We start from the raw sequence: 57,671 nt of genomic DNA on the forward strand, positions 1-57,671 counted from the left end.
CGCTTACGTTCCCCTTCGAGAATATCGGAAAGCGCTTTCCCTCGCACGGCAACCTCGCACGGCAACCTTGCACGGCAACCTTGCACGGCACCCCTGGTCACGGACGAACCTGGAGGCAGAACGATGCAAGTGAGACCCGTCATCGCATGTGTAAGCCTGCTGGCCGGCGCGCTCGTCGCGCTGTCCGGCACCCCGGCCCAGGCCGCGAGCACCACCCAGTACGTCTCGCCGAGCGGCACCGACAGCGCGGCCGGCACGCAGGCCGCCCCGACGACGCTCGCCACGGCGATCAGCCGCATCGCATCCGGCGGCACCATCTACCTGCGGGGCGGAACGTACAACTACTCCTCGACGATCACGATCCCGGCGGGCAACAACGGCACCTCGAGTGCCCGCACCACCCTGTCCGCCTACCCGGGCGAGACCCCAGTGCTGAACTTCTCGGCGCAGAGCGAGAGTTCGTCGAACCGCGGGCTCCAGCTCAACGCCAACTACTGGCGTCTGTACGGCATCACTGTCCAACGCGCCGGCGACAACGGCATCTACGTCGGCGGCAGCAACAACGTCATCGAGCGGACGGTGACCGCGTACAACCGCGACACGGGGCTGCAGTTGGGCCGGATCTCCTCCAGCACCCCCAGCAGCCAGTGGCCGTCGAACAACCTGATCGTGAGCTCGGAGTCGCACGACAACGCCGACTCCGACGGCGAGGACGCCGACGGCTTCGCCGCGAAGCTCACCACCGGAACCGGGAACGTCTTCCGTTACGACGTCTCCCACAACAACATCGACGACGGCTGGGACCTGTACACGAAGACCGACACCGGCGCGATCGGCCCGGTGACCATCGAGTACTCCCTGTCCTACAAGAACGGGACTCTGAGCGACGGCACCGTGAACGCCAACGGCGACCGCAACGGCTACAAACTCGGCGGCGACGACATCGCGGTCAACCACGTGGTCCAGCACGACATCGCCTACGGCAACGGTCACCACGGATTCACGTACAACAGCAACCCGGGCAAGATGACGATCTCGAACAACGCGAGCATCGACAACGCGCAGCGCAATTTCTCCTTCGACGCGGGCACTTCGGTCTTCCGGACCAACACCTCGTGCCGCTTCAGTGTCAGCGGCTCGAACGACAAGACCGTCGGAGACGCCGACAGCTCGAACCAGTTCTGGACCGGTACGAACGGCTCCCGCTGCTCCTCCTACAGCGGCGCCCTGGGCTGGTCCTTCGCTTCGGACGGGCACCTCGCCGTGACCTTCGGCGGCAAGGTCGTGACGCCGTAACCACGACCGAGGCGGGGGCCGGGCGCTCGCGTTCCGCAGATACGCGAACGACGTGTCCAGCCCCCGCTTCAGCACCCCTGCCGTTCTCGACTCAATCCCACCCAGACACGAGCGTTGTGGCGTGTGGCCTCCGGCTTCGCCCGTGTCCGCTTCCGGACGTCGTACCGCGACTTGCCTTCCATCCGGGCTTGCTCGGCGATCACAACGCGCCAAGTCTGCCGGCGAGTTGTGGGTGTGCTGTGCGGGGTGCTGTGCAGCGTGCTGTGCATCACCCGCCCCGTCTGCAAGATTTATCCCAGCTTCGGGAGATGAGGGAGCGATCGGGGTAGCCCGAACGATGGCAGCACGCTGTTTTCGAAGCGGGTCATGGCGCAGATCCGGTCGCCGGTGAGGGTGAGGACGTAGAGGCCGGTCCCGTGGCTGATGCCGTTGGGGGCGCGCAGATAGGCGCCGAACGCCGGCTGACCGTTGGCTCGTGTCGGGATGAGGTCGAACCTGCGATCTGCGCGGAAAATGCCGTCGCAGAAGCGGGCCACGACGTCTCGGCCCTGGTATTCGAAAGGCATCGGTGGCATCGACATGAAGACGTCGTCGGTGAGAAGGGCCACCAGTGCGTCCAGGTCGGCGGACTCCCATGCGCGGACGAACTTCGCCACGATCGCATCCTCGGAGGGTGAGTCGGAGGCGGGAGGCGGTTCCCGGTCGTCCGTCGTGGGACGTCGGTGTTGCAGGCCGGCGCGCGCCCGTTTGAGGGCGCTTTTGACCGACTCGATGCTTGAGTCCAGCATGTCGGCCACCTCGTCGGCGTGGAATCCGAGGACGTCGCGCAGGACGAGCACGGCGAGCTGGCGAGGCGGCAGGAGCTGGAGGGCGGTCATGAAGGCCAGGGAGATGGATTCGGTCTGCTCGTAGCGGGCCTCCGGGCCGAGCGGCGCCTCGATGGCACCCTCCAGGAGGGCGTTGGGAATGGGCTCGAGCCAGATGACTTCACCGAGCCGAGTGGGCTCCGGTGGTTCCACATTGGGCACGTCCCACTCCTTGGCCTGGCGTCGGCCGGCCGACCGGCGTGCGTTGAGGCACCGGTTGGTGGCGATCCGATACAGCCAGGTACGCAGCGAGGCGCGTCCCTCGAACCCCGAGAAGCCCTGCCAGGCGGCCAGCAGCGTGTCTTGCAGGACGTCCTCGGCGTCCTGGAACGATCCGAGCATCCGGTAGCAGTGCACGTGCAGCTCCCGGCGGTACGGCTCGGTCAGTAGCCGGAACGCCTCGCCGTCCCCGGCCCGCGCCCTGGGGATCAGGTCGGCTGCCGCTTCGCCCATTCTCGGGTCACCTCTTCCCGCATCTCGTCGCACTCCTTGTGTCGCACTCCTTGTATGGACACCGGCCGAGGGGCGAAGGGGGCGGTTGGCGGGCGCCCCTTTCTCGACTTCGCGGTGTCTATCTCAGTGGTAAGTGACCACACAGCACAGGGAGAAGCACCATGGGAAAGATCATCATCAGCGAGAACGTCTCGCTCGACGGTGTCGTCCAGGATCCGACCGGAGAGGAGGGCTTCAGCCTGGGTGGCTGGTACGTCCAGATGGGAGACAGCGACCGCGAACCGTGGGCGAAGCTCTTGCTCGCCGAGGCCCTGGGCGCCGAGGCCCTGCTGCTCGGTCGGCGGAGCGACGAGTGGTTCGCCACGCGGTGGCTGTCCCGTACCGGCGAGTGGGCGGACAAGTTGAACAGTCTGCCCAAGTACGTCGTGTCCTCCACCCTCCAAGAGCCCAAGTGGAGCGACTCGACGGCATTCAAGGGCAGGGTGCTCAAGGGGGACGTGGTGGACGAGGTCTCCAAGCTGAAGCAGGAGCTGGATGGCGACATCGTCGTATACGCCAGCACCCAGCTCGTGCGCACCCTGATGGAGCACGACCTCGTCGACGAACTGCGGCTCACCGTGTTCCCGGTCGTGCTCGGAGCCGGCGAGCGCCTCTTCGGCGAGACCAGCGACAAGAAGCCCATGCGCCTCGTCCACGCCCGGACCGTCGGCGACGGCCTCGCCTTCCTCACCTACCAGCCCGTCCGGGACGCCTAGTGCGCTGACCGGGAACCTTCACCGGGCTCGGGGACGCTCACCTGGCCCGGGAGGGGGGGGCGACCGCACGTCTCGGGCCTCCGATCCGCCGAAGTCTCGGACTCGCGATCGCCACAGCAACCCTCGCCGGACTCGGCCTCACCGGCGCCGCTACCGCGCAGGTCAGCACACCCCTCTGTTCTAGGACGCCGACAGCCACGCGCGGTAGCGGCGCAGCGCCCGTCGCTGCTGACGCTGCTCGGCGAGCAGGGCGTACGCGGGGAGGGTGTTGGGCCTGGGGCGGCTTCCGCGGGCGATGCGGCGCAGCTGGTGACGGACCTGCGCCATGCTCGCGGCGGAAGCGAGGGCCTTGTCGGACCAGGTCACCGGCCGCAGCTGCCCCTCCGCCTCGCGGCCGTGGCGCCAGCGGTCGGGCAGGTCCGGGGTGACGGCGAGGGCCGTGCCCATTCCGACGAGTGCCACGCCGCTGGCGAGGACCCGTTCGGCGGTATCGCGTCGGGTGATGCCGCCCGTGAGCATCAGCGGGAGAGGAGTGGTCTTGACCAAGTCCGTCGCCAGGTCCAGGAAGTACGCCTCACGGGCCTGGGTGCGTGCATCGGCGGGGCGGCCGGACATCGCGGGGCTCTCGTAACTGCCGCCGGACAGTTCATCGCGTACAAAGCCCGCAAGGCCGGGGTGGTAGTGGTGTACGTCGATCCGGCGTACACCTCCCGCACCTGCGCCGAGTGCGGACACATCGACCAGGCGAACCGGGTCTCCCAGGCCTGGTTCGCGTGCCGGAACTTGCGGATTCGTTGATCACGCGGACCGGCACAGCTCCCGCAACATCCGCGCCCGGGCACGGGAGTTGTGGCGACGCGGGGCCGAGTCAACGGCCCCCGCCCCACCACCGCGTCGGCGGGGCTGGACGCAAACGCAGCGCCACAGCCGGTGACGCCCGTTGTGCAAGCCCGTCGCTTCAGCGACGGGTAGTTGACAGCCCCACTCATCCAACCGCTGGTCGAGGTCAGCGCACAGGGCAGTTTCCAGCCAGCCCGAAGGGCGAGTACGACGGTGGGCCTCGCGGTCCAGGTCATCGACCGCTGACTGACGCCGCCGCCGCAGCGCGTCACAGCGTCGCGGTCGTCCCTTCCCCGGACGCGCTGCCCGCGAGCCATTGGTCCCAGCCCAGGTTGAAGTCGGCGTAGCCGTTGTCGGCCGGCGCCTTGGCGCGGGGCGAGCCGGTGATGGTGACGGGGTCGCCCTGCTTGACCTGGCCGTAGAACCACTTGGCGTCCGACATGGACAGATGGACGCAGCCGTGCGAGCCGCGGGCGCTGCCGCTGCCCGGGTTGGGGTCGCCGGTCGAGTAGTGCACGTACGTACCGGACTGGGTCAGGTGCACGTCCCACGGCAGCGTCAGGTCGTAGTAGTTGGGGCTGCCCTTTTCGCAGCTGATACCGACGCTGCAGGAGGTCATGTGGACCTTCTCCTGCTTGTCGATGACGGCCATCGTGCCGTTCCATGTCGGATACTGGGCGCTGCCCGCGTTGATCGAAAGGGTGCGCACCGCCTTGCCGTTCCGGGTCACCTTCATGGTGTGGCCGGTCACCGAGACGTCCGCGCGCACGTCGTCACCGATCGTGAAGGCGTGCGTGTAGTTGTGCACGCCGTAGCGCCCGTTGCCGTTGCTTACGCCGTTTATGTCAGCGTCGACCTTTACCTTTGTGCCGGAGGGCCAGTACGTCTTGGGCCGCCAGTCGGCGCGCTTGTCGCCCATCCAGTGCCAGGCACCGGCCACCGGTTGGGAGGCGCTCACCTTCATGTGCTTCTCGACCGTAGCCCGTGCTTTTGCGGCCACCGGGTTCGTGAAGATCACCGAAATCGGCATGGCGACGCCGACCGTGGTGCCCGTCTGCGGGGTGATCGTCTCCAGCAGCATCGGCGGGCCCGCGGGCTTGGTCGGTGACGGGGAGGCGCTCGCACTCGGCTTTCCCGACGCCTTCGCGTCGTCCCCGCTCGCCTTGTCACTGCCGCCCCCGCCGCAGGCACTTGCGCCCACCAGCATCGCACCCGTGACGAATGCGATCCCTATGCCGCCCTTGCGCCGTCCCACGATCTGCCCCGCTCTCTCGCTCTTCGGCCCTGACGGGCCCGACTCCCTGTCAGACAACGACGAGGTGGGCCGCAGTTGCGTGCGTCGCGTAAAGCGTGTCTCAAGATTCAGTGCGCACCGGCGGATCGGGGAGGAAGAGGGCCCGACATCCTGCCGGCCGACTTCGCTCGATCACGGCCGTCGGGTCCGCGCAGGAACCCGTGCGTACCCCAGTGCCGACGTGGAAGGTGAAGTCGGTCCCGCGCCACGGGCCGCAGCGGCCGACCCGGCTCTGCGGCCGGTCGACGGCCACGTCCCGGAGCCGACGTTGCGGACGGCGACGAGTTCACCACGATTGCCCCTTCCGCTACGCCTCCGAAGGCACAAGAAAGCACCCCGCTACTTGAGACGGGAGGGCTCCACGAGTGTCCTCAGCTACCTGTCCGGGTGACGTCCCGGCACGATTCCGTCCTGGCGGGTCGTGTCAGCCGACGAGGTTGGCCAGATATGGGCGATCGCGGTCTGGACAGCGAACACCGCCGAGCCGGCCGACCGGCGTTCGGCAGTCAGCCGTGAGGCGTCTCGGATCGGTCGGTGGCCGGGGCGAGGGGGTCGGGACCTGGTTCTGTCAGGATGTTCTCGAAGTAGCCGGGGCCGGTGCTGGGGAGGGCCTTGAGTGCGGCGGTGTAGCGCAGGGTCTCGGTCTCCCAGGCGTGGTAGCCGCTGGTCCATGCGGTCATGATGTCGACGCAGGTCTCTACGGCCGTCCGCTGGGGGGCGGGGAGTGCCAGGTGGGTGCACATGGCCGGGATCTCGCGGGCGAGTTGCTGGAACCGGGTGCAGCACCGGCGGACTCTTCCTACAGGACCTGGTACAGCGCGATGCCCGGCATGAACTCCGCGTCAGCGATCGTCATGACTGAGCTGTGCTGTACGCGTTGATGGCGAGGCCGTCGGTGAACTCAGCGCTTCGCGCAGGAGCGCGACGGCCGGTGGGATCTCCGTGTCGCTGATGTTGCCGTACCCGAGGACGAGCGCGGGTTCCGCCGGCTGATGCGCGCGATAGTCGTCGAGGTCCGCCAGCCGTAGCCCGGCGGCGGCCGCCGCCCGGACCGTCCCGCGGGTGTCGGTGCCGTCCGGCAGGTGGAGCAGGATGTGCAGCCCGGCGGCGGTGCCGGCGACCCGGCCCGCCGGTACCTGGGCGCCGAGCGTCCGGACCAGCAGGTCGCGGCGGGATCGGAACCGCCGCCGCGCCGCGCGCAGGTGGGCGTCGTACCACCCCCGCTCGATGAAGGTGGCGAGCGCGAGTTGGTCCAGCACCGGTGGCGCGGCGGCGACGAGGTTCGCTGCCCGGAGCACCGGGGCCATCGCGACAGGCGCGACCAGCCAGCCGAGGCCGAGGGCCGGCGACAGCGTCTTGCTGACCGAACCGAGGAGGAAGACTCGGCTCGGATCCATCCCCTGCATGACGGCGACGGGGTGATGGTCGTAGCGGAACTCGGCGTCGTAGTCGTCTTCGATGACGAAACCGTCCACCTCGCGGGCCCAGCGCACCAGACGTGCCCGGCGTGCCGCGGACAGCACCGTGCCGGTGGGAAACTGGTGTGCCGCACCGACGACGACGGCGCGGGCCGGCGTACGCGCGAGGTCGTCGACGCGCAGGCCGTCGTGGTCCACGGGCACCGCGTGCACGCGTAGACCGGCGCTCGTCGCGGCATCCCGTAGCCGCCCCCAGCCCGGGTGTTCCACGGCCAGGTCGGCAATCCCCGCGGCGCGCAGCGCCCGGCACGTGCGTACCAGACCGTCGGTGACGCCCGCGCACACGGACACGGACACGGCGTGCGCGACCGCGCCGCGCGAGCGGCGCAGGTAGTGCGCGACGGTGGTACGCAGCACCGCGTGTCCAGCGGGGTCGGGCAGGCCGAGGTCATAGTGGACGGCCGAGCCCGTGACCGCCCGGACGGCGTCGGCCCAGCGGCGGCGGGGAAACGCCCGCAGGTCGGGCAGCCCGGGCGCGAGGTCGTACCGGATCGGTGGCCGTGCCGGTGCGCGCCGCGCGCGAGGCCGCGGCGGCGCGGAGTCCGGCGACCACGAGACACGCGTGGCGGAACCCACCCGGGCGGAGAGGTAACCCTCCGCGATGAGCTGCCCGTACGCCTCCGTCACGACCCAACGGGAGCAGCCGAGTTCCTCGGCGAGCGCTCGGCTCGGTGGCACGGCGGCACCCTCCGCCAGCCGGCCGTCCCGGATCGCGGTGCGCAGCGCGTGAGCCAGGCGATCGTGCAGGCGGCGCCGCCCGCCATCCGGAGGACCGACATCCAGCAGCGTCGCCCACGCGAGATTGGTCTGGAAAACAGCCACGAGATTGGAGCGTACCGCCGATCCGAATCCGCCTAGCGTGAGGGACATGACTGAAAACCTGGCTCTTGGGGCCATGCTGTTCGGCACGGCCCAGGACGAGCGCCGATCGTTCGAGCTCCTGGACCGTTTCGTGGACGCCGGTGGCGTCTGGATCGACACCGCCAACTGCTACGCGTTCTGGGACGATCCGACCGGTTTCGGCGGGCAGAGTGAGACGTTGCTCGGGCGCTGGCTGGCAAGCCGTCCGGGCGTCCGTGACCGCGTCAGGATCAGCACCAAGGTGGGCTGCGAGCCGACCATGGCCGGACGATTCCCGGAGACGGCCGAGGGCCTTTCGGCAGGGGCCGTCAAGAGCGGGATCGAGGGCAGTCTCCGACGACTGGGTACGGACCACGTCGAGCTGTACTGGGCCCACAAACCCGATCCGGTCACACCGCTGGAAGAGACCGTCGCCGCCTTCGACGAGCTCGTGTCCGCGGGTACGGTCGGCCGCTTCGGCTGCTCCAACTACCCCGTCTGGCAGATCGAGCGGGCGCGGCAGATCGCGCGGGCCCACGGCAGCGCCGGCTTCACCGCGATGCAGCAACACCACACGTACCTGCAACCGCGCCCCGCGACCAGGCCCACCGTGGTGCACCGGTTCGGTGCGGTCACCGACGAGGTGCTCCACTACCTGGAACACCACCCGGACATGGCTCTGTGGGCGTACACGCCGCTGCTGAGCGGCGGCTACACCCGCGCGGACAAGCCCCTGCCCGCGGAGTACGACCACCCCGGCACCGCCCGCCGTCTTGCGGTGCTCGACACGATCGCCGCCGAGACCGGCACGAACCGCAACCGGGTGGTGTTGGCGTGGCTGACCGGAGGCAACCCGGCTGCCACGCCGATCGTCGGCGTCAGCACGGTCGAGCAGCTGGACGAGGCGGTCGCGGGGGTGTCACTGGAGTTGACGGCCGATCAGCGCGAACGCCTGGACTCCGCGGGGTGACCCGCGAGACGAGTTGATGCGAGTAGGCACCGAGGGCCGGGCGGCTTTCGGTGCTGTCATTCGGTGCTGTCAGGAGAGCGACGATGGTGACGGGCTGCTGGCAGCGGGGGCACGGGCTCCGTCGAGCCGCCCGCCCGGCCGCACAGCGGCCACTGCCCGGAGTGACGTCAAGGACGAGGAAAGCGAAGGGACTCATACATTTAAGCCGCTTTCACGGCGGAGGAGAAGGAAGCCCTTTCATGGCCTCGTCTCAGGCAACGCTATCAGTCGGCTCGGGACCAAGTCATGTGTGTTTTCAGGGGTGATTGACCTTCGGCGCACACACGAAAACTGGGAGGCGCCGCGCGGGCGCCTCCCAGTCGAAGCCGAGGGCGAGGAAAGCGAAAGAACTTGTTTTCGGTAAAGGAAATTGAGAAGGAAGCCCCTTCATGGCCTCGCCGCGGGCAACGCTAGCACTCAGACCGGGATCAAGTCGCGTAGATTTTCGAGGGTGATGACTCGGGAGTCCGGGTGCAGCCCCTCCGGACGTTCGAGACCGATGTACATCACGGGCTCGTCCGGGACCCGCTCGCCGTCCCACAGGTCCACGGCCGTGCTGTCGCCGGACATCAGGCCGATCAGGTACCGCACCGTCAGATGCTCGCGCTCTACGATGGCGCGCACCACCTTGGACACTGACGCCTGGTTCTCCTCGACCCGGTTGGCCGACGAGATGCCCTTCAGATACAGGTGCAGCCACTTCGCGCGCCAGCGGCCGTCGTCCTCGCGCCGGAACGCCAACGGCAGCGCCACCCGGCCCACCCCGCGAAGCTCCGACTTCATCCGCACCGTGCGCGGCTCGAACGGACGGCCCTTCTGCTCGCCGTCGCGCAGCATGAAACCGAAGAACGACTCTTCGACCTCCTCGAAGCTCTCGCCGGAATAGATGTTGACCTGCGGAACGATGAATGTGCTGCGCACCCGGTCCAGGGACAGGTTGATGAATTCCGAGGCCCCGTCGGGCGCCTCGGTGACATCGCCCGAGTGCTCGCCCCCGACCGCCTGGAGGGAGGTGTAGGAGAGCCAGGAGTCGGTGCTGTAGTCGGTGTGGAGAAGCAGCGCCGAGAGGTCGTAGTCGGTCCGATTCTCGGTCTCCTTCCAGTACACGAAGAAGCGCAGCTGTTCGCCGTCGACCGCTGAGACCGAGCCCCGCGGCAGTACGCCGAGTCCGGCCGCGGTCGCCCTGCCGCTGAGCGGGAGCGCCACGTCGAGGACGTCCGGGTCGAGCAGCAGTCGGCCCGGAGCAGGGAGCCTGCGGCGCAGCTCGGCGTCGAGGGCGGCGATCAGACGATCGCGGTCGGCGGCCGGGACGGTCGGCCGGTAGTCGGGGGTCACCCAGGCGCGGCCCCTGCGGTTGACGAAGATGCGGGGTCCGTCGGTCTCCCGCTCCCGGTTGTGGAAGTGCTCGCGGACCGAGAGCACGACCCGGCCGGAGACCTCGGGGGCGACCCGTACCGCGGCGGCCACCACCGCGTCCCGCTCCTCCTGGTCGGCGGCGATGCGCAGCAGGAGGTCCAAGGCGCGGAAGAGCTTGCCGGGAGCGGACGTCAGCAGCTGCAGCGCACCGAGGACGTCGAGCTCGTCGAGCAGCTTCTCGACACGGCTGTCGAAGGACCGCGCCTCCTTCTCGCCCCGCGCTACGGCGAACACGTCGGCGGCGTGCGGCCAGCGCGGGTACTCGTGCGGGTGAAGACGCTCACCGAGCCGCTTGAAGCGCTCCCGGTGCGCGTGCACATCCGCCAGCTTGGCGGGGTTCGCCGCGACCACGGCGTCGAGGCCCGCCAGCAGCGCACGGCGGGTCGGCCGCGAGAGGGCCCGAAACCGGGTCGGCTCCTGCAGCGTCGCGTCGCCGCCCGACAGTGCGCAGGCCAGCCGCAGCACATCGATGACGGTGTCCAGAAGGAGGTCCGCGCCGACAGCGAGACGGGCCTCGTTGACGACCGCCCGGTTCTCCCGGACAGGGATCGACTCCGGCTGGGGGCCGAGCGCGCACCGCTCGGCGAGGGTCTTGAGATCGCGCAGGTGGTCCTCGCCCAGTGGCGTCCTGCTGCCCGCCAAGGCCAGGTACAGGTCAGTGAGTTCGTCGTCCAGATCCCGCCCGAGGTGCAGCACGGTCACCCGGTCGCCCGCAGAGGCGATCAGCTCGTCCTGCGCCGCGAGCATCTCCTCGTAGGTGTGCTGGTAGCGGCCGTACGTGGGGAGGCTGAGCAGGTCCAGCACCCCGTGTGCCAACTGCGTCAGCACGTTCTCGCGCGACTTGTCGTCTCCGAGCGCCTTCGTCACACACCGCATCCAGAACTCTTCGGTGTCCGGCACGTTCGCTGGGAAGTCGATGAAGTACGAGTTGTGCCGGACGTGGTCGCCCACCATCTCGCCCACGGTGCGCAGCGTCCGCTTGGCGGTGTGCACGACCGCGGCCTCGGACAGCCCCGACAACCGCTCCAGCAGCTCCGCCGAGAGTTTGAAGCCCACGGATGTCAGCGCCGCGTCGAACTGCCGTGCGGCGGTGGCTCCTTCCCCGGCGGAGCCCTTGGGGGAGGCAACGCGGTGGGTGTGCCGGATGACCAGCGATTCGAGACTCTGCTCCATTGGGGGATGATCGCAGAGGTGTGCGAGCCGGCGCACAGGAGTTTTCTTGCACGCGTCTCCGACGCCGCAGGTGGCGTTACGGGGTGTCGGCGGCGAATCGGTCGGTGCCCAGCACGGTGAGCAGGGCGAGTTGTTCGTGGCTTTCCGTGCCCGGGGTGGCGGTGAATATGAGCAGCGACTGGCCCTGGTCCGGCTCCAGGAGGAGTTGGCAGTAGAGGTCCAGGTGTCCGACCTGGGGATGGACGAACCGCTTGGTTTCGCTCCACCGCAGGCCCACCTCGTGGCGCTCCCGCAACCGGGCGAACTCGTCGCTGGTACGCAGCAGGACGTCCGTCAGGTCCGCTGCGGGAGAGCCGGGCCCGTCCCGGGTGACCGCCGCGCGCAGCAACGCGGCATTGGTCCGGCCGTTGTCGTCATGCTGCTCGGGGTGCAATGCGCCGGCCGGTTTGGCGTCGGTCTCCAGGAGCCGGTGCGCCGGCACGAGGTGCGGGATGTACGACAGGCTGGCCGCCATGCCCATGACGTGGCAGGAGCCCCCTCACGAACGCCGCCACCCACAGTTGTGTCAGGGTCAATCTGCCGTAGGAGGCAGCCAGCAGGACCGAGCCCACGCTGCCGTGCAGGCTCATGACCGCGACGAGGGGGATGGCGACCGAGCTGAGCGAGGAGCCCCAGGACATCGCCGGCCTGGCCCGTCCAGGAGAGGCGGAAGCCGCGGTGGCGCCGCAGACTCGAGTCTGCCCTGGATGTCATGCCAGGCCGTCCACCGTCATCGCGCGCGGTGTGCCGTAGGCGAAGGGCGTGAAGTGCGCGGGGGTGTGGTCGATGGGGAGATCGGGACGCCAGGCCGTGAGGATTTGTGCGCTGCACACGAACAGGTCGTCGGGAAGATGATCGAGGGGATGCCAGGCCCAGTCGCCCACGCTCTCGTTCGGCTGCGTGGCCGGCTGTCCCCGCCAGGCGTGAACGAGGGCGCCCACTGTGACCCGTAGGACATCTTCGACGCGGTCGACGAGCGTTCCCAGGAGCGTGACGTCGCCAGGGTGGGCGATCAGACCGGTCTCCTCGCGGAGTTCGCGGACCACCGCTGCTTCGAAGGACTCGCCGGGCTCGACGGTTCCCCCGGGCAGTTCGATGGTGCCGTGCCGATGGCGGCCCAGAAGCAGCCCCTGCTCGCTGAGGAGGATCGTGCCGACACCGACGGCCGCGTGCGGCACGGGTGGCTTGGTGGTGCGGGGGCGGCTGGAAACTCTTGCAGGCCGGTCGGGCAGGCGGCGGGCCCGGATGAGCTGCTGGACAACCGGGGCGCTCTCATCGGGGTGGTGCAACAGGTCGATGGCCTCGACGCGAAAGCCGTATTCGGTGAGAAGGTCCTCCCACAACTGCGGCGCTAGGACCCACATCTGGGTGGGCAGGGGCGGATCGTCACGCAGCAAGATCATCTGTTCGCGCGGTGCCACCTCCGTGGACGGGCCGCGGCCGTGCAGGTCGGTGTGCAGGAGTGAGAGGATCAGCGGCGCGTCGGGGCGCAGGCCGTCGCGCAGGGCGGGCAGCGCACGGTGTGGGTCGATGAACGCCAAGGTGCCGATGGCGTACGCGGCGTCGAACGGCTCGGCCTCGGCGAGGTAGTCGGCCACATCTCCGTGCGCGAATTCCACACCCGGAACCTTCCCGTGAGTGGAGGCGGCGCGTTCGTGCTGGGTCGGCGACAGCTCGATCCCGGTGACGCGCGCGCCGTAGGCCTGCGCGAGATGCACGGCGTGGTGGCCGGCCCCGGAGCCGATGTCCAGGACACGCCGGCCGGTGATGTCGCCGAGGACTTCAGCACCCGGTCCGACCCTCTCCCAGGGCGTCCAGGCCAGGTGGTCGGGGAGGGGCGGCATGTAGGCGCGGGCCAGCTGGCGCCTCCCGTAGACGGTCCAGGCGTGGGTGTTGATGTCTTCGGCGGGCACGTCTTCTCCTCGGTGGGCGGCGCGATGTGGATCAGGAGTGCGTGATGAGATAGGTGGGGCCTTCGCCTTGCCGGGCTCGTTCGATGGCGTGAAGACGGGCGAAGGCCCAGGACGCCATCAGCTCTTGCCAGTTGACGAGATCGTGGACGGCCCACATGTCGTGCTCCGCGGGATCAAGGCGAATCCGACGGAGCTGTGCGGCGGTGAGGCGCCCTCCGTCGAAGATGAAGCCGACCTTGTTCAGAGGCATCCCGGGCCCGGCGTGAAGGAAGTGCGTCAGGAGCAGTCCCGGTGTCTCCAGGCCGAGTTCGAGGCCGGTCTCCTCGAGGGCTTGGCGGCGGGCGGTCTGGAGCGGGTCTTCCCCCTGTGTGTCGAGGATGCCGCCCGGCAACTGCCAGCGCCTGGATCCGTGGACCGAGCGCAGCTGTACCGGCCGGTCGTCCTCGTCGCGGACGTACAGGCAGCCGTACACCGCGTGATGGGGGACAGGCTGTGCGTCCTGCGACGGCCTCATCGACAGAGAACGGCCGCGCAGCGCGGGGCGGTGGTCGAACTCGAAGGCCAGGGGACCGAGTGCCTCTTTGTCCGGCGGGTAGATGCTGCGGAGGCTGACGAGCAGTTCCTCGCGCGGGGCGTCCGCGTCGATGCGTGAGGGGTCCTCCGCGTTGAGCAGGTCCTCGAACGACGCGTACGGGGTGACCCGCTTCACGACGATGTCGAGTTCCCGGTGGCTGTCCCGGTCGTGGAAGACGATGGTGTCCCCGACTTCGACGGCCGCCTTCTCAAGGGTGGCGACGCGGACCTCGATCGTCTTTCGCCCTGACTCCACCTGCTCGTAGGAGTGCCCCAAGAGAGGGAAGTGATGCTGCCGCCGGGAGGCAAGTTCCGAGCTCTGGGGGCTGGACGGCGTGCGCTGCTCTCCGACGTGCGGTGCGGGCTCGTCCTGGCGCGGACCACGCAGGATCAGGAAGACCAGACCGTCGGCGTCGTGCCGCTCGGCAGCCGCCCACCGGTTCTGCAGGTTGACGAGTTCGTCCTCGCCGAGGGCGATACCGCGGCGTTCGGTCGGGGTGTCGGCGGCGAGCGGTGTGATGAGCACGAGGGCGCCGCCCGGCCGCAGTCGGTGGCTCAGCGCGTCCAGGGTGCGGTCGCGGGAGCTGAGGAACGGAGCGACGAATCGCAGGGTGATCAGGTCGTAGCCGTCGGCGTGTAATGGTGCCCCGTCGTTCTCCTCGACGTCCAGACGAAGCCAGCGAGCCGCGTCACCGTACCGGGTGCCGGCTTCGGCGAGGGCGGTCTCTGACCAGTCGATGGCGTCCACGGTGTAGCCGGTCGAGGACAGGTGAGCGGCGAGCTCGCCGGTCCCGCACCCGACATCCAGGGCCCTTCCCCCGGCAGCAGGCGGCAGACGCGTGGCGAGCAGCGAGCGTTCGACGTCGGTGAGTGAGCGGTAGCGGCGGCCATCGGCGTAACCGCGGTCCCATTCGTTCTGCGTGGTGAACATGTACGGAAGCACGCCCTTCTCGGTAGCGGGGCTGAAGACGGCAGCACAGCTGGTACGGCCCTCGGCCGTTGCGGTGGCGCCGGTGCGTCCAGCGGCCACCAGCACCATTCGGTGCAGCACTCCGGTTCGCGTACGAGGGGCTCTCCCCTCAGCGGGAGGGAGTGGAGATGAACTGGACGCGTGTGATCGTGCTGCTGGTGAGCCTGATCTCTTCGTAGAGTGCCCCGGCGATGGCCTCGTCGCAGGTGTCGCCCTTCTCGGTGGCGCCGCCGAGCAGGGCTCACTGTCCCGGGCGCCAGAGCGGCTTGTTCGCCGAGCGCAGGTGGAGCAGGTAGCGGCTCTCGTCGCCCGTGGCAGGGCCGCCGTGCCTGGAACGATCGGCCAGTCGATCGCGCTGCGGGTGTGCATCTCGACGAACACGTGCGGGGCGCCGGTCGTGGCTGTGGGACCGCCGTTGGCCACGGGGCGGATGGTGATCCGCGGGCGGAGGGCGGCGTGGTGGTTGCGCTGCCGGTGCCGGACCTGTTCGGCCATCACCTGGGAGGCCAGATGGCCGCGGGGACCGTAGCCGTGGACGACCAGCTCGTGCACGCCGTCGCCGTCGGCGATGCGCTCGGTGGCCAGCCATGCGAGGGAGGGGCCGCGCACGATCGCGGCGCCGGGCCAGTGCCGGGGCGGCGGATTCAGCACTCCGTTGCCGCCGTCGCGGTCGAGCGAGAGGCGGCAGAAGCCGGGCAGGGCGCCGGCCAGGTGGAGGGCGAGGGCGTCGAAGGGTTCCTGACTGCCTACGGAGACGTGGGTGTGTGCCGCGAGCGGTTGGCGGGTGAGGGAGAGGGCGAGCTGGTCGACGGGCAGCGGGGTGCCGACCTCCCAGGGGAGGTGGACGCCGGTGCCCGGGACGGTACGGCGGTTCGCGTCCCGGGCACCGGCGCCCTCCATGGCCACGAAGCCGCACACGATGAGCGGCTCGTCGCTGTGCAGGGCCCCGTCGCGCCTGGTGAGGCTGATGGCCCACGTGCACTCGTGCAGGCGTAGCGGAGCGACGAGGCGTCCGCCGTCGGCGAGGGCGTGGATCCAGGGAAGGCCCCGGGTGGCGACGGTGACCATGATGGCGTCGCAGCCACCGGCAGAGATGACGTCGTCGGGCAGGTGTTCGGCGTCGGCGGTGACCACGCGGACGCGGTCGTATCCGGTCCGGTCCGGGTGGCGGGTGGCGCGGTCGGTGACGCCCGGGTCGATGTCGAGGGAGGTAACGCTGCCCGTGGGGCCGACGAGTTCGGCGATGAGGGCGGCGTTGTAACCGCCGGAGCCGATCTCCATCACCCGATGGCCGGGCTGGATACGGGCTGCTGCGAGGAGGTCGGTCTGCAGCCAGGGTGCGGAGATGGAGCTGGTGATGCGGCCGTCGTCGCTGTGTCGGGCGGCGACGACGTCGTTGGAGTACGCCTTCTGGGCCGGTACTTCGGGGGCGAAGGCGTGCCGGGGCACGGTGCTCAGGGCGTTGTCGTCCGCGGGGATGCGGATGTGGCCGGCGCCGGTGAGCTGGTCGATCAGCTGGTGGCGCAGGTCGCTCGTCTCGTCGAGTTCGGTGGCGGGAGGTGTCGTCACGGCGGCCGTTTCGGTGCATCGGGTCACGCGGGGTCCGCGGCGGCGGGTGCGGTGGGTTTCGGGATGCTGGCGTTGGGGGCGTACTGGGCTGCCTGCGCGTCGAACATGGCTGCGTACCGCCCCTGTGCGGCGATGAGTTCGTCGTGAGTGCCGTGTTCGGCGAGGCGCCCGTGAGTGAGGACGTAGATGCGGTCGGCGTGGCGGACGCCGGACATGCGGTGAGTGACCAGGACGACGGCACGGTTCGGAGCGGCGAGACGGCGGATACGGTCGAAGGCTTCGATCTCGGCTTCGGGGTCCAGGGCGGAGGTGGGCTCGTCGACGATGAGGACGTTGTCCGCCTGCGCAGTCGAGCTGCGCCAGTGCGTGCGGGCGAGACCCACTTTCTGCCATTCCCCACCGGACAGCTCGATGGCACCGCGGAACATGCGGGCCAGCAGGCTCCGCAGGCCGTCGGGGAGTTTGGCGATGACCGGGCCCGCTCCGGCGTAGTCGACGGAGGGCTGCAGATCTTGCGGTGTGGCGGCGTGGGCTGGGCGGCCGAGGCGGATGTTGAGCGCGGCGGTCACGGGCCAGCGCTGGAAATCCTGGGTGAGCAGGGAGACCCGCTCGAAGACCTGGGAGCGGTCGAGGTCGCTGATGTCCGCCTCGCCCCAGCGCAAGGTGCCGGCCTGGGGCAGCAGCATGCCCGACAGGATCTTCATCAGTGTGCTCTTGCCGGAGCCGTTCTCGCCCACCACGGCGGTGACCGAGCCCATCGGCAGGGTGAGCGACACCTGGTCCAGGGCAGCTGTGTCACGGTCTGGGTAGCGGTAGGTGATGCGGTCGAGGACGATCTCCTTGATCTCTTCGGGGACCGGATTGCCGCCCTCGGGGATGGTGCGCTGTGCGGCTTGGGCCAGGAACCGGCCGTGGTCGCGGACGTACAGGGACTCCTCGTGCAACTGGTTGATGTTCATCACCAGTCCGCCCAGACTCGCCGACCCGGTCCGCACCGCGATCACAGCGGTGCCGGCGATGGCGAGGCTCATGTGCCCGGCCAGGATCAGCCAGAACATGGCCCCGTACGTCGCGGCCATGGCCAGGCCGGACAGTGCGGAGGCGACCCACTCGGTGAGGGCTTTGCTGGAGGCGAGGCGTTCCTGTTCGGCCTCGGCGGTCTCGGCCATGCGCTGGTAGCGGCTGAGGAGGAAGGCGCCGACGGCGTGAATGCGGACCTCGTGGGCGGCGCTGCGCTCGGTGAGCAGGTTGCCGATGAGGCGGCTGGCCCGCACGTGCTCGATCCAGCTCATCACCGACACGTACCGTTCCTGAGCCACGCGCATGGCGCCCCAGCCGCGCGGGGCGGCGATGAGGATCAGCATGGGCAGCAGAACGGGGTGGAGGACGGCGAGGACGCCGGCGGTGGTGATCAGGGAGATGAGGCCGTTCAGCGCGGCGACACAGGCACCGATCATGCGGCGGGCGGAGCCCGGACCGTACTGGGCAACGTCGACGAGCCGGCGGAAGTCGGGGTCGTCGATGGCTTCCAACTCGACACTTGCGGCGGCGGCCAGGTACTGGGTGGTGGCGATCCGCTCGACCATCGGCTCCAGTCGCCCGGCGCGAGAGGTCGACCACGCGGAGAGGGCGGAGTTGACCACGCCAATGGCGGCGGCGGCCAGCAGTCCGGGCAGCAGCGCGTGCAGCCGCTGGGCAGCGTCGCCATTCCCGGCGAGCAGGGCATGCATGACGGCGTTGATGGCGAGCAGGCTGACGGCCGCGGCGATGCCCTGGCCGATCTCGCTGACCGCCACGGCGAGCAGCGCCCGCCGGTCGGCGCTCCACGCCATGCGCAGGGCGGCGCCGACGAGGGCCGGCATGGAGCGCAGGGCGGACATCATGGTCAGGTCCAGGCCCGCGTGCTCGTGGTGGGACCAGCCCATGTCGTAGCGCAGCGGACCGCCGAACAGCTCCTGTTCGGCGTCAGAGACCTGGGGTTCGGCCATCTTCACCGGTCCGAAGAACCTCTTCACCGGGCGCCTCCTGAGGTGGGCCAGTTCAGTGCCCGGTACGACGGGCCGTGGGTGAGCATGTGGAAGATGGCGATGGTGTAGGGGTGGCAGTCCGGCGGGGGCTTTTCCATGGGCACCCAGAACAGCCCTTCGTGCTTGTCCGGTTCGGCGTTGTGCGGTTCGCCGGTCCAGGACTGGGCGACGAACACGGCGGTGATCCGATCCGTGCCCCCGGGCTCGTGGTGGTGGACGAGGCCGCCGAACTCCTGCTCGTCGGCGCTGATACGGACACCGGTCTCTTCCTCCGCTTCGCGCCGTGCCGCGCGGTCCAGCGGTTCGCCTGCCTCCAGATGGCCTCCGACAACGGTGAGTTGTCCCGGCGCCAGGTCCGAGTCGGGTCTGCGGCGTACGCACAGGACGGCGCCGTTCGCCCGGAGCAGGATCTGGGCCACGTCGGCGATCAGCAGGTGAGAAGCTTTACTCAACGCCGTCCCTCCCGCATCGGCCGCTCGACGGTGGCCCGGCCGCGCGCGGTCACGCATACGTCGCCGTACCGGGGGCCGTACGCGGGAGCACTCGCCGCGTCGGCTGCGGCGAACGCCCCAAGCGCGCATTCCCCGCCATCGGACGGAGACCGTCCGTTCCCCTCGAACAAGCCGGTGCGCGGCCCGGGATGGTCCGGCCGAAGGGAGGTGGCGAGCTTGACGAAGTCGGAGACGAGCGGGCCCGGTTCACTGCGCTCGAAGTCGATCAGCGCGCAGCGTCGGCCGTTCCGCACCAGATTGCGCTCCCAGAAGTCCCCCTGGCGCCACCCGGCGGGAAGGGGGCCGAGGCCGGCCAGCGTGTTCAGAAGGCGGCGCAGCGTGTCGGATTCGGCGGTGGACAGGTGGTCGTCGGCCTCCGCGATGTGCTTGTCCAGCCCGGACTGTGCGCTCTCGACAACGTGCGCGGCCTCGTCCCGTGCCGGGTGGCCGGGCAGAGCCTCGTGAAGGCGGCGCAGGGGCAGTCCTGGTGGCCGGAGGGCGGCGCGGCGGCACGCGGGTGACTCCTCTCCCTTCAGCGGTTCGCCGTCCACCGCGGTGAGGATCAGGGCGGGCAGGTCGGCGGAGCTGTCCTTCAGCGCGGGCGCGTTACCGTGACCGAGATGCGGGACGGCTTCGCGGTGGGCGCGGGTCTCCCGGGCATACAGGACAGGCTTGGGCGCCACCTTCAAAGAGCGGTCGCCGGTACGTTCGGTCACCTTCCACACCTGGGAGTTCTCTCGGGGGTACGAGGCGTCCCGCACGGGCTTGAGGGGGCTCAGGACCGTTTCCACCGAGGTGGCGAGGGGCGCCGGGAGGCGTGTGGAGTCCGTCATGCCAGGTACCTCGTATCCGGTCGTGCTGCGTCGGAGAGGGAGACGGCGCAGTTGGTGGCAGGGCGGGCGGTGGTGTCCGAGGAGACAGCGGTGTTTTCGAACGCAGGATGAACGAGCGCAGTGCGGCGTACGGGATGCATAGGTGCTCCTCGGGGTGAGATGCGGACAGGTGATCGGGTAACGGGGGCTTTCCTGTCGCCGTCACGGGTGCGCGAGGGCGAAATCTAGAACCTGATTTCGAATGTCCGGGTCTCTCCGTGCGCAGCCGAGGTTTGCGAGCTGTGACGCTGTGTTCGATCACTCATGTGGGTTCCGGTCCCTCCTGTGGGGGATTGTCAGGCACGGGCGTGGTCATCGCAGGGGCCAGTTCCGGGCGGAGGTGGAGGGCGTGGTGCAGGAGCTGCGCTTCGAGTGGTACGTGTGCTCGGTGGCCCACCCGAGGGAGGAGAGGCGGCCGCGGAGCCAGTCGTTGATGCGTTCCATTTCGTGCAGCCCAGACCGGACCTGAAGGTCCAGTTCTTCGCTCAGGTATGCCTCGAAGCGGTCGGGGGTGACGTCGAAGAGGTGCGTTCTGATTCACGCTCATGCATCGGTAGTCCGCCTTGAACGAACGGCAGCGCGCGCTTCTGGATCGGCTCGCGGCCGGTGAGAAACCTGGAGCTTGGGCGCCGGGGAACGGCGCTCGGCCATGCCCTGTGCGACCGTGGCCTGCTGACGGTCATCGGGAGCGGTGGGAACGGCCACGTGTAGGTCACTGAGGTCGGCCGGTTCTGCTTTCGGCATGGTCGCCATTCCGACGATCCGACGATCCGACGTTCACGGACGGCGGTGTTCCGGTCGTGTCTGTGGGACTTTCGGCACCAGTGGGTGGAGATTTCTTCGCCGAGGGCCCACAGCCCAACTCCCTGAGACAGTGGCCGAAGGCGGACATGTCTGCGGTCCCGGTCCCCGAGTGACTGAGGTTTTCCCAACGAGATGATCTCGTGCGGTGACTCGGCCCAGGGGAATTCGCGAGCGGCGATGAGTTCCACGGCGTCCGGCGGTCGTACTGTCGAACCCGTTACCGAGGAGGGCTTCTGATGCGCAGAGTCACGTATTCGATGGGCGTCTCGTTCGACGGCTACATTGCCGGGCCGGACGGCGGCTTCGACTGGACGGCGCCTGATGAGGAGGTCTTTCGCTTCTGGATCGACGAGATGCGCGAGGTCGGCGTCCACCTGTTGGGACGACGGCTGTACGAGACGATGCTGTACTGGGAGACCGCCGACCAGGATCCATCGCTCGACGACTCCATGCTCGAGTGGACCGCGATCTGGAAGCCGCTCCCAAAGGTGGTGTTCTCCACGACGCTGTCGGCGGTGCAGGGCAATGCCCGCCTGGCCTCCGGCGGCCTGGCGGAGGAGGTCGAGCGGTTGCGAGCAGAGCCGGGAGAGGGCGACATCGCGATCGGCGGCGCGACTCTCGCCGCCGAGGCTGCCGCGTTGGGTCTGATCGACGAGTATCAGGCCATGGTCTACCCGGTGCTGGTTGGCGGTGGCATCCCGTTCTTTCCCCAGCACGGGCGCCGGGTGGATCTCGAACTCGTCGAGACCCGCACCTTCAGCTCGAAAGTCGTCCACCTCCGCTACCGCGTGGCGCGCTAGTGTCCTGCGCCCGAGATGCGTCGGCAGAGGCGTGCGAGGGAATCGCTGGGACCGGTCCAGGGCCTGGATCTACGATTTCTCGTCCACCGGCAGAACCACACAGCACCTTCGCGCGGGTTGAAGTACAGGCCGACGTCGTAGTGGACCCTTTCCACGAACAGTGAGGTCCGCCGACAACTTGAACGTGTCCGTCGGACGCGGCTTGAGCTGCAACTGCCGCCCGATCCGGCCGACCGTGGACTTCGACAGACCACGGTGCTGCCCCATCGACGTGCGCGACGAGTCGGTGGCATTCTTCGGGAGTTGTTCCAGCGAGGTGGCCACGACCGCTTCCATCTGGTCGACACCGATGGTGGACGGCCGACCCGGCCCGGGCTCGTCGATCAGCCGTCCAGTCGCTCAGTGAAAAACCGTCGTCACCACTCGCGGACCGTGTCCGCGGTCACCCGCAGATCCCGGGTGACCGCCGCGATCGGCGCTACTTCGGACCCCGCACATGCCGGCACCATCCGAGCGCGCAGGGCCAGGGCCGATGTCGCCCGACGTGTCCAGCGCTCCAACACCGTCCGCTCATCCACGGAAAGCAACAACGGCTCCGACTTGGGCCCCGAAGAGGAACTGACGTACCAGCAGCGGAAGTCACACAGCAGCTCGGGAGCAACTACTGGCGCGGGACATCAGTGCCGTGGCCGCCGTCGGCGAGCCGGGCGGCGACGGCGTCTTCGAGGCCGACGATGACCAGGCCGACGCCGGAGGCGGCCGCCTGGCGGCGGGCACCGCGACCGCGACGGCCATGACGCATGCGCCGACGGGGGACCGCTGACCGCGGCACACGATGTACGAGTCCGCAGCCACCTCCGACGACAGCCGACCAAGCCCGGTCACGATCTCCCGGAAGTTCCTGCCGGCGGCAGGAGGGCGCCGACTGCTCGGATTCCGGAAGGTGTTGGGAGGCGGACTGCATCAGTGGCGGAGCTTTGCCGTGCCGTCGCTGTGGCTACGAGGGCCCTCCAGAGGTGAAGCCAGTCCGCTCCGTCGCACGGGCTTGGGGCGCCGGCATCTGGGCCAGGCCGCGCTCCAGGTCGTCGAGGGCGCGGCGGGCGGTGGCGATACGTTCGAGTAGCTCGTGGGGGTCCTCTGGGGAGGTCGGGGGGCGCCGGTCCGGCCGTTCGTTCTCCTCCATGTCGCGCGCTTCGTCGAGCGAGGTGATGACGACGCCGATGAGGACGTTGACGAGGACGAAGGAGGCGAGCAGCACGTAGGAGGCGTAGTAGAGGATGCTCCAGTGGGAGATCTCCAGGCCCGCGTGGACCGCGTCGCCGATGCCGTCGAGGGTCATCAGGAGGAAGAGGGTCAGGACGGCGCGGCCGATGGAGCCGTAGTGCTCGGGGTCGTGGCGGGCGAAGAAGACCCAGCCGACCATCGCGTAGACGTACAGCAGCAGGGCGCCGACAACCAGGAAGCTGAGAGTACCGGGGAGGCTGCGGCCGACCGCGACCAGGAAGACGCGCAATTGTGGCAGGAAGCGAGCGGTGCGCAATACCCGGGCGAGGCGCAACAGCCGCAGCACGGTGGTGTTCTCGCGGACGACGGGCAGGAAGGCGCTCAGGACGATGGCGAGGTCGAAAAGGTTCCACGGGTCCCGGAAGAAGTCCCGGGGGCGGTCGGCATGGGCGGCCAGGCGGAGCGCTATTTCCACCGTGAAGGCAGCGACGCAGGCGTGCTCGGCAAAGCGTAACCACCGGTTCCAGTCGTCCACCAGCCCGCTGTACGTCTCGACACCGAGCAGTGCTGCGTTGGTGAGGATCAGGGCGAATACGGTGACGGCGAACCAACGGGCCTCCGTGACGGCGCGACACCATCGCGCCAACGTCTCACGGGCCATCTGCCTCCCGGCGGTCACATCCGTCATTCCGCTCTGTTCCTCCGTGCAGCGCGTGGTTCCCGGCCAACCGGGCTGGAAGGCGGGCTTGCTGAGCGATCATGCTCCAGGAGAGACTTCTACAGCAATGTAGAGAGTGATGCCTCGCCGGTACGCCGTTTCGGCCGCCGTCCGTCCTTTGGGAGAGCACATCTGATGTTCGGCCTGAGTGAACTGGCCCTGATCCTCCTCGTCGTCGTGGTGGTCCTGGGCGTCAAGAAGCTGCCCGAACTGACACGTTCGGCGGGCAAGGCGGCCCGCATCTTCAAGAGCGAGGCCAAGGAGCTGAAGAACGACGAGCGGTGAACGTGCGCCGGCCTCAGCCCTGTGAGGGGACGCGGCCGGCGAGGTGTCTGTCGTCAGCCGTGCCTGTCGCCAGGCTGCCCGCGGCCGCAGGCGGCGGCCAAGCAGGTCGTCCAGGCTCACCATGCCGGTGAGGCGGCCGCAATCATCGCGGACGACAGGGCCTGGAGGGCTGGGCAAGGTGCGGCGGGTCGGAGTGGAGGGGACCGGCTCCTTCGGGGCGGCCACGTCCCGCTACCTACAGGCCCAGGGCGTGGCCGTGTTCGACGTGAACCGGACCGACCGGACCGACCGCCGCTGGCGCGGCAGCCAAGGCCCGCACCCAGGTGATCGACCAGCTCAAGGCCGTCCTCGCTACCGCCGACCCGAACCTGCGGAAGAACTGGCCGGGCTGCACAACGTAGAACTGCTCCATACCTGCGCACAGCGCGCCGACGACAGCCGGCACGACGAGGACGGTGAAGAGGCGGTGCGGCGGGCCACCCGCATCATCCTGCGCCTGCTGGCCCAGTGAATCGGGCAGCCTACCGAGACTCGGTCGAGGCGGTCTGACGCCACGGAGGCCAGGCCAAGAACGTCGGGCGAACTGCGCGGTCTCGCTCAAGGCGATAACTGGCCGATGGGGGAGTGGCGCCATGGCAGGCGGCGAGAGGTGCGCTCCTTCCTCGGTGCCTCTGGCGGTACTTGGAGCAGTCGTCCAAGTACCGCCATGCCGAGGGCCCGTCCGTCGGTCCTGACGAGGTGTTGCGGTTGCTTCTGTGATCCATGGCGTCCGGCAGTGCACAGAGCCCTGAGGGAGACATCAGTGGCCTGTCCCCGTGTACTCAAGTTTGCCGAGGTCCTGGCGGAGATCCGTATGAGTGCATCCGCCTCTTACCGCTTGCGCGCGACTCGCGGAGAGCCGACGCGCCGGCTGATGACCGCTGCCCGCGACGGCGAGCCCATTGACACCCGGTCAGGTGTGCCGGCCTACGCAATCAGGGCCCGGAAGCAGTGGATCACTTGGTACGTTCTGGCTCAGGAGTGCGTCGAGCAACGGTGGGACCGAAGGCCGGCGGTCGGCCACCAGGTGGATCTTCGTGGTCCGTCCGCCGGGGGAGCGTCCGAGGCGGCCGGCCGGGGCCCGTTTTGGCGGGCTCCGGCGGTGTGCTGTGAGGCGCACGATCGTGGAGTCGGCGGCGACGGCGACGACCCGGTCGAGGTCGGCCTCGGCGTCTGGCTGCTCGAGCGGAGCTGTGAAGATCCGTTCCCAAGTGCCGTCGATCGCCCACACCCGCATCCAACGCCCCATGCTGACCTACAAGTTCGGCCAAACAAGCCCCGAATGTGGCCAGGCCGGCAGTGCCAGGGCGCCTCGGGGTTGCCGGTGCCGGCGGCCCGGACAACTCCCGTCATCACAGGTCGCAGGCGCGTCTTCGTCATCAAGGCACCCACGAGCCGTCACCGGTCCGTGGAAGCGGCTTCAAATAGTGGGCACAAATTCCACACACCCCTCTCTTCAGACGGGCCCCGATGGTCTAGATTGACCGTGCTTCACATGCTGGGACACGAGGCGACAAATGATGATCTATAGGTCAGACGTGACGGATAGCCAGCAATTGCGTCTCTGGTGCCAGCTGTGGGGGTGATCAACTCTTGGGCCCGCGAAGGGGCTTTGGGTGCGGGGAGCACCCGAGGTTCCGACGGGGTTCCGCGTACCTCGAGGGTCTGGCAGGGCACGCGAGTCTGCTGCCGCCAGGGTGGGTTGTTCAACTAGCGCTGAAATAGCCGGGATGTCATGCGCGGGAGGCGGGGGCCTCCCGGGGGAAGAGCGGCGCGACACGGGGGGCGGGGGCCTCCCGAGGGGAGCAACTGGTCGAGGGCTGGGGCCTTCTGGGGGGAGGGGCAGTGTTGGGCGATCACGTCGAACAACTGGGGACCGGGGGGGTTCTGTGCGACAGGGGGGATTAGTCGGCCCTTTTCCGTCGGCGCGCGAGCGTCTGACGAACGGGGCGATAAGACAGCCCGCGAACGACTGGGAGCAGCGGTACCGCCGTACCGTGATCACCAGCGATATGGTGGCCACCGCCTTGGTGGTGGCGGCGATCGGCAACTTCTTCGGGGCCCGGGACGCGGCCAACTGGCACGAGAAGTGGGGAATTCTCGCATTCGGCACCGAGCTGCTGGTGCTGGGAGCGCTTGCGGTGAGCCGGTCGTGGGCTCCGGCCGTGCTCGGCCAGGGCGCCGAGGAATTCCGCCGGCTCGGACGCTCACTGTTCACGGCGACCGTCGTACTGGCGCTCGGCGGGATCGCCCTCACCTCGCGCAACATCAAGCTCTGGATCTTCGTCGCGATCCCCACGATCGCGCTCTTCACCATGACCGAGCGGTATGTGCTCCGCCTCTGGCTGCACAAACAGCGGAAGGAAGGACAGTGCCTGAGACCGGTGCTCGCTGCCGGGAGCCCGGCCACCGTGCGCGACCTGATCACCCGAACCCGCAAGTTCCCGCACCTCGGCTGGCGAGTGGACGCGGTGTGCACGGCGGACGGTCTCGGGCTCGACGGTGACCAACTGGACGGAGTGCCGGTCGTCGGCCGACTGACGGACGTCGCGCGGCACGTCCGCCGCGACGGCTACCGTGTCGTCGCGGTCACACCGGACCCGCACTGGTCACCGGACGGGCTGCAGCGGCTGGCTTGGAACCTCGAAGGCAGCGATGCCGAGATGGTCGTGGCCCCCGTGCTGATGGAGGTGGCCGGCCCACGGCTGCACGTCGACGCGGTGCTCGGGATCCCCCTGCTGCGGGTCAGCATGCCGACCTTCACCGGGGGCCGCCGGGCGGTCAAAGGGGTCGTCGACCGGATGGGCGCAACGATTCTGCTGGTGCTGTTCGCGCCGCTGATGGTGTTCGTCGGGCTGCTCGTGCTGGTGGACAGCCGGGGCGGGGCGTTCTACCGCCAGCGCAGAGTGGGCAAGGACGGCCGCGAGTTCACGATTTTCAAGTTCCGCACCATGGTCGTCGGGGCTGACGGGGCACGTGCCGAGCTGGCCGACCGCAACGAGGGTGCCGGCCTGCTGTTCAAGCTTCGCCGGGATCCGCGGGTGACCCGGGTGGGAGCAGTGCTGCGCCGGTATTCGATCGACGAGCTCCCGCAGCTCTTCAACGTGCTCAGCGGATCGATGTCGCTCGTCGGTCCGAGGCCTCCGCTGCCGGAGGAGTCCGCTGCCTACGGCCCGGACATCCGGCGGCGGCTGCTCGTCAAGCCCGGGCTCACCGGCCTGTGGCAGATCAGCGGACGCAGCGACCTGCCGTGGGAGGAGGCGGTCCGGCTCGACCTGCGATACGTGGAGGACTGGTCGCTCGCCCTGGACACGGTGATCTTGTGGAAGACGCTGCGTGCGGTGCTCCAAGGGCAGGGGGCCTACTGATGCAAGGGGAGCGCCGTCCGGCCGGCGAACGGAAGGCAGGCCGCAAGGGCGTGCCTGGGGGGAGGAACGGGTTGTGAGAGTCAGTGTCTTGGGGCTCGGCTACGTGGGCTGCGTGTCAGCCGCGTGCCTGGCCAGCCTGGGTCACGAGGTCATCGGCGTGGACGTGAACCAGGTCAAGGTCGACCTGGTCAACGACGGCAAGGCCCCGGTGGTCGAGGAGCGGATCGGCGAACTCATCGCCGAGGCCGTGCAGTCCGGAGCGTTGCGCGCCACCACCGACGTCCGCGAGGCGATCATGGGCAGCGAGGTGTCGTTGGTCTGCGTCGGCACGCCGTCGGAGCCCAACGGCAGCCTGTGCACCACGTACCTGGAGCGGGTCACCGAGCAGATCGGCGCCGCGCTGGCCGAGCGGAGCGGTCGCCATGCCGTCGTGTTCCGCAGCACCATGCTCCCGGGCACCTGCCTGAACCTCCTGGTACCGATCCTGGAGAAGTACGTCGACGGCACGGCCGGGGTGGACTTCGGCGTCGCGGTCAACCCGGAGTTCCTGCGCGAGGGCACGAGCGTGCGGGACTTCTTCGACCCGCCGAAGACCGTCGTCGGCGAGCTCGACCCGGCAAGCGGCGACGCGGTGACGGCGCTCTACGACGGCTTGCCCGGTGAGCTGTTCCGGGTGCCGATCTCGACGGCCGAGGCCATCAAATACGCGGACAACGCGTTCCACGGCCTGAAGATCGGCTTCGCGAACGAGCTGGGCGCGGTGTGCCAGGCGCTCGGGGTGGACTCGCACCAGGTGATGGACGTGTTCCTGGCCGACCGCAAGCTGAACATCAGCCCCGCCTACCTGCGGCCCGGCTTCGCCTTCGGCGGCTCCTGCCTGCCCAAGGACCTGCGCAGCCTGGTCCACGCGGCGCAGCGGGCCGACGTCTCGGTGCCCATACTCGCCCACGTGCTGACCTCCAACTCCGCACATCTGCAGCGCGCGGTGGAGCTGGTCGAGCGCACCGGCAAGCGCCGGGCGGGCCTGTTCGGGTTGTCCTTCAAACCCGGCACCGACGACCTGCGCGAGAGCCCGCTCGTCGAGCTGGCGGAGCGGCTCATCGGCAAGGGATACGACCTGCGGATCTACGACGCCAACGTGAACCTGTCCCGACTGCTCGGCGCCAACCGCGAGTACATCGAGACCCGGCTGCCGCACATCGCGCAGCTCCTCGTGGACTCCGTCGACGAGGTGCTCGAGCACGCCGAGGTGTGCCTGGTCGGGACCAGGGATCCGGCTGTGCTGTCGGCGCTGCCCCAAGGCGACGGCACGCTGCTCGTCGACCTCATCCGCATTCCCGACGCCGAGGCGCGCCGGGCCGAACCGGGGTACATGGGCCTTGCTTGGTGACGCAACCAGCGGCGACCGGCCGGACCGGCGCGCGCTGATTCTGGTGGAGAACCTGTCGGTGCCGTTCGACCGGCGTGTGTGGCAGGAGTGCACGACGCTGCGCGACGCGGGCTGGGAGGTGCACGTCATCTGTCCCCGCGGGGAGAAGCGGGACACGGAGCTGGAGGCCGAGATCGACGGGGTGCGGATCCACCGCTACCCGTTGCGCGCGGCCACCGGAGGTCCCGCCGGCTACCTGCGGGAGTACGGATCCGCGTTGTGGCATACGTTCCGGCTGGCCCGGAAGGTCGGCCCGGTCGACGTGGTCCACGCCTGCAACCCGCCCGACCTGCTGTTCCTGCCGGCACTGTGGCAGAAGCGGCGAGGGGCGCGGTTCATCTTCGACCAGCACGACCTGGTACCCGAGCTGTACCTCTCCCGGTTCGACCGCGGCGAGGACCTGCTCTACCGCGCCGTGTGCGCGCTGGAACGGCGGACCTACCGCGCCGCGGACATCGTGCTCGCCACGAACGAGAGCTACCGGGACGTCGCGGTGCGCCGTGGCGGTCGGCGGTCGGCGGACGTCTTCGTGGTGCGCAGCGCGCCTGACATCGACCGGTTCCACCCGGTACCGGCCGAGCCCGAGTTGAAGCGCGGCAAGCCTCATCTGCTGTGCTACCTCGGCGTCATGGGCCCGCAGGACGGCGTGGACTACGCCTTGCGGGCCCTCGCGAAGCTGCGCGACGAACTCGGGCGGACCGACTGGCACGCGGTGTTCGTCGGCGCCGGCGACGCCTTCGACGCGATGGTGGAGCTGTCCCGGCAGCTCGGGCTCTCGGAGCAGGTGCAGTTCACCGGGCGCATTCCGGACGCCGACCTGGTCCGCTACCTGTCCACCGCGGACGTGTGCCTGTCTCCCGACCCGCGCAATCCGCTCAACGACGTGTCGACCATGAACAAGGTCCTGGAGTACATGGTGATGGGCCGGCCGATCGTCTCGTTCGACCTCCGCGAGGCGAGAGTCTCCGCCGGTGACGCCGCCGTCTACGCGCCCGCCAACGACGAGGCCGAGTTCGCCAAGCTCGTCGCGCTGCTGCTTGACGACCCGGAGCAGCGGGCCCGGATGGGCAAGATCGGCCAGGAGCGGATCAGCGGGCAGCTCTCCTGGCGGAACTCGCAAGCATCGCTGCTCGCCGCCTACGCCGCTGCGTGCCGTGACCACAATCCGATGTCGGCAGGAGCCCCGGTCCGGGCACGGGGGAGGCAGCACCCTTGAGCGATGACACGATACGCCTGGTCACGATCGGGCGGATTTTCCGTCGGCGCTGGCGGCTTCTCGCCGTCCTCACCGTGGTGGGCGCACTCGTCGGCTACGGCACCTCGGTGGTGCTGTTTCCGCCGCGCTACACGGCGTCGACGTCAGTACTGCTGCCGGGGCAGTGGGAAGAGCGCGAACTACTGACCCAGGTGGACATCGCGGCCAGTTCGTCGGTGGTCGACCCCGTGGCCGCCAAGCTCGGCTGGAGCGGCGTCAGCAGCGCCGAGCTGCGGGATCGAGTGAGCGCCAAGGCCGCCGACGGGAACATCATCAAGATCTCGGGAACGGCCGACACCCCGGAGCGCGCGCAGCAGCTCTCCGACCAGGTGGCCCAGCAGTTCGTCAGCTTCGCCGCGCGGATCACAGGCGGCGGCACCGACTCCGACACGGCTACGGGACCCGAGGCGCTGCGGCAGCAGGTGGTGGAGACCAACCGCCGCATCACCGACCTGGCCAATGCGGCCGATCCGGGCAAGACGGTGGAGAGCGTGCAGGCCCGCACCACGCTCGAGAAGCTGCGCACCTCGCTGGAGGAGGCCATGACGAAGCTCGACGAGGCCGACCCGGCTGCCAACAAGGCCGGCATGGTCGTCATGGGGCCTGCGGCCCGGCCGACCGGTGAGGCGCCGCCGACGAGGATGCAGCTCATCGAGGCCGGGGCACTGCTGTTCTTCCTGCTCGCGGTCATCGGCCATCTCACCGCCGCACGGGTGAACCGCCGACCGCGCACCGAACCGGAGATCGCCGCGGCGCTGGGCTCGGCACTCCTCGGCACCGTCGACGTGCCTGGTGAACGGCCAAAGGGCCGTGGCTCGCGAGCCCGCATCCGCCGGCTCCTCGGCGTCGACACCCGGTGGGACATACCGGCCCCGCAGAGGTCCGGCGACGAGGCCGGCATGCGGATCCGCTACCGGCGGGTGTGCGCTCGCCTCCGGGACCAGGTGCCCGCCCCCCGGCGGCTGCTCGTCGTCGTACCGGACGGCGACGAGATCGCCCGCCGGGCCGCCGGGCAGCTCGTGGCCGAAGCCAAGAGCGATCCGCTGTTGCGGGTGGTGGAAGTTTCGGTGGACCGGCCGATGGTGCCGGACCGCGACACCGAGTCCGGTGCCCTGGTCGTGCTCAGCCCGGGCAGCTGGACCGCAGGGCAGCTCGCCGGCATCGCCGAGGCGTGTGCGGACGGCAGACACGAGATCGTCGGCATCGTCGTCGCCGACCCGGTCCGGGCCCGTCCGACGCGGCCCGCCGACCATCGTCCGGAAGACGCCACCCTGGCGTTCGCGGTTCCCGGCCACGCGACGGGAGGTTCCGCGTGACGACGAGCACGACTTCGGAGTCGTCGGCAGCCACTCACCTGCTGGACCTTCAGGCACTGGTGGTGTCGGTGCGCAGGCGCCGCCGCCTCTGGTGCTCCCTGGCGCTCCTGGGGCTGCTGGTCGGCGCGGCGGTGGCGGTCCTGCGGCCGCCACCGCCGGCCGCGGTGACCAAGGTGCTGGTCGCGCACAAGGAGGACCAGCCGAACGACACCGGAACGCTGATCCGCACCGACGTACAGCTGCTGCAGACCACGCGGATCGCCGGCAAGGCCTTGCAGTCCCTCAAGTCCCCGGAACGCCCGGAAGACTTCATGAAGGACTACCGGGGCACCGGCCTGACCAACAACCTGCTGCAGATCGATGTGACAGGAGCCAGTGACGCGCAAGCGGTGGCCCGGGCCAAGGCGTTGGCGGACGCGTTCGTCACGGACCATGTGCGGCGGATGCAGGAAGCCGCGCAGGCCGAGGCCAAGGCCCTGCGCGACCAGGGTGACCGCATGCGGGTCGAACTCGCCCAGGTCAACAAGGAGATCGGCAACCGGGCGCCGGAGAGCGACCCGAAGGCGTCGGCGGGCATCGAGTCGCTCTTCGCCCGCCGGGCGGAGCTCAACTCGCGGATCGCCGACTTCGATCAGCGCGCCGAGGAGGCGCGCGTGGGCACGCCCCAGATCGTCGCCGGCACCCAGATCGTGGACACCCCGCGGGCGGTGCGGCAGTCCCTGCCCAAGTCCGCTGTCACCAACGCCGTGATCGGGCTCTTCCTCGGGCTCTTCCTCGGGCTCGCGGTGGCCGCGGTCGGCACGGTGGTGGCGGACCGCCCCGTGCTGCGCCGGGACATCGCAGGGAACCTGGGCGCTTCGGTCATCGCGGAACTGCGCCGCGCGCCCCGTCGGCGGGCCAGGCTGTGGCGGCGCCGACGGACCCGGGCGGCACGCGAACGGCTCATCGCGACCCTGGCCCGCACGGTGCGTGGCTCCACAGAACCGGTGTCGCTGCTGGAACTGGGCTGTGCGCGCAGCACGAGCGTGATCGCCCTGGACCTCGCCAGGGCACTCGCGGCGGAGGGGGCGGTGGTCGTCATCGACGGTCTGCCGGACTTGCAGCGCGCCCACCGCCGGCAGAAGCCAGGAGGTCCGGATCTGGTCAGCGTCGAGGGTGCCGCGGCCCTGCCGCTCGAGGTGCGCCGGCTCGGCGTCGGCTCGGTCGCGCCCGGCACGGCGTGGACCGGCCTCCCGGACCTCGGTACCCAGACCGTGCTCGTCGTGCGTGCCGGGCACGGCAGCGCCGCATGGCTGCACACCGTGGCGCGGCAGCTCGCGGACCTGCTCATCCCGGTGATCGGTGTGGTGCTGATCGACCCCGATCCGCGGGACCGGACCGACGGCACCCTGTGGGACGGGCTGCACACCGCGCTGCGCGGCCACAACGAGCGGCTGGCCAGGGAGAACGTGAAGGGCCGGCTGTCGACGGAGCGGCCGTCATGGGCGGTACGAGTCCCGGACAGCGACCAGGAGGCGCGGTAGGACATGTGTGGCATCGCAGGCACATACCAGTGGCCGGACGGGAAGGTCGTGACCGACCGGCTCACCGAAACCCTCGCCCACCGCGGTCCGGACGGGGCAGGCCGGTACAGCCACCCCGCCGGTGACGGTGACGTGCACCTCGGGCACCGCCGGTTGAGCATCATCGACCTGTCCGAGACCGGCGCCCAGCCGATGGTCTCGGGCGGCCTCGCCCTGACGTACAACGGCGAGCTGTACAACGCACCCGAGCTGCGTGCCGAACTGGCAGCCGCCGGCGTGCGCTTCCGCGGTACCTCCGACACCGAGGTGCTCCTTGAGGCGTGGCGGCGCTGGGGCACCGACTGCCTGCCCCGGCTGCGCGGCATGTTCGCGTTCGGGATCTTCGACGAGCGGACCGGTGAACTGGTGCTCGCCCGTGACCAGTTGGGCATCAAGCCGCTGTTCCTGCTCCGGCGCGGTGCGGGCCTGGTGTTCGCCTCCGAGCTCAAGGCGCTCGCCGCCGTGACCGGCGGGTCGCTGCAGGTGGACGAAGCGGCGCTGGTGGCCTCGCTGCTGTACTACTGGGTGCCGGACTCGCGCTGTGCGTTCCGCGAAGCGGAGAAGCTGCCACCGGGGAGCTGGCTCAGATGCCGGCCCGACGGCCGGGTCGAGCGCGGCCGGTACTGGAACCTGAAGGACGTCGCCGCCGAGGGCCGGGAGCGGGCCCGGGGCGGCGAGCAGCCGGACTTGGCCGCCATCGTCGAGGAGTCGACCCGGCAGCACCTGCTCTCCGACGTACCCGTGGCGACCTTCCTCTCGGGCGGTCTCGACTCCAGCTACCTGACCGCGCTCGCGGCCCGCCACCAGCCCGGGATCTCCGCTTACACGATCGGGTTCCGCGCCGAGGACGCCAAGTTCGAGGCGATGCCGGACGACCTGCGCTATGCCCGGCGGGTGGCCGAGCGGTTCGGCGTCGACCTGCACGAGATCGAGATCGCTCCGAACGTGCTCGACCTGCTGCCGCAGATGACGTACCACCTGGACGAGCCGATCGGCGACCCCGCCGCGATCAACACATTCCTGATCTGCTCGGCAGCCCGGGAGGCCGGGGTCAAGGTGATGCTCTCCGGGATGGGTGCCGACGAGCTGTTCGCCGGTTACCGCAAGCACCTGGCCAACCTGATCGCGCTGCGCTACCAGCGCATCCCGCGGCCCCTGCGGCGCGGGGTGTCCAGGGCCGTGGACCGGCTGCCGGTCGCCACGGCCCGCCGAGGATACCGGTCGGTGCGCTTCGCGAAGCGGTTCCTCTCCTTCGCCGACCTGCCGGAGGAGACCGCGTTCCGGCGCAGCTACACCATGTACGACCAGGACGAGCTGCTCGCCCTGGTCGATCCGGACCTGGCCGGGACGGTCGAGGACGTGCTGACCGAACATGCGGACGTCTACCAGGACAACGACCTCGACGACTTCGTCAACCGCATGTGCCTGGCCGACGCCCGGATGTTCCTGCCTGGCCTGAACCTCGCTTACACGGATCGCTCCAGCATGGCCGCCTCGACCGAGGTGCGCGTGCCGTACGTGGACGTCGAGGTGGTCAAGGCGGCGTTCGCCGTGCCCGGCGATCGCAAGATCGTCGGACGGCAGGGCAAGGCCGTCCTCAAGGAGGCGGCCACCTCGATCCTGCCCAGGGAGATCGTGTACCGGCCGAAGGGCCTGTTCAGCGCCCCGCTGCGGGCCTGGATGAGCCGGGATCTGGCACCGCTGGTGCGCGAGGTGGTGAACGACGGCGTGCTCGTCACATCCGGGCTGCTGCGCCGCGACGCGCTGGCGCGCATGGTCGCCGAGGACGCCGCCGGGCAGCGGGACTTCTCCAAGCATCTGTGGCATGTGCTGACCCTCGAGTACTGGTATCGCGGCGCGACCTCTGGCTCCGGCCAGAGCCGGGCGGCTTGACGGCGTGGAAACAAGAGGAGCTCGGGTGAAACAGGTCGTGCAGAACTACAAGAGCGGCGAGCTGGCGGTGCTCGACGTGCCGGTGCCGGGGTGCAAGCCGGGCGGTGTGCTGGTCCGCACCGCCTACTCGCTGATATCCACCGGGACCGAGCTCATGAAGGTGTCCGAGGCCGGCATGTCGATGCTGGGCAAGGCCCGCTCCCGGCCGGACCAGGTGGCCAAGGTCATGCAGAGCGTCGCCACCAACGGGGTGCCCGCGACCTACCGCAAGGTGATGGGCAAGCTGGACTCCTACACGCCGCTGGGCTACTCGCTGTGCGGGATCGTCGAGCAGGTCGGCCCCGGGATCGACGATGTGAAGGTCGGCGACCTCGTGGCCTGCGCCGGCAACGAGCACGCGCTGCACGCCGAGCTGAACTGGGTGCCGAAGAACCTCTACGCCCCGGTGCCGGACGGCCTCGCGCCGCGGCACGCGGCCTTCGGCACCGTCGGGTCGATCGCGATGCAGGGCGTCCGCCGAGGCGAGCCACAACTCGGCGAAGTGGCCCTGGTCATCGGCCTCGGTCTGATCGGGCAGCTGGTGGTGCAGCTCCTCGCCGCCTCGGGGGTCCGCGTCGTCGGGGTCGACCCCGATCCGGTGCGCTGCGAGCTCGCCGAAAGGCTTGGCGCGGCGGCCTGCGGCGATCCCGCGTCCGCGGCCGTGGAAGCCGCCGTCGCCGAACTCACCGACGGTCACGGCGTGGACCAGGTGTACCTGGCCGCCGGCGGCGGCAGCAACCAGCCCGTCGAGCTGGCCGCCCGGTTGTGCCGGGACCGCGGCCGGGTCGTCGACATCGGCAAGTGCCGCCTGGACCTGCCGTGGAACGCGTACTACGAGAAGGAGCTCGACGTCCGGTTCTCGCGCAGTTACGGCCCCGGGCGCTACGACCCGGAGTACGAGCTCGAGGGGCGCGACTACCCGATCGGCTACGTGCGCTGGACCGAGCGCCGCAACCTGGCCTGCTTCCTCGATCTCCTCGCCCGCGGCAGCGTCGACGTGGAGCCCCTGATCTCCCACATCGCCGACTTCGATGACGCCGTCGAGACGTACCAGCGCCTGAAGGACGGCGACCTCAAGGCCGTGGCCGTGCTGTTCCGGTACCCCGAACACAAGGGGGAAGCGGAGGCCCCGGCGGTGGCAGTGCCCGCGGTGCGACGCAGCGGCGGAGCGACCACCCCGGCCCGGTCCGCCAAGTCGCAGGTGCGCCTTGCGTTCGTCGGCGCGGGAAACTACGCGACGTCGATGCTGCTGCCGCACCTGGCACAGCGCGACGGCGTCACGCTGTCGACCGTCGTCACCACGACGGCGCTGTCCGCGGCCAACGCGCAGCGGAAGTTCGGCTTCGCCGAGGCGACCACCGATCTCGACGCCGTGCTCGGCGACAAGTCCATCGACGCGGTGTTCGTCGTCACCCGGCACAGCTCGCACGCCGAACTGACCCGCAGAGCCCTGCTGGCCGGCAAGACGGTGTTCGTGGAGAAGCCGTTGGCGCTCACCGAGGACGAGCTGGCCGGCGTGCTCGCGGCGGTGGAGGAGTCCGGCAACGACCGGCTGCAGGTGGGCTTCAACCGCCGGTTCGCGCCCCTGCTGAAGGAGGCCAGACAGCGGTTCGGCGCCCGGACCGGTCCGGCGAGTCTCCGCTACCTGGTCAACGCGGGCCGGCTGCAGCACGGCAGCTGGTACCTCCAACAGGGCAGCGAGGGCTCGCGGTTCGCCGGCGAGGGCGGACACTTCATCGACACGGCGAGCTGGCTGCTCGAGGCCGACCCGGTCTCGGTGTACGCGGTCGCCACGTCCGGCAACGAGGACCTGCAGGTCGTGCTGCGCTACCCGGACGGGTCCACCGCCACCATCAGCTACGTCACCACCGGCGCGGCCGGCTTCCCCAAGGAGACGCTGGACCTTGTCGCGGACGGCAAGGTGCTGCGGCTCGACGACTTCGTCCGTGCCTCGGTGTACGACCGCAAGCGGTGGGTCAGTTCGCGGCTGCCCAAGGCCCGGGACAAGGGCCAGTCCGCCGAGCTGGCCGCGTTCATCAAGGCCGTGCGGACCGGCGGGCCGATGCCGGTGCCGCTGGAGTCGCTGGTCGCCACCACGTCGGCCACCCTCGCCGTGCAGGCCGGCCTGGTGGGCGGCGCGCCGGTGACGTTGGGAAGAGCCCGATGACCATGAGTGCGGGCTGGTACCTGCGGCGGCTGTCCCGGATGGGACCGCGGGAGGTCGGCGGCCGGGTGGGTGACGCGGTGCGCAGGCGGCGATGGCGCTCGGCACGGCCGGACTGCCCGAGAGTGACCGGCGCCCGGTTCACCGCGGTCCTGCCCGCCGGAACGATCGCCGCAATACCTCCGGACGCCGCGAAACGTCTCATCTCCGAGGCGGACCGGCTGATGTACGGGCACGTCGAGTATTTCGGGGTGGTCCGCGACGACCTGGTCGACCCGGACTGGTGGTGCGACCCGAAGACCGGGCGCCGGGCTCCGTGGGGTTACGCCTTCGACGTTCCGTACCGGAACGAGGACGCGGTCGGGGACATCAAGCAGATCTGGGAGCTGTCCCGGCATCAGTACCTCACCGTGCTCGCCGCCGCCTACGCGATCACCGGGAACGAGCGGTACGCCGAGCGCGTGGCCGAGCACCTGCGGTCGTGGTGGGCGGCCAACCCACCGCTGCGCGGCGTGCACTGGATCAGCGGCATCGAGCTGGGCATCCGGCTGCTGTCCTGGGTCTGGATCCGCCGGCTGCTCGACGGCTGGCCGGGCGCGGCCGGCCTTTTCGAGGGCAACCCGGTGGCGCTGAACCAGATCTGGCACCACCAGCGCTGGCTGGCCGCCTTCCCCAGCCGGGGGTCTTCGGCGAACAACCACGTCATCGCCGAGGCAGCCGGGCAGTTGGCCGGAGCCTGCGCGTTCGGGTGGTTCCCCTCCTCGGCGCGCTGGCGAGCCGGCGCGCTGCGGTCGCTGGAGCGGCAGCTGCGCAGCAACACCTTCGACTCCGGCCTCAACCGCGAGCTGGCCACCGAATATCACGGACTCGTGCTGGAGCTAGGCCTGGCCGCGGTGGCCGAGGCGGATGTCGCCGGCGTGCCGGTCCCCGCGTCGATCCGGCTGGTGCTGCTGCGGATGAGCGACGCGCTGGCGGCCATCGTGGACAGCCGGCTGAGGCCGCCGCGCCAGGGGGACGCGGACGACGGGCACGGTCTGATCGTGGACGGCGCGGGTACCGACCGCTGGGCCTCGCTGCTGGCCACCGGGGACGCCGTGTTCGGCCGGCTCGACTGGTGGCCGGAGGTGACCGGCACCGATGTGCGCACCCCGCTCCTCGCCGCGCTCATCCAGCCGTACGCGACACATGGAACAGCACCGGCCGTGCCCCGCCCGGCCGGCCGGCCCGCTCACTTCGCCGACGCGGGCATGACCATCCTGCGCGGTCCGGGAGAGATCTGGTGCCGCTGCGACGGTGGTCCGCACGGCTTCCTGTCCATCGCCGCGCATGCCCATGCGGACGCGCTGTCCGTGGAGGTCCGGCACGACGGGGTCGAGGTGCTCGCCGACCCGGGGACGTTCTGCTACCACGGGCAGCCCGAGTGGCGGCAGTACTTCCGGTCGACCCTCGGCCACAACACCCTGCAACTCGATGGCAGTGACCAGTCCGTCTCCGGCGGCCCGTTCCTGTGGACCCGGCATGCCCGCACCCGCGTCCTGGCCGCCGAGACATCCGACGAGGGTGTGGCCCGTTGGTGTGCCGAGCACGACGGCTACCAGCGCTCCGTGCACCGCCGCCGGGTGGAGCTGACCGCCGCGAGCCAGGAGCTGAGGGTGGTCGACGAGGTACGCGGCCCGAGCCGGGCCGTGCACCTGGCGTTCCACCTCGGGCCGACGATCGCCGCGGACCTGGCGGGCAACCGGGCAGTGCTCACCTGGACCCGGGACGGCGAGGACCGCTCCGCGGTGCTCGACCTGCCCGGGCAGCTGAGCTGGCGGGCGCATCGCGGCGAGACCGACCCGCCGCTGGGCTGGTACTCCGCCGGCTTCGGGCGCAAGGAACCCACCACCACGCTCGTCGGCACCGGTGTCGCCGACGGCGTGGAGGGGGTCACCACCGTAATCAGGTTCCGCGACTAGGGGGGCGTGTGGGGAACAAGGGGCGGCACTGGGCGTTGGCGGCGGCACCGCTGGCGCTGGCCCTGCTGGCGGCGACCGGCTGTGACAGTACGTCGGGCGCCCGGACGAACACGCCCGGCGCCCGGGCAATGCCGACCGCTGCGCCGTCCACGCCCGTGGCCCGGGTGTGCGCCAAGCCCGCGGCCGGGCCGGCGAAGGCACCGGCGGGCGCGGTGACCGTCGACCCCGCGGTGGTCGGTGACCTGGCGTCGAAGACCAAGAGCAGCCCTCCGAACACCACGTTCTGGCTTCGACCGGGCAAGCACAGGCTCGACCCGGACCGCTACGCCCAGGTCATCCCCAAGGAGGGGGACCGCTACCTCGGTGCGCCGGGCGCGGTGCTCGACGGCCGGAAGAAGAACCAGTACGCGTTCGGCGGTACCGCCCGCAACGTCACCATCCGCTACCTGACCGTGCAGCGCTTCGTGGCGCCGCCGGACGAGGGCGTGGTCAACCATGACTCGGCCGACGGGTGGGTGATCGAGCACGCGACGATCCAGTACAACTCCGGCGCCGGGCTGATGGCCGGTGCCCGCCAGCAGGTCCGCGCCAACTGCCTGCGCGAGAACGGCCAGTACGGAATGAACGCATACAAGGCCACCGGCCGTATCAGCGGCCTGGTGGTCGAGGGCAACGAGATCGTGGGCAACAACACCGGCGACTGGGAGCGGCGGCGGCAGGGCTGCGGCTGCACCGGAGGCATCAAGTTCTGGGCCGTCAACGGCGCCGACGTGCGCGGCAACTGGGTGCACGACAACCGCGGAACCGGGTTGTGGGCGGACACCAACAACAACGATTTCCGCATCGAGAACAACGTGCTCGAAGCCAATGACGGTGCCGCGCTGATCTACGAGACCAGCTACAACGCGGTCATCCGGAACAACACGATCCGGCGGAACAACTGGGTCGAGGGCCGCAGGGAAGCCGACCGCGGCGACAGCTTCCCGTACGCGACCATCTACCTGTCCGAGTCCGGCGGCGAACCCCGGATCCGGGCCCGCACCAACAAGATCGAGATCTACCGGAACGTGCTGGAGAACAACTGGTCCGGGATCACCCTGTGGGAGAACGCCGACCGGTTCTGCAACAGCCCGGCCAACACCTCGTCCGGTGACTGCACCTTGCTGGTGAAGGACGTTCACCGCTGCGCGAAGCCGGCGATCGTCACCGCACCGCTCTACTCCGACTGCCGGTGGAAGACCCAGCGCGTGGACATCCACAACAACCGCTTCGTGCTGGACACGTCCGTCGTCGGGTGCACGGTGAAGTGCGACCGAATGGCGATGCTGGCCAACTACGGCACCTATCCGGACTGGTCGCCGTACAAGGGCGAGCAGGTGGCTGAGGCGATCACCACCAAGCAGCGCAATCGCTGGCACGACAACGTCTACCTCGGGCCATGGAAATTCGTCGCCGCGGACCAGAGCCGGGTGCTCGACTTCGGGCAGTGGCAGGGCGCGCCGTACCAGCAGGACGCGGGCAGCACCCTCGACCAACGGGCCGGTGGTTGAGATGGGCGGGGGACCGCGGCGCGGTGGGCTGCCGGACGGACCGGACACGGCGGGCGCGCTGCCCGGCGCCGCACCGCGTCCTGCCGTCACACCGAAGATCGTCGGAATCGTCTGGGGGTTGCTGGTCCTCAACACCCTCGGTTCCGCCGGGGCGAAGACCATCATCCCGCTGCCGCGCTCCCTCATCCAGATGGCCACCATGGGCGCGCTGGTCGCCGCGTTCGCGCTGGCGCTCGCGGTCAATCTCCGGCTACGCATCCGAGCCAGCGCCTTCGTGTTCCTGCTCACCCTGCTGCTTGTGCCGAGCCTGATCTCCAGCGCGAACCTGGAGTCCGGGTTCGGCGCGCTGTTCCGCTGCGCCCGGCTGGCTCTCTTCATCGGCACGCTGTGGCTGCTCAGCCGCTGGTGGGACGGTGGCCTGACGTTCGTCCGGCACCACATCCGGATGTACTTCGCGGTGCTCGGGTCGGTGGCCGCCGGCCTGGTCATCTCACCGGGCGCGGCCCTGCCCGACCTCTACGGCGGACGCCTTGTCGGCGCGTTGTGGCCCCTCACCCCACCGCAGATCGGACAGTACGCCGCGGTGATCATCGGGCTCACCGTGTTGCTCCTACTGGGGCGCCGGACCGACAGGGCCAGCGCGGCGGTCATCATCGTGCCGTCACTCGTCCTGCTCGCGCTGACCCATACCCGGACGGCGACGCTCGGTCTGTTCATCGGGCTGGCGTTGGCGATCGGCTCGCTCCTCCTGACCAGCGCGGCCGCCCGCCGGTTCTTCACCTGGACGGTGCTGAGCGCCACGGTGGCCGCGGTGGGCTTCAGCTCCGCGCTGCAGGCGTGGTTCCTGCGCGGGCAGAGCCAGGAGAACTTCTCCAACCTCACCGGTCGGGCCAAGGTCTGGGATGCCCTGCTGGCAGCGCCCCGGACGACTTCGGAGCAACTGTTCGGCATGGGCCTGGGCGACAAGTCGTTCGGCGGTCTGCCGATCGACAACAGCTGGCTGGCCGTCTACCAGGAGCAGGGGCTGACCGGCGCCGCCATCGTCGCGGCGATCATCATCGTCCTCGGCGGCGTCGCCTTGCTGCGGCCACCGTCGCTGGAGAGAGCCTGCGCGATCTTCCTGATCAGCTACTGCGCGATCGCTTCGTACACCGAGGCCGGCCTTGGCGACGCCTCGCCGTATCTGCTGCATCTGGCCGTGGCCGCCTCACTCCTGGCGGCACCTGCCACGGCCACACCCCTGCCGACGCCCGCAGCCCCTCGACGGCACATCCCGCGATGGGCCCGGAGATCGGAGATGACCTGAGCATGCACGTCCTCGTAGTGCACAACCGCTACGCGTCGGCGCAGCCGAGCGGGGAGAACAAGGTCGTCGACCAGGAGGTGGAGCTGCTGCGCGCGGCCGGCCACCGGGTCGAGGTGTTCGAGCGGCGCAGCGACACCATCGCCGCCCGGGCCCTGCCGGGCAAGGTCGCGGTGCCGCTCCTTGTGCCGTGGAACCCGGCGGTCCGCGCGGAACTCGCCGCCCGGCTGCGCGCCGAGCGCCCTGACGTGGTCCACGTCCACAACGTCTTCCCGCTCCTGTCGCCCGCGGTCCTTGCCGCCTGCACCGACGCCGGCGTGCCCGCCGTCGCCACGCTGCACAACTACACCCAGGTCTGCCCGCCCGGCACGCTGCAACGGGACGGCCGGCCGTGCACCGAGTGCGTCGGGACGGCGCCGCTGCCCGCCGTCCGGCACGGCTGCTACCGGAATTCCCGCCTTGCGACGGTGCCGCTCGCGATCAGCCTGTCGGTCAACCGGCGGCGGTGGTGGTCCGGCGTGGAGCGGTTCTTCTGCATCTCCGCGGCGCAGCGCGACGTCCTGGTGGGGGCCGGCATGCCGGCCGGGCGACTGGCGGTGAAGCACAACTTCGTGCCCGAACCGGGCGCCCGCCGAGAGGGCGACGGCGAGCATCTGCTCTATCTCGGCCGACTCGCGGAGGCCAAGGGCGTGCGCCTGCTCATGGCCGCGTGGGACGAGATCGCCGCGGGCGGCGGAGTGGGCGTGCCGCTCGTGGTCGCCGGCACGGGGCCGCTGGAGCGAGAGGTGAAGGCCTGGGCGGCGGGCCGGGACGACGTGCGGTATGTCGGCCTGTACGACACGGCCCAGTGCCAGGAGGCCGTCGCGCGGTCGGTCGCCGTGGTGGCTCCCTCGACGTGGCTGGAGGCGTTCGGCCTGGTGGTCGTGGAGGCGATGGCGGCGGGGGTCCCGACCGTCGCCGCCGGTCACGGCGCCTTCGTCGAACTCGTCGAGGACGGGGTGACCGGGCTGCTGCACCAGCCGGGCGAGGTCGCCTCGCTCGCGTCCTGCATGCGCCGGATCACGGTCGAGACCGCACGCAACCGGGAGATGGGCCAGGCGGCCCGGCGCCGTTACGAGCAGGGGTTCAGCCCGGCCGTCGGCCTTGAGCGCCTGGTGGAGGGGTACCGCACCGCGATCGCGGGTCGGTCAGCACTGGCCCGCGGTGGGGACACCCGCGCGGGCAGGGATGGGGGCAGTAGATGACACGATGCCGACTCTGCGGCTCGGCGACGCTGGCGAGCGTCGTCGATCTGGGGGCGACCCCGCCATGTGAGAGCTTTCTCGCCGCGGACCAACTGGACCAACCGGAGCCTGCGTACCCGCTGCACCTGCGGGTCTGCACCGACTGCTGGCTCGCGCAGATCCCTCCGCTGATCACGCCGGAGGAGACGTTCAGCGAGTACGCCTACTTCTCCTCCTTCTCGACCTCCTGGGTGGAGCACGCGCGCACGTTCGTCGCCGACGCCGTACAGCGAGTGGGTCTCGGCCCCGACGCCTTCGTGGTCGAGGTCGCGAGCAACGACGGGTACCTGCTGAGACACGTGGTGGACCGGGGGATCCGCTGCCTCGGCATCGAGCCGTCGGTGAACGTAGGCGCCGCGGCGCGGGACGCGGGCGTTCCCACGCTCACGGAGTTCCTGTCTTCGGACACCGGCTCGGCCGTCCGCGCCGAGCACGGCCCGGCGGACCTGGTCGTGGCCAACAACGTGTACGCGCACATCCCCGACGTGGTCGGGTTCACCGAGGGCCTGCGCGCCCTGGTCGCCGACGACGGCTGGGTCTCCATCGAGGTGCAGCATCTGCTGACCCTGATCGAGGAGAACCAGTACGACACGATCTACCACGAGCACTTCCAGTACTACACGGTCGCCTCCGCGATCCGGGCGCTTGCGAGCGGTGGACTCACGCTCGTGGACGTCGAGTTGCTTCCCACGCACGGCGGCTCCATCCGGCTGTGGGCCCGGCCGACCGACGTGGCGGGCGAGCCGAGTCGGCGGGTTGCCGACGTGCTGGCCCGGGAGAAGGCCGCCGGACTGCAGGAGCTGTCCGGGTACACCGAGTTCTCCGCCCGGGTGGCCAAGGTGCGCCGGGACCTCCTGAAGTTCCTCATCGAGGCGGCCGAGCGCGGCGAGACGGTCGTCGGCTACGGCGCCCCGGGCAAGGGCAACACCCTGCTCAACCACTGTGGCATCCGGCCCGACCTGCTCCCGTACACGGTCGACCGCAACCCCTACAAGCATGGCAGGTACACCCCGGGCACCCGCATCCCGATCCTGCCGCCCGAGCAGATCAGCACCGACCGACCCGACTACGTGCTCGTCCTCCCGTGGAACCTGCGGGACGAGCTGGTCGAGCAACTGTCCTTCATCCACGACTGGGGCGGCCGGCTGGTCTTTCCCATTCCGGAACTGAGCATTGTCGAGGTCAAGTCATGAAGGTCGTCCTGTTCTGCGGCGGTTACGGGATGCGGATGCGCAGCGGCGCCGCCGACGACGTGCCCAAGCCGATGGCGATGGTCGGCCCGCGACCGCTGATCTGGCATGTCATGCGCTACTACGCGCACTTCGGGCACACGGAGTTCATCCTGTGCCTCGGGTACGGGGCGCACCACATCAAGGACTTCTTCCTCAACTACGAGGAGACGACGTCCAACGACTTCGTGCTGCGCGGCGGGCGGACCGAGCTGCTGTCCACCGACATAGCCGACTGGACGATCACGTTCGCGCAGACCGGCATCGAGTCGCCGATCGGGGAGCGGCTGCGCCGGGTGCGGCACCACCTGGACGGCGACGAGATGTTCCTCGCCAACTACGCCGACGTGCTCACCGACGCCCCGCTGCCGGAGATGATCGACCGGTTCGCCCGGCGCGACGCCGGTGCGTCGATGATGGTGGTGCCGCCGCAGTCGTCGTTCCACTGCGTGGACCTGGGCGAGGACGGCCTGGTGGGGGGCATCACCGCGGTGAGCGACATGCCGCTGTGGGAGAACGGCGGCTACTTCGTGCTCCGCCAGGAGGTCTTCGACCACATACCGGAGAACGGGGACCTGGTCGCCGACGGATGTGCCCAACTGGCCAAGCGCGGTCGGCTGGTGGCGCACCAGCACCGTGGCTTCTGGAAGCCGACCGACACGGTGAAGGAGCGGGCCGCGCTCGACGACGCGTACGCCCGGGGCGACCGTCCGTGGGCCGTGTGGGAACGGGACGGCGCGGGGGCGAGCGCGACCGGCAGCATGAACGGCGCCGGAGTGAGGGCGTGATCCGGCTCGGGGCCGGGCGCCTGGACCGGATCGTCGCGGTCGGAGCGCACTGCGACGACATCGCCATCGGAGCCGGCGCCACACTGCTGGCGATGTGCCTCGCGCGGCCCGGTATCCGTATCGACGCGCTGGTGCTCTCCGGCGGCGGCAGCGAGCGGGAGCAGGAGGAGCGGGCCGCGCTCGCGGCCTTCTGCCCCGGCGCCGAACTGCGGCTGACCGTGCTCAAGTTGCCGGACGGCCGGATGCCCGCGCACTGGGAAGAGGCCAAAGCCGCGGTCGAGGAGCTGCGCGGGCAGACCGAGCCGGATCTGGTGCTCGCGCCGCGTACCGATGACGCTCACCAGGACCACCGAGGCCTGGCGAAGCTGATGACCACCGCGTTCCGCGACCACCTCGTGCTCGGCTACGAGATCGTCAAGTGGGACGGCGACCTCGGCCGTCCGGCGGCGTACCAGCCGCTGTCACCGGAGATCGCCGAACAGAAGGTGCGGCTGCTGCAGGAGCACTATCCCTCGCAGCGGCACCGGCCCTGGTACGACCGGGAGGCCTTCCTCGGCCTGGCCCGGATCCGCGGCATCGAATGCCACGCGCAATACGCCGAGGCGTTCGCCGTCACCAAACTCACGCTCAATCTGGGGGAATGAACCTTGCGCGTACTGCTGACCGGACACCAGGGCTACCTGGGCACCGTGATGGCTCCGGTCCTCGCGGCCGCCGGACACGAGGTCGTCGGCCTTGACGCCGGCCTGTTCGCGGACTGCGTCCTTGGCCCGCCGCCCGTGGACCCGCAAGGCCCCCGGGTGGACCTGCGCGACGTCACGGCCGACCACGTGGCCGGGGTGGACGCCGTGATCCACCTGGCCGCCCTGTCCAACGACCCGCTGGGATCCCTGGCACCGGAACTCACCTACGACATCAACCACCACGCCTCCGTACGACTGGCCCGGCTGGCCCGCGACGCCGGAGTGCGGCGCTTCCTGTACGCGTCCACCTGCTCGGTCTACGGCGCCGCCGGCGGGGACGACCTGGTGAGCGAGGACGCCCCGCTGCGCCCGGTGACGCCGTACGCGGAGTCCAAGGTGCGGGTGGAGGACGACCTGCACGCGCTCGCCGACGCCGACTTCAGCCCGGTGTACATGCGCAACGCCACCGCCTTCGGCTTCTCGCCCCGGCTGCGCGCCGACATCGTGCTGAACAACCTGGTGGGCCACGCGCTCCTGTCCGGCGAAGTACTGGTGATGTCCGACGGCACCCCGTGGCGCCCGCTCGTGCACGCCGCCGACATCGCACGGGCCTTCACGGCCGCGCTGACCGCGCCGCGCGAAGCGGTGCACGACCGGGCGTTCAACATCGGCAACGAGGTCAACAACGTCACGGTCGCCGAGATCGCCGAGCAGGTCGCCGAGGCGGTGTCCGGCTCGAAGGTGGTGATCACCGGGGAGACCGGTGCCGATCCACGGTCGTACCGGGTGGACTTCTCCCGGTTCCGCGCCGCGCTCCCCGGCTTCGACTGCGAGTGGACGGTGAAGCAGGGCGCTCTCGAACTCGCCGACGCCTACCAGAAGTTCGGCCTGACCAGGGAGGACTTCGAGCGACGCTTCACCCGTCTTGCCGTGCTGCGCGCGGCGTCCGACGCCGGCGCCGTCGACGACACCCTGCGGCGGCGCCGATGACCTCGACCGGCGAAGAGATGCACGCGCTGGTGGAGCGGCTGTACCCGCTCTGCCGGAGCATCACGGGCGACGGTGTGCGCGCCACCCTGGAAATCGTCGGCGAGTACGTCCCGCTGCAGGTGCACGAGGTGCCGACCGGGACGCAGGTGCTCGACTGGACGGTGCCGCAGGAGTGGAACATCCGGGACGCGTACATCGCCGACCTAGCGGGCAACCGGGTCGTCGACTTCGCCGCGTCCAGCCTGCACGTGCTCGGCTACAGCGTGCCGGTATCGAAGACCGTGGCGCTGACCGAGCTGCGTGACCACCTGCACACCCTGCCGGACCACCCGAACTGGGTTCCGTACCGCACCAGTTACTACAAGCCGGAATGGGGGTTCTGCCTGGCCCAGGAGACCTTGGACGCGCTGCCCGACGGCGAGTACGAGGTGCGCATCGACTCCACACTCGCCGACGGCCACCTCACCTACGCCGAGCACGTGGTCCCCGGGCAGGTCACCGACGAGGTGATCGTCTCCTGCCACGTCTGCCATCCCTCGTTGGCCAACGACAACCTGGCAGGCATCGCGGTGGCCACATTCCTGGCCCGCGCGCTGGCACAGGAAACGCCGTACTACACCTACCGGTTCATCTACGCGCCCGGCACCATCGGGGCGATCACCTGGCTGGCCCGCAACGCGGAGCGGATCGAACGGGTCAAGCACGGGCTGGTACTGGCCTGCGCCGGAGACTCGGGTCAACTGACGTACAAGCAGAGCAGGCGCGGCGACGCGGAGATCGACCGGGTGATGCGGCACGTGCTGGCCGCCTCCGAACGCCCGCACCACGTCAACGAGTTCACGCCGTACGGCTACGACGAGCGGCAGTACTGCTCGCCCGGGTTCGATCTCGGCGTGGGCTCGCTCAGCCGGACCCCGTACGCCGGCTACCCCGAGTACCACACCTCGGCGGACAACCCGGCCTTCGTCTCCCCGGAGGCGATGGCGGACACGCTCGCCGTCTGCCGCGAGGCGTTCGCCGTCCTCGACCGCAACCGGCGGTTCGTCAATCTCAGTCCCTACGGCGAACCGCAGCTGGGCCGGCGTGGGCTGTACGACGCGCTCGGCGGCCGCAGCGACACCAAGCAGGCCCAGCTGGCCATGCTCTGGGTGCTCAGCCTCTCCGACGGCGAGCACAGTCTGCTGGATGTCGCCGAGCGGTCCGGACTGCCGTTCGGCACCGTCGCCGACGCGGCCGGCGCTCTGCTCGGCGCCGGGCTGATCAAGGAATGACGCGGATGACCACCGAGGGGGAGAAGACGACGACGGCACCGGCCGTGTCCGCCAGGCGGGCCCTCGTCGGCCGGCTGTCCTGGGGACTGGCCGACCAGGCGGCCTCCAGCATCAGCAACTTCGCGGTGGGCATCTACGTGGCCCGCTCGCTGGGGGTCACCGCGTTCGGCGTGTTCAGCCTGGCCTGGGTGACCTACGGCGTGGTGCTCAACGTCTCCCGCGGCCTTGCCACCGATCCGCTCGTGGTGCGCTTCAGCGGCGTGCCGGACGCGTCCTGGCGCGGAGCGGTGGCCCGGTCGACGGGTACCGCCCTCAGCGTCGGCTCAGCCCTCGGCGTGGTGTGTCTGATGGCCGGGCTCGGCCTCGGCGGCCGGGTGGGGCCCGCCTTCGCCGCCCTCGGTGTCATGCTGCCGGGGCTGCTGCTCCAGGACGCCTGGCGGTTCTCGTTCTTCGCCGCCGGCGCCGGGCGGAAGGCGTTCGTCAACGACGTGGTGTGGGGCATCGCGCTCGTCCCGGCCATGGTGGTGGCGGCCCGTGTGGACAGCGTGGCCGCCTTCGTGCTCGCCTGGGGCGCGTCCGCCACGGTGGCCGCAGGCTACGGCTACCTCCAGTCCGGCATCCGGCCCCGGATGACGGAGGCACGCGGGTGGCTGCGCGAACAGCGCGATCTCGGCTACCGGTACCTGGTCGAGAACGTCAGCCTCAGCGGCGCCAGCCAGGTGCGGGCATACGGGCTCGGTGTGATCGTCGGGGTCGGCGCGGTGGGCGCGGTGCGGGGCGCCGAGCTCCTGATGGGCCCTTTCCTCGCCGTGCTGATGGGGCTTTCGCTGGTCACCGTCCCGGAGGCGGCACGGGTGCTGCGGCGGGCCCCGCATCAACTGGGCCGGTTCTGCCTCCTCCTGGGCGGGGGACAGGCCGTCGGCGCGCTGCTCTGGGGCTCGGCGCTGCTGCTGATGCCGGACCGGCTCGGCGACCTGGCGCTCGGCGACGTCTGGCACTCCTCCTCGCACCTCATCGTGCAGATCACCCTCAGTGTCGCGGGAGCGGGCCTCGGCACCGGCGCGGCGGCCGGGCTGCGCGCGCTCGGCGCCGCCCGGCGCAGCCTTCGCTGCCAGCTGTTCGCCTCCGCCTGCTACGTCGGCGGCGGGCTCGGCGGCGCGGCCGTCGGTGGCACGGCCGGCTCGGCCTGGGGCGTCGCCGCCGCGACCCTCAGCGGCTCGGCCGTGTGGTGGCTGCAACTGCGGTCCGCCCTGCGCGAGCACCACCGCAATCCCATTCCCGAAGTGAGGACCGCATGACCGACCGACCCAGGCTGAGCATCGGCCTGCCCGTGTACAACGGCGAGGAGTACCTGGCCGAGTCGTTCGACGCCCTGCTCGGCCAGACCTACGAGCACTTCGAACTGGTCGTCTCCGACAACGCCTCGACCGACGGGACCGAGGACATCTGCCGCAAGTACGCCGCTCAGGACTCACGCATCCGGTACCTCCGGCTGCCCCGGAACATCGGTGCCACGCCGAATCACAACCGGGTGTTCGCCGAGTCCCGCGGCGAGTTGTTCAAGTGGGCCTCGCACGACGACCTGTACGGCCGCGACCTGCTCCGGCGCTGCGTGGAGGCGCTGGACGAGCGGCCGGAGGTGATCCTCGCGCACACCGGCCAGGCGGTCATCGACGGCGACGGCCAGGTGACGGTCCCCTACGAGTACACGCTCGCCACCGACTCTCCGGACGCACCGGAGCGCTTCCGCAGCCTGCTGTTCGAGCCGGGCGGCGACGACTTCTACGGGGTGATGCGTGCCGACATGCTGCGCCGGGTGAAGCCGATGGACAGCTACCACCACGCCGACCGCACATTCGTCGCCGAGATCACCCTGCACGGGCCCTTCCACCAGGTGCCGGAGCTGCTGTACTTCCGCCGCGACCACCCCACCCGCGCCGAGCGGGCGAACCCGTCCAAGCGCTCCCGGTGCGTCAACCTGGACCCGCGCCGGGCAGGCCCGCTGCACCCGACGCCCCGGCTGCTCGCCGAGTACGTCTGGGGCTTCGCCTCGGCGATCCGGCGGGCGCCCCTGTCCCCGGCCGACCGGCGGGAGTGCTACCGCCACCTGGTGTCATGGATGACCAGCCGGGTCCGGCCGGGCGCCGGCGAGCGGGTCGAGGACCGCGCTCCGGTCGACCCGGCCCTGCTCACGGTCTCCGTCGACGCCCTCGTCGCCGGCCGTGAGGGGAGGCGGGGATGACGTCAGCGGATCAAACCCCGGTGCGCGTCGGGGTGTTCGGCCTGCTCGGCTCCGGCAACCTCGGCAACGACGGATCGCTCCAGGCCGTCCTCGGATACCTCAGCGCCGAGCACCCGGAGGCGGTGGTGGACGCGCTGTGCGGCGGGCCCGAGGCCGTGACGACCCGGTTCGGGATTCCCGCGACGCGGCTGCACTGGTACCGAGGCGAGTACCGGACGGCGTCGCGCGCGGGCGCGATCGTGGCGAAGGGTCTGGGCAAACTCGTCGACGTCTTCCGCACCGCCGCCTGGGTGCGCCGGCACGACGTGGTGATCGTGCCGGGCATGGGCGTCCTGGAGGCCACCCTGCCGCTGCGGCCCTGGGGCTTCCCGTACTCGCTGTTCCTGCTCTGCGCGAGCGGCCGGCTGCTGGGCACCCGGGTCGCGCTGGTCAGTGTCGGCGCCGCCGAGATCGGCAACCGGCCCACCCGGGCCCTGGTGCGTTGGTCGGCGCGGCTGGCCGCGTACCGGTCCTACCGGGACGCCCAGTCCCGTGACGCGATGCGGGCGATGGGCGTGAACACCGCGGGCGACGAGGTCTACCCGGACCTCGCCTTCTCCCTGCCCACACCGCCGGCGGGCGCACCCCCGGACTCGCCCGGCCCGGTCTGCCTCGGCGTCATGGACTTCCACGGCGGCAACGACGACCGCGCCCGGGCCGACGAGATCTACCGGCGCTACCTCGACGGGACGATCCGGTTCGTCCGCGTGCTGGTCGAGGAGGGCAGGCCGGTCCGGCTGCTCACCGGCGACCAGTGCGACGCCTCGGTGGTCGCCGCGATCCTCGACGCGGTGGACTCACCGCTGGTCACTGCCGCCGAGCCGGCCTCGCTGGCCGACCTGATGACGGAGATGGCGGCCGCCGACACCGTGGTGGCGGTCCGCTACCACAACCTGATCTGCGCGCTGAAGACCGGAACTCCGGTGCTCGCCCTCAGCTACGCGGCGAAGAGCGACGCCCTCATGGCCCGGATGGGCCTTGGCGCGTACTGCCACCCGGCCCGCGAGGTCGACGCCGACCGGCTGCTGGAGCAGTTCCGGGCGCTGGAGAAGGGATCGGCCGAGCTGCGGGAGACCCTCGCCGAGCGGAACCTGGACGCGGCCCGGCAACTCGACCACCAGTTCTCCGCCCTGACCGCGGCTCTGTTCCCGGCGGCCGACTACACCCACGCCCACGCCCGTCCTCGGCAGGAGTCTCCATGAAAGCGACCGAAGTCCCGGAGATCGCCGGCGCGTTCCTGTTCGAGCCGACGCCGTACGCCGACGAACGCGGCTTCTTCTGCCGCACCTTCGACGCCGACGTGGTCCGCTCGGTGGGCCTGGACCCGCACGCCTTCGTCCAGGACAGCGTCTCCCGTTCGGTCCGGGGCGTACTGCGCGGCCTGCACCTGCGCTCCGGCGCCGGCGAGGCCAAGCTGGTGCGGTGCTCGTACGGGAGGATCTTCGACGTCGTCGTGGACCTGCGGCCGGATTCTCCCACCTTCCGCAACTGGGCCTCCTTTGAACTTTCAGGAGAAACACAACCAACTCTTTACATTCCCGCGGGATGCGCGCACGGTTTTCAGGCACTGACCGACACCGCCGACACCTCGTACCGCATCGACCGCCCGCATGATCCGGCCGAGGACGTGACCATCGCCTTCGACGACCCGGAGCTGGCCATTCCCTGGCCGCTGCCGGTCGCACTGATGTCCCGACGGGACCGTGAGGCGCCGAGTCTCGCCGAGGTCCTGAAGCACAGAGAAAGTTGAGGTCCTCGTGGACACCGAAGAGCTCCACCTGCCCCTGTCGCGGACAGCCAACGAGCGGCTGCACGCCATGATCCCCGGGGGCGCGCACACCTACGCCAAGGGCGACGACCAGTACCCCGAGAACCTGGCCCCGGTCATCAGCCACGGCAGCGGTGCCCACGTGTGGGACGTCGACGGCAACCGCTACATCGAGTACGGCTCCGGCCTGCGGTCGGTCAGCCTCGGCCACGCCCACCCGCGCGTGGTCGAGGCGGCCCGGCGGGAACTCGACCGCGGCAGCAACTTCGTCCGGCCGTCCATCGTGGAGGTCGAGGCGGCGGAACGCTTTCTGGCCACGGTGCCGACGGCCGAGATGGTGAAGTTCGCGAAGAACGGGTCCGACGCCACCACCGCCGCGGTGCGCCTCGCCCGCGCCGTCACCGGGCGCCCGCGGGTGGCCCTCTGCGGCGACCATCCGTTCTTCTCGGTCGACGACTGGTTCATCGGCACCACGCCGATGTCGGCCGGCATTCCGGCGGAGACCAACGAGCTCACCGTGGCGTTCCCTTACGGAGACCTGGCCGCCACGGAGGAGCTGCTCACCCGGTACCAGGACGAGGTCGCCTGCCTGATCCTCGAACCCGCCACCCACACCGAGCCGCCGCCCGGGTACCTCGCCGGTCTGCGCGCACTCGCCGACCGGCACGGCTGCGTTCTGATCTTCGATGAGATGATCACCGGCTTCCGCTGGTCCGAGGCGGGTGCCCAGGGCCTGTACGGCGTCGTCCCCGACCTCTCCACGTTCGGCAAGGCGCTGGGCAACGGATTCGCCGTCTCCGCGCTGGCCGGGCGCCGCGATCTGATGGAGCTGGGCGGTCTGCGTCACTCCGGCGACCGGGTGTTCCTGCTGTCCACCACGCACGGTGCGGAAACACACTCCCTGGCCGCCGCGATGGCCGTGCAGACCACCTATGTCGAAGAGGGCGTCACCGCGCGGCTGCACGCCCTCGGCGAACGGTTGGCCGCCGGTGTCCGCGAGGCCGCGACCGGCATGGGCGTCGGCGACCACATCGTCGTCCGGGGCCGGGCCAGCAATCTGGTCTTCGCCACCCTCGACGAGAACGGGCAGCCGTCGCAGGAGTACCGCACCCTGTTCCTGCGCCGGCTCCTCGCGGGCGGAGTGCTGGCCCCGTCGTTCGTGGTGAGCAGCGCGCTCGACGACGCCGACATCGACCGCACCGTCGACGTGGTGGCCCAGGCGTGTGCGGTGTACCGGAAGGCGCTGGATGCCGCTGACCCCACCCCCTGGCTGGCCGGGCGGCCGGTGAAGCCCGTATTCCGCCGCTTGGCGTGACGTGACGACACGTGACGTGATGTGACCTCGCGTCAGCGACGCACCCGCGGACCGGCGTCGGCCGTGCGGTTGCCCAGCCGGTCGGTCGTCCGATCGTCCAGCCGGTCAGCCGTCCGGTCGACCAGCCACGCGGTCGCCGGTATCACCACCAGCGCGGTGCACCAGCCGCCGAGGACGTCGGTCGGGTAGTGCGCGCCCAGGGCGACCTGGGCCCAGCCCATGGCGGTGCCGGCGACCAGCGCCGAGGCGAGCACGAGTGAGGTGCCGGCCGTCCTGCCGAGGCCGAGCCGGCCGGTCGCGAGGAGCGCAGCCACGAGGGCGAGCGCGGTGAAGAAGGCGGTGTGCCCGCTCGGGTAGGACAGGTTCTCGTCGCCGTGGATGGTACGTCCCACCAGGTGCTTGAGCAGCGTCGCCGTCCCCACGGTGATGCCGACGCCGGCAACCACGAGCACCGCTGCGCGAGGACGCCGAAGCAGCAGGCAGCCCGTCACGGTGGCCACGACCAGCGTCGCCGATCCGGCGGGCTCGCCCAAGAAGTCCAAGGCCAGAGCGACTTGCCGCCACGGCGACCGCACACCGTCCACCGCCGTCTGGATCCACACGTCCACGCTGCCGGGATCGCTGTGGCCGGCATACAGGACCCCGAGCGCGACGACCACCAGCGCGGCGAGGGCCGCAATCAGCCCGAGCCACACGCGCAGCGATGGGGGCAGCACCGCGGGCGCCGGCCGGCCGGTCACACGCCCACCGCGTCCGGTCGACCTGCGGTGGTGACCTTCTTGTCCACCGTCCGCAGCGTCGGGCGTGGCGGGATTACGTCGTCGCCCGGCCGGCGCCGCGGGACCGCAACAGGACACCGGCCGCGGCCCACGACGGTGGGGCGTTGTTTCCGGACGACTCCGGCGACCGTAAGTCCGGGTACGCCACGGCCTATGTGTGCCGTCAAGTCCTCGGCTTCCGCGGGCAGATCGGAAACGGCATCGTCGCGGCCACCACCGCCCGGGCCCACGCCAAGGGCATCGCGTTTCGGGCGTTGGTCACTGACTGCTTCTACGACCCCAGCGAAAGCCCGCGCGTCATCGCCGAACTCGACCGCGCCGCAACCCCCGACGCGGCGGTGGTCGGCCCCGGCAAGAACTGCCGGCCGCCACCCGCCGACATGGTTGGAATCGTCAGTCTGCACGGGCTGCGCCGCTGGACCGAGCAAGGTTCCCAACCCGTCAAGCACGAACTGGGCTGGGCCGACTTCCACTTCCGTTCCGGCCGGGCGATCCAAAGCGAGCCCCCGTCGAGTCCGACCCACGCTCCTCCGATCACAACTGCCCCGCGGACACCCGCTCCTGGCCCCTACGACTCCGCGGGAGCCGTAAGCCCGTGCAGCGCCGAACTCGCCGGCCTGGCCATCACCCTGCCCAAGGGCATCAGGATCAGTCTCTATTTATCACCTTAACCAACAATCCGGTCGCGGCAAACCGCCGTCGGACAGTCGCGAAGTGTGAGCCGCGCCCTGTTTTGTAGTGTCCCTGAAGGCATGACTCCGAGGATCAGGTTCGCCATGGCCTCCGACATATGGCCGAAACTGGCTACCTACGTCTTTACGAGGTAGATCTCGCTGAACTCGTCAATGCTGAGGAAGCGCGGGTTCGACGTTGATCCCGGGTCCGTGGACGTTCACATACAACTCACTGAATTCGGCGAGGGTTCAGAACTCACGGCCCGCCGTCGTCGGTCCACCAAGAGGCCCCGGGTCCTGCGTCGCGCGGAAGAACCGCCATGAATCGACGTCAGGATCCGGCAGCGGACATGTGGCGAGCCAACTCGGTGGCCAGGCGCTGCATGACCGTGTGGTTGGCGCGTCGTATCGTGGCCCGGACGGCGGGCGCCAGCAGACGGTCGGCGAGCGGGACGCGCGACCAGCCGTACGTGAACGTCACGTGACTCCCGCCGGTCCGCAGCGGTTCGATGGTGTAGGTGCCCTGGGCCAGGCGTCGGCCGGCCGCGCTGACGTTTCGTTCGACGATGCGGCGCGGCGGGTCGGCCTCGACGACCTCGATGGTGACGTCGGTCTTCATGCCGCCCAGCGCGGCGGTGACCGTGGCGCACGACCCGATGCCCTGGCCGGGGCCGCTGTAGCGCCATCCGGTCAGGTAGTGGTTGGTGAATCGCTCGTGGTGAGCCATGACATCGAGGAAGTCGTAGACCTGCTCGGGCGTCTGCGGTACGTCGATCGACACGGTGACAGACTTCATGTACCACACGGTACACAGGGCATGTACCAATTGGTACACTCGTGACGTGGTGAATACGCACGGCCCGCATCCTGAGGGCGAGGCAGCGCCCGGCACGGACGGGAACCGACGCACTCAGTTGGTGAACGCGGCCGTCGATCATGTCGCGGCGCACGGCATCGCGGACCTGAGCCTGCGCGGCCTGGGCGCCGCGATCGGCGTCAGCCACCGCATGCTGATCCACTATTTCGGCTCCAAGGAACACCTGATCGTCGAGATCGTCCGGACCTCGGAGCAGCGCCAACGCGATCTGCTGTCCCGGCTCCGCCTGGAACCCGGTCTGTCACCCGCCGATGCTGCACGGCTCCTCTGGCAGCAGCTGACGGACCCTCGACTGGCCGGTCAGGAGCGGCTCTTCTTCGAAATCTACGGGCACGCGCTGCGGGGCCGCCCCGAGGCTGCCCCGCTCCTCGAAGGGCTCGTGAGCGACTGGCTGGAGCCACTCGTGGCCGCCGAGGTCGCCGCAGGTGCGGACCCCGCCGCGGCCAGGAACCGCGCCAGGCTGGGACTCGCCACCGTCCGCGGTCTGCTGCTCGACCTGCTCGCCACCGGTGACCGCGACGGCGTCAACGCGGCGATGGAAGACTTCCTCCAGCTGTACTACGGCTCGAAGTGACGGAGCCGCCGACCAGGCCAAGCGGCAGGGCTGGTCACGCATCCTCACCCGGGCGGGGCGGTGAGCCGGCCAGCGGTGAGGCGTCTTCGTATCGGACCTCGTAGACGCGCTCGGCGAACTTCCACCCGTCGCCGGTGCGCTGGTAACGGTCATGGTAGATGGCGTAGTTCAGCCCTCCGCGACCGTCGCGGCCACGCCCGACCTCTGACATATACGCGCGGCCCGACGCGGTGTCGCCGTCAAGCTGGATCACGCCCGGGTGCGTATTCTGCACAAGAAAGTCCACGACATCCGGCACCCGCCTGCCCCAGGCGCGGATCGGCTCCTGCCCTTCGAGTTCAACGGGGATGTTGGGCATACGCCATACGCCGTCCGGTGTGAACAGCAAAGCGATGCGGTCGTAGTCGCGCATCATCACGGCGTCGGTGAACTCACCGCGCAGCGCCTCGATCTCGACGCGATCCGCGATGGCCTGAAAGTCACTCATCGATTTCCTCCGCATCGCCTTGAACTCGGTGCACGATGTTCGTCTCAGCAGTACGACGACACGGCCCTCCGGAATGTGACACGTCCCCGCTCAGGCCGGAGTCCCGTGCAGGGAGCGGGAGCAGAGACGCAGCGTCGGTTGTGGCTCGTCTGTCAGGAGTGGGCCATCTCGCGGTGCATGCCGATCAGCGCCGTGCTTGCCGTGTCGTACCGGAGCCTGATCCCCGCCCTGGGCATCGGCATGGGCATGGGCAATGCGGGCTGCCTTTCCGGGGGCCTTCGGGTATGGGTCAGACTCTCGTCATGAGTACCACGCGACGCCGCCTCGGCACGGGCCCGACCGCCAGCAGCAGCACACCGTCCGCGGAGGAGTCCCCACGGCTTCTGCCCGTCGAACGAGTTGACCTCGGTGGACTCTTGGAGGCTCCCGAGCAGAGCGATCCCGAGCTGACGCGGTCACGCCGACGGCCCCTTCGCTCTCCTGCGGTGGGGGACTGACAGTGTCCCCGGGCCTCACCTATTGCCTGCGGGGACGATCGTTCGGCCGAAGCCCTGCAGAGCCCTTCGCCGCGTAGGCGACCGCCCTTCACGACCACACTCTTCGTCTGCGGCCCCGCCCGGCGCTCTCGCCGGCCGGGGCCGCACGCGTTCTCCACGTCGTGACCTGCCGACGGCCGGTGACGTTTCCTGGCGTGAGGTGTGACAGTCCTGTTTCGGCGGGCAGTTGTCGTTCGGCTGTCTGCTGGGCTGGGCGGCCCGGTTCAATGCCGGGTGTCAGGAAGGCCTCACGAAGCCGGTATGTCTCCGAGGTGGGCGACCGGGGAGCCTTGACCGACGCGCAGAGGAGCACTCTTGGCAGGGATCAGCCGCGCGTGCGCCCGCACACTGACCGCGTTGGCTTCGGCCCCATCCCTGCGGGGGGTTTAGCCAGGGGAGCGGATCAGGCGCTTCCGCAACCCCATAGCCTACTTTCTGTAGTCGCTCGACTACTTTGAGTGGAAGGAAGTTTGGGATGCGTCCCAAGTCTGCGGGCCGGCTGGCGGTCCTTGCCTCAACAGTCCTGGTGTTGGTCGGCGGGGTGAGCGTCGGCGC

General features: G+C 70.0%; 48 protein-coding genes and 1 pseudogene (1 of these 49 running past the window's edge). 31 read left to right on the top strand and 18 right to left on the bottom strand.

Annotation, left to right across the window (positions count from 1 at the left end; genetic code table 11):
• Positions 1 to 213: 213 nt before the first annotated feature.
• A pseudogene (locus ACZ69M_RS38870) lies at positions 214 to 1,296 on the top strand (right-handed parallel beta-helix repeat-containing protein); the annotation flags it as partial.
• A gap of 290 nt (positions 1,297 to 1,586) precedes the next feature.
• Here ACZ69M_RS38870 and ACZ69M_RS38875 read toward each other — a convergent pair.
• The gene (locus tag ACZ69M_RS38875) at positions 1,587 to 2,615 is read right to left on the bottom strand and encodes a sigma-70 family RNA polymerase sigma factor (RefSeq protein ID WP_470057512.1); all 1,029 of its coding nucleotides are present in this window, start codon (positions 2,613 to 2,615) and stop codon (positions 1,587 to 1,589) included.
• A gap of 161 nt (positions 2,616 to 2,776) precedes the next feature.
• Between ACZ69M_RS38875 and ACZ69M_RS38880 the strand changes: the two genes are divergently transcribed.
• A complete protein-coding gene (locus tag ACZ69M_RS38880; RefSeq protein WP_470057514.1) occupies positions 2,777 to 3,370 on the top strand; it encodes a dihydrofolate reductase family protein in 594 nt (197 codons plus the stop codon).
• Between the two features lie 180 nt (positions 3,371 to 3,550).
• Here the strand turns inward: ACZ69M_RS38880 and ACZ69M_RS38885 are convergent, their stop codons facing one another.
• Positions 3,551 to 4,105: a hypothetical protein gene (locus ACZ69M_RS38885; protein WP_470057722.1), complete on the bottom strand. Its 555-nt coding sequence runs from the start codon at positions 4,103 to 4,105 to the stop codon at positions 3,551 to 3,553.
• Between ACZ69M_RS38885 and ACZ69M_RS38890 the strand changes: the two genes are divergently transcribed.
• A complete protein-coding gene (locus tag ACZ69M_RS38890) occupies positions 4,055 to 4,168 on the top strand; it encodes a zinc ribbon domain-containing protein (RefSeq protein ID WP_470057516.1) in 114 nt (37 codons plus the stop codon). The genes ACZ69M_RS38885 and ACZ69M_RS38890 overlap by 51 nt on opposite strands.
• A 310-nt stretch (positions 4,169 to 4,478) precedes the next feature.
• Here ACZ69M_RS38890 and ACZ69M_RS38895 read toward each other — a convergent pair whose 3' ends face one another.
• The 3 genes from ACZ69M_RS38895 to pdxR all read right to left on the bottom strand — a co-directional run bounded on the left by ACZ69M_RS38895 (position 4,479) and on the right by pdxR (position 7,804).
• On the bottom strand, positions 4,479 to 5,417 hold the full coding sequence (locus ACZ69M_RS38895; RefSeq protein ID WP_470057710.1) for a L,D-transpeptidase: 939 nt from the start codon (positions 5,415 to 5,417) through the stop codon (positions 4,479 to 4,481).
• Positions 5,418 to 6,010: 593 nt separating this feature from the next.
• Positions 6,011 to 6,247, bottom strand: coding sequence for a hypothetical protein (locus tag ACZ69M_RS38900; protein WP_470057518.1), 237 nt, complete (start codon positions 6,245 to 6,247; stop codon positions 6,011 to 6,013).
• Between the two features lie 99 nt (positions 6,248 to 6,346).
• Positions 6,347 to 7,804 carry a MocR-like pyridoxine biosynthesis transcription factor PdxR gene (gene pdxR / locus ACZ69M_RS38905; protein WP_470057519.1) on the bottom strand — a complete coding sequence of 486 codons (1,458 nt, stop codon included), beginning with the start codon at positions 7,802 to 7,804 and terminating at the stop codon, positions 6,347 to 6,349.
• A gap of 46 nt (positions 7,805 to 7,850) precedes the next feature.
• On the opposite strand from pdxR, the gene ACZ69M_RS38910 reads away from it, so the two are divergent.
• Entirely contained in the window at positions 7,851 to 8,792 is a 942-nt protein-coding gene (locus tag ACZ69M_RS38910; protein WP_470057521.1) for an aldo/keto reductase, read from the top strand.
• 456 nt (positions 8,793 to 9,248) lie between these two features.
• Here the strand turns inward: ACZ69M_RS38910 and ACZ69M_RS38915 are convergent, their stop codons facing one another.
• The 8 genes from ACZ69M_RS38915 to ACZ69M_RS38950 form a co-directional block, all read right to left on the bottom strand.
• Positions 9,249 to 11,420: a TerD family protein gene (locus tag ACZ69M_RS38915; protein WP_470057523.1), complete on the bottom strand. Its 2,172-nt coding sequence runs from the start codon at positions 11,418 to 11,420 to the stop codon at positions 9,249 to 9,251.
• Positions 11,421 to 11,496: 76 nt separating this feature from the next.
• Positions 11,497 to 11,934, bottom strand: a complete 438-nt coding sequence (locus tag ACZ69M_RS38920) for an MmyB family transcriptional regulator (RefSeq protein ID WP_470057525.1) — start codon at positions 11,932 to 11,934, stop codon at positions 11,497 to 11,499.
• Between the two features lie 235 nt (positions 11,935 to 12,169).
• Positions 12,170 to 13,372 (bottom strand): bifunctional class I SAM-dependent methyltransferase/NUDIX hydrolase, encoded by a 1,203-nt coding sequence (locus ACZ69M_RS38925; protein ID WP_470057526.1) that lies wholly within the window; start codon positions 13,370 to 13,372, stop codon positions 12,170 to 12,172.
• Positions 13,373 to 13,403: 31 nt separating this feature from the next.
• Positions 13,404 to 16,484 (bottom strand): methyltransferase domain-containing protein, encoded by a 3,081-nt coding sequence (locus tag ACZ69M_RS38930; protein ID WP_470057528.1) that lies wholly within the window; start codon positions 16,482 to 16,484, stop codon positions 13,404 to 13,406.
• A gap of 23 nt (positions 16,485 to 16,507) precedes the next feature.
• Positions 16,508 to 18,499: an ABC transporter ATP-binding protein gene (locus tag ACZ69M_RS38935; RefSeq protein WP_470057530.1), complete on the bottom strand. Its 1,992-nt coding sequence runs from the start codon at positions 18,497 to 18,499 to the stop codon at positions 16,508 to 16,510.
• Positions 18,496 to 18,963, bottom strand: coding sequence for an NUDIX domain-containing protein (locus ACZ69M_RS38940; protein ID WP_470057532.1), 468 nt, complete (start codon positions 18,961 to 18,963; stop codon positions 18,496 to 18,498). Before ACZ69M_RS38940 ends, ACZ69M_RS38935 begins: the two co-directional genes overlap by 4 nt.
• Complete coding sequence (locus tag ACZ69M_RS38945; RefSeq protein ID WP_470057534.1) at positions 18,960 to 19,835, bottom strand: aminoglycoside phosphotransferase family protein; 876 nt, start codon at positions 19,833 to 19,835, stop codon at positions 18,960 to 18,962. Before ACZ69M_RS38945 ends, ACZ69M_RS38940 begins: the two co-directional genes overlap by 4 nt.
• A 351-nt stretch (positions 19,836 to 20,186) precedes the next feature.
• Complete coding sequence (locus ACZ69M_RS38950; protein WP_470057536.1) at positions 20,187 to 20,318, bottom strand: hypothetical protein; 132 nt, start codon at positions 20,316 to 20,318, stop codon at positions 20,187 to 20,189.
• Positions 20,319 to 20,914: 596 nt separating this feature from the next.
• On the opposite strand from ACZ69M_RS38950, the gene ACZ69M_RS38955 reads away from it, so the two are divergent.
• Positions 20,915 to 21,478 carry a dihydrofolate reductase family protein gene (locus tag ACZ69M_RS38955; RefSeq protein WP_470057538.1) on the top strand — a complete coding sequence of 188 codons (564 nt, stop codon included), beginning with the start codon at positions 20,915 to 20,917 and terminating at the stop codon, positions 21,476 to 21,478.
• A 661-nt stretch (positions 21,479 to 22,139) separates the two neighbouring features.
• Here the strand turns inward: ACZ69M_RS38955 and ACZ69M_RS38960 are convergent.
• Both ACZ69M_RS38960 and ACZ69M_RS38965 read right to left on the bottom strand, forming a co-directional pair.
• Positions 22,140 to 22,280, bottom strand: coding sequence for a hypothetical protein (locus ACZ69M_RS38960; protein ID WP_470057540.1), 141 nt, complete (start codon positions 22,278 to 22,280; stop codon positions 22,140 to 22,142).
• 195 nt (positions 22,281 to 22,475) lie between these two features.
• Positions 22,476 to 23,390 (bottom strand): ion transporter, encoded by a 915-nt coding sequence (locus tag ACZ69M_RS38965; RefSeq protein ID WP_470057541.1) that lies wholly within the window; start codon positions 23,388 to 23,390, stop codon positions 22,476 to 22,478.
• A gap of 165 nt (positions 23,391 to 23,555) precedes the next feature.
• Here ACZ69M_RS38965 and tatA point away from each other — a divergent pair, with 165 nt between their 5' ends.
• The 23 genes from tatA (at position 23,556) to ACZ69M_RS39080 (ending at position 53,189) form a co-directional block, all read left to right on the top strand.
• On the top strand, positions 23,556 to 23,705 hold the full coding sequence (gene tatA, locus ACZ69M_RS38970; protein WP_470057543.1) for a twin-arginine translocase TatA/TatE family subunit: 150 nt from the start codon (positions 23,556 to 23,558) through the stop codon (positions 23,703 to 23,705).
• A 250-nt stretch (positions 23,706 to 23,955) separates the two neighbouring features.
• Positions 23,956 to 24,216 (top strand): hypothetical protein, encoded by a 261-nt coding sequence (locus ACZ69M_RS38975; RefSeq protein WP_470057544.1) that lies wholly within the window; start codon positions 23,956 to 23,958, stop codon positions 24,214 to 24,216.
• Positions 24,217 to 25,633: 1,417 nt separating this feature from the next.
• Positions 25,634 to 27,112 carry a sugar transferase gene (locus ACZ69M_RS38980; protein ID WP_470057546.1) on the top strand — a complete coding sequence of 493 codons (1,479 nt, stop codon included), beginning with the start codon at positions 25,634 to 25,636 and terminating at the stop codon, positions 27,110 to 27,112.
• Between the two features lie 73 nt (positions 27,113 to 27,185).
• Positions 27,186 to 28,502 (top strand): nucleotide sugar dehydrogenase, encoded by a 1,317-nt coding sequence (locus tag ACZ69M_RS38985; protein WP_470057547.1) that lies wholly within the window; start codon positions 27,186 to 27,188, stop codon positions 28,500 to 28,502.
• The gene (locus ACZ69M_RS38990; protein ID WP_470057549.1) at positions 28,492 to 29,757 is read left to right on the top strand and encodes a glycosyltransferase family 4 protein; all 1,266 of its coding nucleotides are present in this window, start codon (positions 28,492 to 28,494) and stop codon (positions 29,755 to 29,757) included. The genes ACZ69M_RS38985 and ACZ69M_RS38990 overlap by 11 nt, the downstream gene beginning before the upstream one ends.
• Positions 29,754 to 31,112 carry a Wzz/FepE/Etk N-terminal domain-containing protein gene (locus ACZ69M_RS38995; RefSeq protein WP_470057551.1) on the top strand — a complete coding sequence of 453 codons (1,359 nt, stop codon included), beginning with the start codon at positions 29,754 to 29,756 and terminating at the stop codon, positions 31,110 to 31,112. The genes ACZ69M_RS38990 and ACZ69M_RS38995 overlap by 4 nt, the downstream gene beginning before the upstream one ends.
• Entirely contained in the window at positions 31,109 to 32,635 is a 1,527-nt protein-coding gene (locus ACZ69M_RS39000) for a Wzz/FepE/Etk N-terminal domain-containing protein (RefSeq protein ID WP_470057553.1), read from the top strand. The genes ACZ69M_RS38995 and ACZ69M_RS39000 overlap by 4 nt, the downstream gene beginning before the upstream one ends.
• 3 nt (positions 32,636 to 32,638) lie before the next feature.
• Positions 32,639 to 34,567: an asparagine synthase (glutamine-hydrolyzing) gene (gene asnB, locus ACZ69M_RS39005; RefSeq protein ID WP_470057554.1), complete on the top strand. Its 1,929-nt coding sequence runs from the start codon at positions 32,639 to 32,641 to the stop codon at positions 34,565 to 34,567.
• Positions 34,568 to 34,592: 25 nt separating this feature from the next.
• The gene (locus tag ACZ69M_RS39010) at positions 34,593 to 36,773 is read left to right on the top strand and encodes a bi-domain-containing oxidoreductase (protein ID WP_470057556.1); all 2,181 of its coding nucleotides are present in this window, start codon (positions 34,593 to 34,595) and stop codon (positions 36,771 to 36,773) included.
• On the top strand, positions 36,770 to 38,728 hold the full coding sequence (locus ACZ69M_RS39015; protein WP_470057557.1) for a heparinase II/III family protein: 1,959 nt from the start codon (positions 36,770 to 36,772) through the stop codon (positions 38,726 to 38,728). The genes ACZ69M_RS39010 and ACZ69M_RS39015 overlap by 4 nt, the downstream gene beginning before the upstream one ends.
• An 8-nt stretch (positions 38,729 to 38,736) precedes the next feature.
• On the top strand, positions 38,737 to 40,278 hold the full coding sequence (locus ACZ69M_RS39020) for a right-handed parallel beta-helix repeat-containing protein (RefSeq protein ID WP_470057558.1): 1,542 nt from the start codon (positions 38,737 to 38,739) through the stop codon (positions 40,276 to 40,278).
• Between the two features lies 1 nt (position 40,279).
• The gene (locus tag ACZ69M_RS39025; RefSeq protein WP_470057711.1) at positions 40,280 to 41,584 is read left to right on the top strand and encodes an O-antigen ligase domain-containing protein; all 1,305 of its coding nucleotides are present in this window, start codon (positions 40,280 to 40,282) and stop codon (positions 41,582 to 41,584) included.
• 2 nt (positions 41,585 to 41,586) lie between these two features.
• Entirely contained in the window at positions 41,587 to 42,825 is a 1,239-nt protein-coding gene (locus tag ACZ69M_RS39030) for a glycosyltransferase (RefSeq protein ID WP_470057560.1), read from the top strand.
• Positions 42,822 to 44,057 (top strand): methyltransferase domain-containing protein, encoded by a 1,236-nt coding sequence (locus tag ACZ69M_RS39035; RefSeq protein WP_470057562.1) that lies wholly within the window; start codon positions 42,822 to 42,824, stop codon positions 44,055 to 44,057. The genes ACZ69M_RS39030 and ACZ69M_RS39035 overlap by 4 nt, the downstream gene beginning before the upstream one ends.
• A complete protein-coding gene (locus ACZ69M_RS39040; RefSeq protein WP_470057563.1) occupies positions 44,054 to 44,881 on the top strand; it encodes a glycosyltransferase family protein in 828 nt (275 codons plus the stop codon). Before ACZ69M_RS39035 ends, ACZ69M_RS39040 begins: the two co-directional genes overlap by 4 nt.
• The gene (locus ACZ69M_RS39045) at positions 44,878 to 45,525 is read left to right on the top strand and encodes a PIG-L deacetylase family protein (protein WP_470057564.1); all 648 of its coding nucleotides are present in this window, start codon (positions 44,878 to 44,880) and stop codon (positions 45,523 to 45,525) included. The genes ACZ69M_RS39040 and ACZ69M_RS39045 overlap by 4 nt, the downstream gene beginning before the upstream one ends.
• 3 nt (positions 45,526 to 45,528) lie before the next feature.
• The gene (locus ACZ69M_RS39050) at positions 45,529 to 46,554 is read left to right on the top strand and encodes an NAD-dependent epimerase/dehydratase family protein (protein ID WP_470057566.1); all 1,026 of its coding nucleotides are present in this window, start codon (positions 45,529 to 45,531) and stop codon (positions 46,552 to 46,554) included.
• Positions 46,551 to 47,825, top strand: coding sequence for a DUF4910 domain-containing protein (locus ACZ69M_RS39055; protein ID WP_470057568.1), 1,275 nt, complete (start codon positions 46,551 to 46,553; stop codon positions 47,823 to 47,825). Before ACZ69M_RS39050 ends, ACZ69M_RS39055 begins: the two co-directional genes overlap by 4 nt.
• Positions 47,822 to 49,123, top strand: a complete 1,302-nt coding sequence (locus tag ACZ69M_RS39060) for a hypothetical protein (protein ID WP_470057569.1) — start codon at positions 47,822 to 47,824, stop codon at positions 49,121 to 49,123. The genes ACZ69M_RS39055 and ACZ69M_RS39060 overlap by 4 nt, the downstream gene beginning before the upstream one ends.
• Positions 49,120 to 50,067, top strand: a complete 948-nt coding sequence (locus tag ACZ69M_RS39065) for a glycosyltransferase family 2 protein (protein WP_470057571.1) — start codon at positions 49,120 to 49,122, stop codon at positions 50,065 to 50,067. The genes ACZ69M_RS39060 and ACZ69M_RS39065 overlap by 4 nt, the downstream gene beginning before the upstream one ends.
• A complete protein-coding gene (locus ACZ69M_RS39070; RefSeq protein WP_470057572.1) occupies positions 50,064 to 51,308 on the top strand; it encodes a polysaccharide pyruvyl transferase family protein in 1,245 nt (414 codons plus the stop codon). Before ACZ69M_RS39065 ends, ACZ69M_RS39070 begins: the two co-directional genes overlap by 4 nt.
• Positions 51,305 to 51,856: a dTDP-4-dehydrorhamnose 3,5-epimerase gene (gene rfbC / locus ACZ69M_RS39075; protein WP_470057574.1), complete on the top strand. Its 552-nt coding sequence runs from the start codon at positions 51,305 to 51,307 to the stop codon at positions 51,854 to 51,856. Before ACZ69M_RS39070 ends, rfbC begins: the two co-directional genes overlap by 4 nt.
• Positions 51,857 to 51,863: 7 nt before the next feature.
• Complete coding sequence (locus tag ACZ69M_RS39080; protein WP_470057575.1) at positions 51,864 to 53,189, top strand: glutamate-1-semialdehyde 2,1-aminomutase; 1,326 nt, start codon at positions 51,864 to 51,866, stop codon at positions 53,187 to 53,189.
• A 32-nt stretch (positions 53,190 to 53,221) separates the two neighbouring features.
• On the opposite strand, the gene ACZ69M_RS39085 is transcribed toward ACZ69M_RS39080, so the two are convergent.
• Positions 53,222 to 53,929 carry a phosphatase PAP2 family protein gene (locus ACZ69M_RS39085; protein ID WP_470057576.1) on the bottom strand — a complete coding sequence of 236 codons (708 nt, stop codon included), beginning with the start codon at positions 53,927 to 53,929 and terminating at the stop codon, positions 53,222 to 53,224.
• Between the two features lie 143 nt (positions 53,930 to 54,072).
• On the opposite strand from ACZ69M_RS39085, the gene ACZ69M_RS39090 reads away from it, so the two are divergent.
• Positions 54,073 to 54,639: a hypothetical protein gene (locus tag ACZ69M_RS39090; protein WP_470057578.1), complete on the top strand. Its 567-nt coding sequence runs from the start codon at positions 54,073 to 54,075 to the stop codon at positions 54,637 to 54,639.
• A 334-nt stretch (positions 54,640 to 54,973) separates the two neighbouring features.
• Here the strand turns inward: ACZ69M_RS39090 and ACZ69M_RS39095 are convergent, their stop codons facing one another.
• Entirely contained in the window at positions 54,974 to 55,438 is a 465-nt protein-coding gene (locus ACZ69M_RS39095; protein ID WP_470057579.1) for an SRPBCC family protein, read from the bottom strand.
• Between the two features lie 46 nt (positions 55,439 to 55,484).
• Here ACZ69M_RS39095 and ACZ69M_RS39100 point away from each other — a divergent pair, with 46 nt between their 5' ends.
• Positions 55,485 to 56,093: a TetR/AcrR family transcriptional regulator gene (locus tag ACZ69M_RS39100; RefSeq protein ID WP_470057581.1), complete on the top strand. Its 609-nt coding sequence runs from the start codon at positions 55,485 to 55,487 to the stop codon at positions 56,091 to 56,093.
• Positions 56,094 to 56,127: 34 nt separating this feature from the next.
• Here ACZ69M_RS39100 and ACZ69M_RS39105 read toward each other — a convergent pair whose 3' ends face one another.
• Positions 56,128 to 56,580, bottom strand: coding sequence for a nuclear transport factor 2 family protein (locus ACZ69M_RS39105; protein ID WP_470057582.1), 453 nt, complete (start codon positions 56,578 to 56,580; stop codon positions 56,128 to 56,130).
• Between the two features lie 1,011 nt (positions 56,581 to 57,591).
• Here ACZ69M_RS39105 and ACZ69M_RS39110 point away from each other — a divergent pair.
• On the top strand, positions 57,592 to 57,671 hold the 5' end (the start) of the coding sequence (locus tag ACZ69M_RS39110) for a hypothetical protein (protein WP_470057584.1). 385 nt of this gene lie beyond the right edge of the window; the window shows 80 of its 465 coding nt (coding positions 1-80); its start codon is at positions 57,592 to 57,594; its stop codon lies beyond the right edge, outside the window.

The organism is Streptomyces sp. NPDC107454, from assembly GCF_055582885.1.

Coding starts and splice junctions, on each gene's coding strand:
- ACZ69M_RS38875 (WP_470057512.1), bottom strand. CDS start 2,615: ATGGGCGAAGCGGCAGCCGACCTGATCCCCAGGGCGCGGGCCGGGGAC.
- ACZ69M_RS38880 (WP_470057514.1), top strand. CDS start 2,777: ATGGGAAAGATCATCATCAGCGAGAACGTCTCGCTCGACGGTGTCGTC.
- ACZ69M_RS38895 (WP_470057710.1), bottom strand. CDS start 5,417: ATGCTGGTGGGCGCAAGTGCCTGCGGCGGGGGCGGCAGTGACAAGGCG.
- ACZ69M_RS38900 (WP_470057518.1), bottom strand. CDS start 6,247: ATGTGCACCCACCTGGCACTCCCCGCCCCCCAGCGGACGGCCGTAGAG.
- ACZ69M_RS38910 (WP_470057521.1), top strand. CDS start 7,851: ATGACTGAAAACCTGGCTCTTGGGGCCATGCTGTTCGGCACGGCCCAG.
- ACZ69M_RS38915 (WP_470057523.1), bottom strand. CDS start 11,420: ATGGAGCAGAGTCTCGAATCGCTGGTCATCCGGCACACCCACCGCGTT.
- ACZ69M_RS38920 (WP_470057525.1), bottom strand. CDS start 11,934: ATGGCGGCCAGCCTGTCGTACATCCCGCACCTCGTGCCGGCGCACCGG.
- ACZ69M_RS38945 (WP_470057534.1), bottom strand. CDS start 19,835: ATGACGGACTCCACACGCCTCCCGGCGCCCCTCGCCACCTCGGTGGAA.
- ACZ69M_RS38950 (WP_470057536.1), bottom strand. CDS start 20,318: ATGGAACGCATCAACGACTGGCTCCGCGGCCGCCTCTCCTCCCTCGGG.
- ACZ69M_RS38955 (WP_470057538.1), top strand. CDS start 20,915: ATGCGCAGAGTCACGTATTCGATGGGCGTCTCGTTCGACGGCTACATT.
- ACZ69M_RS38960 (WP_470057540.1), bottom strand. CDS start 22,280: ATGCGTCATGGCCGTCGCGGTCGCGGTGCCCGCCGCCAGGCGGCCGCC.
- ACZ69M_RS38965 (WP_470057541.1), bottom strand. CDS start 23,390: ATGACGGATGTGACCGCCGGGAGGCAGATGGCCCGTGAGACGTTGGCG.
- tatA (WP_470057543.1), top strand. CDS start 23,556: ATGTTCGGCCTGAGTGAACTGGCCCTGATCCTCCTCGTCGTCGTGGTG.
- asnB (WP_470057554.1), top strand. CDS start 32,639: ATGTGTGGCATCGCAGGCACATACCAGTGGCCGGACGGGAAGGTCGTG.
- ACZ69M_RS39015 (WP_470057557.1), top strand. CDS start 36,770: ATGACCATGAGTGCGGGCTGGTACCTGCGGCGGCTGTCCCGGATGGGA.
- ACZ69M_RS39025 (WP_470057711.1), top strand. CDS start 40,280: ATGGGCGGGGGACCGCGGCGCGGTGGGCTGCCGGACGGACCGGACACG.
- ACZ69M_RS39030 (WP_470057560.1), top strand. CDS start 41,587: ATGCACGTCCTCGTAGTGCACAACCGCTACGCGTCGGCGCAGCCGAGC.
- ACZ69M_RS39035 (WP_470057562.1), top strand. CDS start 42,822: ATGACACGATGCCGACTCTGCGGCTCGGCGACGCTGGCGAGCGTCGTC.
- ACZ69M_RS39040 (WP_470057563.1), top strand. CDS start 44,054: ATGAAGGTCGTCCTGTTCTGCGGCGGTTACGGGATGCGGATGCGCAGC.
- ACZ69M_RS39055 (WP_470057568.1), top strand. CDS start 46,551: ATGACCTCGACCGGCGAAGAGATGCACGCGCTGGTGGAGCGGCTGTAC.
- ACZ69M_RS39060 (WP_470057569.1), top strand. CDS start 47,822: ATGACGCGGATGACCACCGAGGGGGAGAAGACGACGACGGCACCGGCC.
- ACZ69M_RS39065 (WP_470057571.1), top strand. CDS start 49,120: ATGACCGACCGACCCAGGCTGAGCATCGGCCTGCCCGTGTACAACGGC.
- ACZ69M_RS39070 (WP_470057572.1), top strand. CDS start 50,064: ATGACGTCAGCGGATCAAACCCCGGTGCGCGTCGGGGTGTTCGGCCTG.
- rfbC (WP_470057574.1), top strand. CDS start 51,305: ATGAAAGCGACCGAAGTCCCGGAGATCGCCGGCGCGTTCCTGTTCGAG.
- ACZ69M_RS39095 (WP_470057579.1), bottom strand. CDS start 55,438: ATGAAGTCTGTCACCGTGTCGATCGACGTACCGCAGACGCCCGAGCAG.
- ACZ69M_RS39105 (WP_470057582.1), bottom strand. CDS start 56,580: ATGAGTGACTTTCAGGCCATCGCGGATCGCGTCGAGATCGAGGCGCTG.